The organism is Ruegeria sp. A5, assembly GCF_056543005.1.
Genome location: NZ_JBQGAV010000001.1, coordinates 109,507 through 166,432, shown reverse-complemented (window position 1 = coordinate 166,432; position 56,926 = coordinate 109,507). Strand labels below are relative to the sequence as shown.

The window sequence follows — 56,926 nt, the reverse complement described above, 5'->3', positions numbered from 1 at the left end:
CTGCGGCTGCGGTACAGATGAATCCATCCAGAATGACCGGTATCCGCAATACGCGCGCGGCGGCTATCGCGCCAGCCATAGCCGCAATCTCGCGTCCGCCGAGGCACCTTAGAATATGCAGCCCATCGCCCTGACCATGCAGAGCGACGCCTTCCGCAACAACCCGGGTTTTGTTCGCCAGTCCGACATCATCCACACCGGTCCCGCGCCCGGTCCAGTCGGCGGCATCCCCGCCAAATAGCGCGCAAGCGATGGCGGCAGCCGGCGTGGTATTTCCGATCCCCATCTCTCCAACAACCAGCAGATCGGCCTGCGGATCAACCGCCTGCCATCCTGTGCGCAGTGCGCTTAGAAATTCCTCTTCGCTCATCGCGGGGGTTTGGGTAAAATCTGCGGTCGGACGGTCCAGCTCCAGCGCGTGCACGTCCATCTTCGCGCCCGCAGCCTTTGCCAACTGGTTGATCGCCGCGCCGCCATGTTCGAAATTCATGACCATCTGCACCGTCACTTCGGGCGGGAACGCCGAGACACCTTGAGCAGTTACGCCATGGTTGCCCGCAAACACGATGACCTGCGGCGCATCGATCTGAGGCCGCGCATCCCCGCGCCAACCTGCATACCAGATCGCCAGATCCTCAAGCCGCCCCAACGCGCCGGGCGGTTTGGTTAGTTGACCGTTGCGCTCTTCCGCGCCCTGCTTGGCAGCGGTGTCCGGACCGGGTGCGCCGGTCAGCGCATTTCGGAAACTGTTCAGGTCATTGAGTTCGGGCAGCATGGAAAGCCTCGTTGCATCAGAGTGGTTGTGTGTGTTTAACCAATGCTGGCAAAGCAACAAGACCCGGAAAGGCCTGGGAGTGACCAAAAACGACACCGCCCCGTTTTCCCTGTGGGATATCCCGCTGGCTCTGGTCCTTTTGACGCGCCTGCCCCTACCGCGCCTGCCCGATCAAGCGTTCACCCGCCAGTCGCGTGCGGCTTGGGCCTATCCCCTTGCCGGGCTTGTTGTGGGGGCGCTGGCTTGCGGAGTCGCCTGGATTGCAATCTGGGCGCAGCTGCCAACCCTTGCCACCGCCGCCCTGCTGGTCGCCGCGTTGATCATCGCAACCGGAGCGATGCACGAAGACGGGCTAGCCGATACAGTCGATGGGCTTTGGGGCGGCTTTACAGCCGAACGTCGGTTGGAGATCATGAAAGACAGCCATATCGGCACCTACGGCGTGCTGGCCTTGCTGCTGGCCCAACTGCTCCGAATTGCGGCTGTCATGGCGCTGATCGGTGCAGGTCTGTTGACGGGCGTGTTGGCCGCCTGCCTGTTCTCACGCGCCATGCTGCCCGCGCTGACGCGCCTGCTGCCCAATGCCCGCAAATCGGGGCTGAGCCATTCTGTTGGTGCGCCCCCTGTGTCAGCGGTTCTGGCTGGCATCGGGTTGGCCGTCGTACTGTCGTTAGTGCTGCTGGGCGGATCAGCTATTCCGCCGGTGCTCTGCGCCCTGCTTGCAGCGGCTTTTGTCGCTCGCATCGCCAAGACCAAGATCGGTGGCCAAACCGGTGATATTCTGGGGGCCACGCAGCAGACCTCGGAAATCACCTTCCTCCTGGCGCTGACAGCCTCAATCTAAGACGCCCCACCGGTTTCAATGCGCAGCGTCGCGCCACAGTGTTTGCAATGCACAGCATCCGGATCGTGCCGGAACAGGCCGCAGCTTGGGCATTTGTAGCGCACTTTCTGCGGCATGAAGATCGCCTGCGCCAGACGGACAAACAACGCCACGCCAACAACCATGATGAAAACGGAAAACAGCTTTCCCGCTGGTGTGCCCAGCGTGATATCTCCGAACCCCGTTGTCGTCAGGGTCGCCATAGTGAAATAAAGCGCGTCGATATAGGGGGTCTGCGCATCTTCGGGGACGAAAAAGACCAGTACTGCAGTCGAGGTTGCAAAAACAAAGACCATCAGGTTGATCGCTGCAATCACCGCGTCCTCGTGGGTTCGAAAGAAAGGACTATCTCGGCGTAAATCCCGCAGCAGATGATAGGAATGGATCAGCCGCAACGCGCGCAGTATCCGCAGGAACGCAAGATTGCCGGTCAGGAACGGGTCAAGCAGCAGCGACACGATCACAACGATGTCTGCCATCGTGTAAATCTGGCGCAACAGTTTCCAGCGGTCTTTGGAAATCCACATCCGCGCGCAGAAATCCATTAGGATGATCAGCCCGACACCCAGACTTGCCGCCGTCAGCCCAGGCCCGTGCGGGATGTTCGCCGTGGAGACAAAAAAGATGATCGAGGCGATATCGAACAGGATTAGCCCATAGCGAAACCAGACCGAGATCGGCTCGTGGCTGATGTAGAGAAACTTGACAGTTTGCTTCATCATGTCCCCGTATCTTCCTGCAGTTACAGAAAAATACCCGACACACACCACAAGACCAAGCGCCTAGTCACGAAAAAGGGCCGCCCCGGATATCGGGACGACCCTTAAATTGGCTTGAACGCGATCAGGCTGCGCGTGAGGTCAGAACCTCATCGACCTGTTTGGCAGCCGAAATCTCATCGGCGCCAGAAACTGCGGCCACTTCGCGTGTCAGACGTTCCAGCGCGGCTTCGTACAGCTGACGCTCGGAATAACTCTGCTCGCGCTGGTCGTCGGTGCGGTGCAGGTCGCGGACCACTTCGGCGATCGAGATCAAGTCGCCCGAGTTGATCTTTTGCTCGTATTCCTGCGCCCGGCGCGACCACATGGCACGCTTGACCTTGGCTTTGCCCTTCAGCGTCTTCATTGCCTGGCTGATCACATCCGGTGAGCTGAGCGACCGAAGCCCCGATTCAGTGACCTTGTTAGTCGGCACGCGCAGGGTCATTTTGTCTTTTTCAAAAGAAATCACGAACAGCTCAAGCGAGAAGCCTGCAACTTCCTGCTCTTCGATTGATACGATCTGACCTACGCCATGAGCCGGGTAGACGACATAATCGTTCGGGCGGAACTCAAGCTTTTTCGATTTCGACATTCATATTCATCCTTCATTTCTGATCGGGACATGAGACGACAAAAGCACCACAGCCGAGGCCCTGTATGGCCCCGTCAGGCGGCTTATTTGTCATAAATTCAGAACTCCAAAGCGAGCATACTTACGGAGCACATCCCAATCACAGTCATCATTCGGTCCTAAGTATATCACAAATTTGCGACACTCAAAAGACCGCGCCAAGGTAAATGGGAAATTCCCTTTCTACCTCAACTAATTAATGCACAGATTGATGCCAAATGAACGGTAACCGGCTGCCGAATCGGTCAACCGCCCTCGCCGGGGGCTTCCGAGAAATATTTCTCCATCTTGCCTTCTTCGCCGTCGCGTTCCTCGGCCTCGGGTAAGGGGTCTTTTTTGGTCACGATCACCGGCCACATTTCCGAGTATTTCCGGTTGAATTCGACCCATTGCTCCATCCCCGGCTCGGTGTCGGGGCGGATGGCGTCGGCGGGGCATTCGGGCTCGCAGACACCGCAGTCAATGCATTCGTCGGGGTGAATGACCAATGTGTTTTCACCTTCGTAGAAACAATCCACCGGACAAACCTCGACACAGTCGGTGTATTTGCAGCCAATGCAGTTTTCGGTGACAACGTAGGTCATGTTGGATTTCCCGTTTGCGCTTTGGCGACTAGCTAATCCAGTCTGACCGCCGCTTCAAGGTCAGATCACCCCTTTGGGATGCGAGAAAGATCAAGCGCGCGTCTTTCTTTCTTGGTTGGACGACCTTTTCCCTCAAACGCAGGATTCTTGGGCGATACGTCCTGCTTTTCGGTCATATCCAAGTACAAAGCTTGCGCCTCGGGCGCCGGGCCGCGACGCACGCCAAGCGCTTCGATACGTACAACCCGAACAATACGCCCCTGCGGAAAGGTCAGGACATCTCCGGGTGCCACGGCTTGCGCCGGTTTCAGCACCCGATTTCCGTTCAGACGCACATGGCCGCCGCTGACCTGTTTGGCGGCCAGGCTACGGGTCTTGAAGAACCGCGCCTGCCACAACCATTTGTCGATCCGCAGCTTGGCCTCGGCCATCGCGGATCAGTTGCCGTCCTTCAGACCCATCAACGCTGCCGCAAATGGGTTATCGGGATCGATTGCCTTTTCCTTTTTGGGTGGCCGTGACGAGAAGGTCTTGGCGCCCTGAGGCTTGCCCCCCTTCTTGCTATGCGGCTTGCCCTGAGGTTTACCACGCGGCTTGCCCTTGCCCTGCCCCTGCTCGCGACGCGGACCACGGTTTTGCTGACGTTGGCGCCCCCAAGTGAAGGTGTAGAACACCTCAATTTCGGGCTCATCCGATTTGGACTCTGCTGATTTCTCAGTGGCCGTAGCCTCTGCTGCCGCCTCGGTGCTTTCGGAGGCTTCGGCTGCCGTCTCGGCGGTTATACCGACGTCATCCGCTTCGGCATTTGCGGTCGGTGTCTCATCGACGACGGGTTGTTCCTCAGCTTCCGCCACAGGCTGCTCCGTGGGGACCGGTTTGGCCTTCTCACGTTCGCCGCGTTCGGCCTTGTAACCCAGTCCCTGCATCAGGTCTGCAAACTGTTCCAAGGTCATGCCGGTAATCGACAACATGTCGGGTTTGGCTTCGAACCCACCGCGGCTATCCTCGGACCGCAGCATGTCGGCCAGCCGTTCCAGCATATCGATCCGGATTGAGCGTTCGCCCGCATCGCGGTAGCCGCACATGGTGTCATAGCCCTGCGGCGCGTCCTTGGCGACCGGAACGGTAACCAGACCCGGAGGTGGTGCTTCGGGGAACTCCTGCAAGCCACCGGACAATGCCCAAAGTACCAGACGCAGGCGCGTTGGCGCGGGTTTCAGCAGCAGCGGCATGAAGATGGTGAATTGACCGAACCGGATGCCATGTTTACGCAGTGCACCACGGGCATCCTGATCCAGATCCTTGACCTCTTGCGCGACCTGCGCGCGCGGCAGAACGCCCAGCGCCTCGACCATGCGGAAGGCAAAACCTTTGGCCAGACCGCTCAGCTCCTCATCCCGCGACAGGTTCAGCAGCGGCTCGAACAGGGCTGCCACTTTGCGGTCGATGAAATGCTGCAGGCGGCGCTGAACCTTCTGTTCCACGTCCGGCCCGGCGGCCTCATCGACAAAAACCTCGACTACAGGCTTGAGAGGCTCGGCACCGGCAACAAGTTTGCCCACGGCATACTCGCCCCACATCAGGCCACCCTGATCGGTGAAATCAATTTCGGTATCGGGCGCATTGTAGAAGCGATCGGCACGCAGATGGAATTGCGGCGCGAGTGCTTGCAGAGAGGCTGACTTCAAGGCTTTCGCTTCAGTCCCCTGCGCGCTTTTGTCCGGGGTAAACCGGAACCCTTCCAGACGACCGACGAATTCGCCTTCGACGGTCACTTCACCCTTGTCATTTACTTCGGCCAAAAGGGCCTCCTTCTGTTTGAGCCGGCGCAGCAACACTGACGTGCGCCGGTCCACAAATCGCTGAGTCAAACGGTCGTGAAGAGCGTCCGACAGCCTGTCTTCTACAGTGCGCGTTTCCTCGCGCCAATGGGATTCGTCACGCACCCAACCGTTTCGTTGCGCAACATATGTCCAAGTGCGAATATATGCCAACCTTTTGGACAATGCATCAATGTCGCCATGGGTTTGGTCGATACGGCGGATTTGCCGCGCCATGAAATCATCGGGGATACTTCCGCGCTCATGCAGATGGCCATAGATCACCTCAAGCAGGCTGGCATGTTCGGCATGGCTGATGCCGCGAAAATCGGGGATTCTGCACACATCCCATAGCAAACGGATCGACGGTCCATCGCTGGCACGGGCAACAACTTCGGTGACTTGGGACAGAGATTTCAGGACGTTCAGATCGTCAGCTGGCCGCGCTTTGATCAGGTGCTCATTGTCTGGGCTGACCTCAAGCGAGTCGATTAGTGCGTCGATTGAGCCGAACCGCAAAGCGGCATTCCGCCAATTCAACTTTTTCATAGGCGTGAACCGGCTGTCCATAATGGCTTGGGCTACGCCCTCATCCAGCGGCGGAGCCTCGCCCGTCACACCAAACGTGCCATCCGACATTCCGCGCCCGGCCCGTCCTGCGATCTGGGCCAACTCGTTGGGGGCAAGAGGCCGCATTCGGCGGCCATCAAACTTGGTCAGAGATGAGAACGCCACATGGTTCACATCCAGGTTCAACCCCATACCGATGGCATCCGTAGCCACCAGATAATCAACCTCACCGTTTTGATAGAGGTCAACCTGCGCATTCCGCGTGCGAGGGCTGAGCGCCCCCATGACGACCGCCGCCCCGCCCTTTTGGCGACGAAGCAGCTCGGCGATGGCATAGACATTGTCGACCGAGAATCCGACGATCGCACTGCGCGCAGGCATTCGGCTGATCTTTTTCGAACCGGAATAGACCAGCTGAGACATCCGTTCACGCCGGATGAACTGCGCTTCGGGCACAAGGGCCGCGATGGGGCCGCGCATGGTGTCAGAGCCGAGAAACAGCGTTTCATTGGTGCCGCGCGACCGCAACAGGCGGTCAGTAAAGACATGGCCGCGCTCGGGATCCGCGCAAAGCTGAATTTCGTCAATCGCCACAAAATCAGTGCCCATGCCTTCTGGCATCGCCTCAACTGTACAGACCCAGTATTGGGTGCGCGGCGGTACGATCCGTTCCTCGCCTGTCACCAGCGCCACAACAGACGGACCGCGAATAGCGACAATCTTGTCATAGACTTCGCGCGCGAGCAGCCGCAGCGGCAGACCGATGACACCGGTCCGGTACCCCAGCATACGTTCAATCGCGTAGTGAGTTTTACCTGTGTTCGTCGGGCCAAGTACGGCCACTACCCGGGATGACCCGCTCACCTTTGCCCCCTGCGCCCTGAGACTTACAGCGCCTTGCCTTCAACCTGAGGCTTCAGCCGATTCACGGCATTGGTTACTTCTTCATGATGGGGATGTATAGCCAGCGCACGTGAATAGGCCTCAAGTGCTTGTTCTGGCTTGCCCACGATCTCAAAGATGAGGCCAAGGCCGTAGATAGCGTCGTAGTTGTTCGGATTCAGCGTCAATGCCTGTTCAAGATCCGCCGCAGCCATGCCAAACCTGTCAATGCCGAAGAAAACCGAAGCGCGCACATGCCAACCCTCGGCAAATTCGGGTGCGTGATCGGTAAGCGCCGTCAAATGATCAAGCGCGGCCTCGACATCCCCGTCATCCAGCGCTTCGCGTCCGCGTTCCAACAGCAAATCCGCCGAAGCCGAACCTGATTGTGACCACAGCGCCTGCAATTGCCGATCCAATCCGATGGCCTGTTCGGGCGTCGATTGTGCCAGTTGCTGCAACAGTGATGCCTCGTCCCGCGAATCCGCCTGCTGCGCGATGCAACTGGTGGAAAACGTGACTATGACGGCAAGTGCCGCGACGGTACGTTTGAGATTGGTGATTGCAATACCCATAACAATGGTCAGTGTAGCGTAGCGACCGGGGATGTCCATTCACGGCGCATGAACAATATGAGGAAGACCATGAGCGATATTCTGGAAAAAGCCGCGGCGGCATTGAATGAGAAACTGTCGGGCGGCGATTTCGATGCGTCAGCCAAATTTGCCATTGCCGATCTGGGTTCTATCATTCTGGATGCAAGCGGTGCGCGGGTAAGCGACGAAGATGCTGATGTGACCCTCAGCGCCGATGCGGACACCTTTGAACAGATTCTCAGCGGTGACCTGAACCCAACCGGTGCGTTTATGTCCGGCAAGCTGAGCGTTGACGGAGACATGGGTATTGCCATGAAACTCGCCTCGGTGCTGGCCTGATGGAGTTTTCGCCGGCCCCCTTATTCGAAGACGTGGCCGGCGGCCCTGCCGATGGTGCGGCGCATTGGCTGATCACCGAAGATGGCAAACGTATCCGCGTGGCACATTGGCTGCCCGGAGGCGATACGCACGGCACGGTGATGCTGTTCCCCGGTCGCACGGAATACATCGAAAAATATGGTGATACCGCCAAGGAATTTGTGAACCGGGGCTTTGCAAGCTTCGCGGTCGATTGGCGCGGGCAAGGGCTTGCAGATCGCCTGCTGGATGATCCGCGGATCGGTCATATCGAACAATTCACCGATTACCAGCACGACGTTCGCTCAATACTGAAACTGGCCGAAAAACTGGAGTTGCCCAAGCCCTGGTACGTCATAGGCCATTCCATGGGCGGAGCTATAGGGCTTCGCGCCGTTCTGGAGGGGGCTGATTTTGCGGCCTGCGCCTTTACGGGCCCGATGTGGGGGATTTTCTTTACACCAATCATGAAGCCGCTCAGCCAGCTAACTGCCTATTGGGGGCCACGCTTGGGCTTGGGCGAGAAAACACCGCCCACCACCACGCTAGAGAGCTATGTGGCCTCACAGCCCTTCGAAGGAAACGTGCTGACACGCGATCCGGCGATGTACCGAATGATGCAGGATCAGTTGGCCGCACACCCTGAACTTGCTTTGGGCGCACCGTCTACCATCTGGCTGCGCGAGGCGCTGGATGAATGCACCTGGCTGATGGAACAGACCGCGCCCGAGATCCCTGCCCTGACCTTCTTGGGCAGCCACGAACAGATCGTGGACCGCAAGGCCATTCGGGCACGTATGGCCAACTGGCCTAGCGGTACTCTGGTCGAGATTCCCAACGGCGAACACGAAGTTCTGATGGAGGCGCCCGAGGTGCGCGGGCCGGTCTTTGATCAACTTGCTGCACATTTCGCGGCAGCCGCGGCGAAACCAAAACCCGAGCCCTGTCATTAAGGTTTGACCAGACAGCTTGCTTGTGATCCGGACGTGCCGCGCCTAAATGTTTGCCAACGCAGTTTTTTCGAGGTGTTCCATGCGCGACCTTCCCTTTCCCGTCCGTGATGCAAATGCAGGCGGCAGTGCCGATGATCTGGGCAATTTGCCGGAATGGGATCTGACGGACCTCTATGCCTCGGAAGATGCACCCGAACTGGCCCGCGATCTGGACTGGTTGGAGGGCGAATGTGCGTCCTTTGCCACTGATTATGAGGGTAAGCTGGCCGAATTGGACGCAGCTGGCCTACTGACCTGCGTGCTGCGCAACGAAAAGATCAACGCCATCGCCGGGCGGATCATGTCCTTTGCCGGATTGCGCTATTACCAACTGACCACCGACGCGGATCGCGCCAAGTTCCTGTCTGACATGCAGGAGAAGATCACCGTCTTCACCACGCCTCTGGTGTTCTTCACGCTGGAACTGAATCGCATCGACGATGACGCGCTGGCTGCGCATTTTGCCGCCAATTCTGATCTGGCGCGATACGAGCCCGTGTTCCGCCGTATCCGCGCGATGAAGCCTTATCAACTATCCGACGAGCTTGAGAAATTTCTGCACGATCTCGGCGTGGTCGGCGATGCATGGGAGCGCCTGTTCGACGAGACAATTGCGGGCCTGACCTTTACCGTTGATGGCGAAGAGTTGAATATCGAAGGTACGCTGAACCTTTTGACCGAGCAGGATCGTGCCAAACGTGAAGCTGCCGCGCGCGAACTGGCCAGCGTTTTCCAAAGCAATATCAAAACCTTCGCACGCGTGCACAATACGCAGGCCAAGGAAAAAGAAATCGTTGACCGCTGGCGCAACATGCCAACTGCTCAGACTGGTCGCCACCTGTCGAACGATGTCGAGCCCGAAGTGGTCGAAGCCCTGCGCGAGGCCGTTGTGGCCGCCTACCCCAAGCTGAGCCATCGTTACTACGAACTGAAACGTAAATGGCTTGGTCTGGACGTGATGCAAGTGTGGGACCGTAATGCTCCGTTGCCGATGGAGGACACCCGCATCGTCGATTGGTCAGAGGCCGAGAAGACGGTGATGGACGCCTATAACGCGTTTGATCCTCGGATGGGTGAGATCGCAGCTCCCTTCTTCTCGAAGGGTTGGATCGATGCGGCCGTGAAGCCCGGAAAAGCCCCCGGCGCATTTGCGCATCCCACCGTGACCGAAGTTCATCCCTACGTGATGCTCAACTATCTGGGCAAACCGCGCGATGTGATGACCTTGGCGCATGAATTGGGCCACGGCGTGCATCAGGTATTGGCCGCAGATCAGGGCGAGATGCTATCGTCCACACCGCTTACGCTTGCCGAAACCGCCAGCGTGTTCGGCGAAATGCTGACCTTCCGCAAAATGCTGGATCAGGCCGAGACTCCGGAACAGCGCAAGGTGCTGCTGGCCGGCAAAGTCGAGGATATGATCAACACGGTCGTTCGCCAGATCGCCTTCTACGACTTCGAATGCAAACTGCACGCCGCCCGTCGTGAGGGCGAGCTGACACCAGACGATATCAACGCCCTTTGGATGAGCGTTCAGGCTGAAAGCCTTGGCCCCGCATTCGAATTCATGGACGGGTACGAGACTTTCTGGGCCTATATCCCGCACTTCGTCCACTCGCCGTTCTACGTCTATGCCTATGCCTTCGGTGATGGCCTCGTGAACGCGCTGTATTCGGTTTACGAAAGCGGTGCGGACGGGTTCGAGGAAAAGTATTTCGAGATGCTGCGCGCCGGTGGCTCCAAGCACCATAAAGAGCTTCTGGCCCCGTTCGGACTGGACGCCAGCGACCCTGAGTTCTGGGACAAAGGCCTGTCGATGATCTCGGGATTTATTGACGAACTGGAAGCGATGGAAAGCTAAAGTTGAAAGGCAGCCTGTATGGCTGCCTCATTTCTCTTTGGCTGATTTCATCGTCGTCACGAAAATGGCCGTGACAATCAATACCGCGCCAACAATCGAAAGCGGTGTGATCGTTGCGCCCAGGAACAGTGCCGAGTTGACAAAGGTAAACACAACCGAGGCGGCGAATAGCAACGTCGCCGTCAATGTCGACACGCGGGCGGCGGCCTCGTACCAAAGATAATAGGCAAGCGCGGTGGGTAAAACGCCCAGAAGGATCAAGAAGATCACGTCGTTTGCGGTCGGCATCTGAATAGAAAAAGCCGCCAGTGGCACCAGCAAAACGCCCGAACACAAAAAGATGCCAAACAAGAAGTTCAACCTTTCGGCAGTGGTCTCCGATGACTGCATCGCGCGGCTGCTGGAAATCAGGAACACCGCCCAGCTAAGTCCCGCCCCGATTTCCATCAGATCGCCCAGCAGGGGTTCTCCCCCGCCTTGAAAATCCCGATAGACGGTTAGAAACACACCGAGGATCGCCAGCAGGGTTGCCAATACATCAGTCCGGCCAACGGTGGTATCCGCGAAGAAATACAGGAATATCAACACAAAGAACGGCGCGGTATTCTCAAGCACCATCGCATTCGCGGCACCTGTATGCTCCAGGCCAATATGGAACAAAATATAGTTCACCACCGTCGACAACACCGCCAGTCGGAAGTTCCAATCCCTGTACTGGATTGAAACCCGTGCGCCCATCACCCGCAACATGCAGTAAATCGCAAAAGCAGCAATGAACAGGCGCGACACGGCAATCTGTAACCCGCCGAGATCACTAGTCAAATATCGCACGATAACGCTGTGCGTGCCCCATAGAAACGCGGCTAGGAACCCAAGAACCAACCCGTTTTGTAGTACTGATCTCTGCGGCTGATCCTTCACCGGGTGCTCCTCGCGTTATTTCAACTGACTGTCTTTCGAACCCCGCCGATTGATCCCGCCGCGGGATTTGAAGCTGCTGTCACGCTCTTGCTGGCAATCCAGGCACAGCTTTACGCCGGGCAGAGCAAGGCGGCGTTTTTCGGGGATCGGTTCTTCGCATTCAGCACAATGTGTCAGGCTTTCGCCCACAGGTCGCTTTTGCGCCTGCATCCGCGCCAGTTCATCTGAAATCGACGCTTCGATCTGTTCACTCACCGCGCCATCGCGCGCCCAGCCGCCCGCCATTTAGCCCTCCTGATCCGGTCGGGACAGGATACGCGAGACACCACAGGGGTGGCAAGCTAGAGCGAAACGGCGGCGTCAAAGACCTGATCGATAACCTCTTGTGTGCCCCTCACGAATTCCAATGAACAGGGATATTCAACCCCTTCGCGAACCGATCGGCAGAACGCTTCGACCTGCAATTGATAGTGGTTGTCCGCAGGAAACCGGGGCACCAGAACTTCAAGGCCCGGTCGGTGCAGTTCAACTCGCGCCTCGCCGAACACACGGGCATTGAACGGAGCGGTTAGACGGATCATGCCACCTTCTCCGTGAAACACCATTTCCTGATGTGGATGCATGCGTGTAGAGACGTAGGCGGAATAGGTAAATTCGGGAAACTGCGCGCGTATCTCGGTGAAGACATCCACGTCATTTTCCCACCGGATCGCACCGCTGACCGAGACCGGCTCTTGCCCAGTCGCAAACCGAGCGCTGCCGATAACATACACCCCGATGTCACGCAGCCCGCCCCCACCGGTTTCCGCACGGTTGCGGATGTTGCCCGTGTCCGCCCGGTTGTCATAGCTGAACGCCCCGGTGACATGGACCAGCCGGCCGATCGCTCCGTCCGCGATCAGTTTACGGGTCAGATGCCACTGAGGGTGATGCACGATCATATATGCTTCGGCAGCCAGCAAACCCGTCTGGTCCCTCTTTGCGATCAGCGCGTCAAACTCATCGGCCCGCATGGTCATCGGCTTTTCGCACAGCACATGCTTGCCCGCATCCAGCGCCTTCAGGCTCCATTCGACATGAAGATGGTTGGGCAGCGGGATGTACACCGCCTCAATCTCAGGATCGGCTAGCAATGCCTCATAGCTGTTGTAGACATTCAAATCAGGGCAATATCTGGCAAAGGGCTCGGCCTTGGCCGGGTCCGAGGTCGCCAACCCCGCCAGCCGCGCGCCCTCTGCCGCATGGATGGCGGGCGCCATGTGTTGTCGTGCGAATCTGGCTGCACCCAGAACACCCCAATTGACCGGTTTATGCATTTGCGCCCCCTAAAAATTGATGTAACCCGCCCAGGGCGAGTTCTATGTAATTCAGTTCCTGGTCTGTCTATCAACCACCTGCCAATAAGTCAGTCCTATCTCTATCTATTTGAAAATCATACGCCTCAATAAATTTTTTGATGAGATTAAAAGACCCCGATAACCTTATACTTTATATCGATAATCTAAAATCGATCGGCGTCAAACCTGCCCTCGCAATTCAGTTTTGTTGATCCAGTCTAATACTGCCGCCGTAGCTCAAACATCGACTGAATCATGCTCGGAATGTGCTCTGGCAACATCCGGAGCAACGGCAAACAGGGTGGGAGGCTTACTGAAATGCCAGCAACACATACGATTACAGGAACAGTGCTAAAAAGCGGAGATCCCGGAACGTTTGACAGCGACAATCAGGATTTCGACATTCTCCGCGAAGCGGTGATTGCAGCCGGGCTGGCGGAAACGCTGGACAATCCTGAGGCAGAACTGACTGTCTTTGCCCCAAATGACGCCGCCTTTATTACTCTGGCACAAACACTTGGGTATCAAGGGGATGACGAGGCTGGAGCATTGGGCCACATCATCAAGGCGCTCACCCTGCTTGGCGGCGGAGACCCTATCCCTTTGCTAACCAACATTTTGAAGTATCACGTGGTCGATGGTGAGTTCGACAGCACCACAGTGGTCGGTCTAGGCGACGGGGCTGAAATCCAAACTCTGCTTGGGTCGTCAGTCGAACTGAACCTTGAAAGCGATCCCCCCAGTCTGGGCGATGCCGATCCGGGCATCGACGATCCCGGCTTGATCGCGTTCGACGTGGATGCGTCAAACGGTATCATTCACGTACTTGACGGCGTACTTCTACCCGTCTCGGTGTCGGGCATTCTGGGCAAAAAGAACACGGACTTTATCCTGGGTGACAGCAGCGATGAATTCATCTTTACCGGACGCGGCAAAGACTTTGTTCACGGTGATGGTGGCAATGACGTGATCAACACCGGCTCGGGCAATGATGTGGCGCTTGGCGGTGCCGGGAACGACATAATCTTCGGGGGGCGCGGAAAGGATATTCTGCGTGGCGATGAAGGCCATGACAAAATCTTCGGAGGGCGTGGGAAAGACATCATCGACGGCGGCGAAGGCAATGACAAACTCTATGGTGGGCGCGGTAAGGATACGTTTGTATTCGATGAAGACGACGGTCACGACTGGATTGTCGATTTCCGCGTCGGCAAGGACAAGATCGACCTGTCCGAATACGATGGCATCAACAGCTTTGAGGACATCGAAGACGATATCGACGGTAAGCTCTTCGGGTCTAAGATCGAGTTGGACGACGGAGACAGCATCTATCTGTCAGGCGTCTGGGCAAGCCACCTCTCCGAGTCCGATTTCATTTTCGCATAACAAAAAAAATCAGCCCGCTCATATGGCGGGCTGATATCAGTCTGAGGTTAGTTTGAACCCAGCATACCTTTTTCGCGCGCTAGATCTCGCATCTTCTTTTGCAGCTTCTCAAACGCGCGCACTTCGATCTGACGAATACGTTCACGGCTGACATTGTACTGCGTGCTCAGCTCTTCCAGCGTAACAGCCTGGTCCATCAGACGGCGCTGAGTCAGGATGTCTTTCTCGCGATCATTCAGAACATCCAGCGCAGCGGCGAGCAATTCGCGCCGGGCTTCCAATTCATCGCGCGCTTCGTAGTCGCCAGCCTGATCGGCATCTTCATCTTCCAGCCAATCCTGCCACTGCATGGTGCCTTCGCCTTCGGACCCCACGGTCGCGTTCAGCGAAGCATCGCCACCGGACATCCGACGGTTCATGCTGATCACTTCTTCCTCGGTCACTCCGAGGTCTTCTGCAATCTTGGCCACGTTTTCAGGACGCAGATCACCCTCTTCCAGCGCGCCAATGCGTGCCTTTGCTTTACGCAGGTTGAAGAACAGCTTTTTCTGCGCCGATGTTGTACCCAGTTTCACCATCGACCACGACCGAAGGACGTATTCCTGGATCGAAGCACGGATCCACCACATGGCATAGGTCGCCAGCCGGAAGCCTTTTTCGGGGTCAAACTTCTTGACCGCCTGCATCAAGCCCACATTGGCTTCGGAAATCACCTCGGCCTGCGGCAAGCCATAGCCGCGATATCCCATGGCGATCTTGGCCGCCAAGCGCAGATGAGACGTGACCATTTTATGCGCGGCCTCGGTATCCTGTTCCTCGACCCAGCGCTTGGCCAGCATATATTCTTCCTCCGGCTCCAGCAGAGGAAACTTGCGAATCTCCTGCATATAGCGGTTCAGCCCACCCTCTGGTGTCGGCGCTGGAAGATTTGAGTAATTTGCCATTTATTTCTGCCCCTTGGACAAATGTTTAAGCCCTTAACATGGGATATGGGTACCAGACCCGATACATTCAAGAGGATCTGTTAACAGTCTGAGATTAACCCTATGTAAAGGAAAGCTGAAAAGGCCTTTTTCACAAGCCTTTGCAGTTTATTTCAGTGGTTTTCTGAGATTTTCCAGCAGGTCCGCCATATCCTGCGGCAGCGGTGCTTCAAAACATAATGCCTGGCCCGAAACCGGGTGTTCGAAGCCTAACACTGCTGCGTGCAGAGCTTGGCGGGGGAAAGCCTGCACCGCCTCGGCGGTTTCGGGCGTGAATGCCCGCGCGGCCAGTTTGCGCTTTCCGCCGTAAACCGGGTCTCCGACAAGCCCGTGGCCGGCATGGGCCATATGGACACGGATTTGATGCGTTCGGCCCGTCTCAAGCCAGCATTCGATCAGAGAGAGGCTGCCCGGCGTTCCAAAAACCTCGACAATCCGTGCCCGCGTTACCGCATGGCGCCCACCGTGAAACAACACAGCCTGCTTTTGTCGATCCGTCTTGTGCCGTGCCAGCTGTGTCGTCAGACGCATGATGTTGCCCGGCTCAAAGCTGACACCCTTGATCCCGCGCAGCCGGGGATCATTGGCATCAGGTACGCCATAGCAAATCGCGCGATAATAACGCTCGACACTATGCGCCTCGAACTGAGCGGCCAGCCCGTGATGCGCCGCATCTGACTTGGCCACAACCAGCAATCCGCTGGTCTCCTTATCGATCCGGTGCACGATGCCCGGACGCTTGACGCCGCCCACCCCCGAAAGATCATCGCCACAATGATGCAGCAACGCATTGACCAGCGTCCCGTTCGGCGAGCCCGGTGCCGGATGCACCACCATTCCCGCAGGTTTATTGATCACGATCAGATCGTCATCCTCATAGACGACCTCCAGCGGGATATCTTCGGGACCGATGTGGCTGTCCTCAGCCTCGGCCACGGTGATCCCGATCTGCGCACCTTCGGCAATCTTGGCTTTGGGGTCTTCGACTACCGCACCATCGACAGTCACGGCCCCTTCATTGATCAGTCGGGCCAGCCGGGTGCGCGACAGGTTCTCTTCCGCTGGCACATCCCGCGCAAGCGCCTTATCAAGGCGGGGCGGCGGAGCGGCCGCGATATGAAACTCTATCAGGCGGGTGCCCATGACTGTCCCTTCCGAACCTCAGGAACCGCAGGAAACACCGCAGCTTCGACTGCTGCGGCGCATGGTCATGCTGTTGACCGCGGTAATGATTGGCGGGGTTCTAGTGACATTCGCCTTGATTGTCATCCGCCTATCGGACCGAACTCCGACTCTGCCGGATCAGATAGACCTGCCGGATGGTGCAAAGGCCCAGGCCGTGACCATCGGCAACAACTGGTATGCGATCGTGACCGACGACAATCGCATTCTGATCTTCGACAAGACGACCGGAAAACTGCGGCAAGAGGTTACGCTGAACTAGTTTCACGCCTGACCCGAAAGTCTATTCAGTTGATTGGTGAACCGCTTATGGGGCGGAAAAAGTTCGCGCGCTTTCTCAAGATAGGGACGCGCCTTGTTCTTGTTGCCGCGACGCATGTGAATCTGGCCCGCCATGCCCTGAATGACTACGGTGACTTCATCCAGATCGGCAGCTTTCAGAATGAACTTTTCACCCTGACCGGTCTTGCCCGTCCGCTCTAGCAAGCGCCCCATGGCAAACAGAAGAAACGGGCTTTCCGGGTCACAAGCTAGCGCCTCTGACATCGTTCGATGCGCAGCTACGGTATCGCCTTCTGCTTCGTAAAGTTCGGACAGCCGCTTTTGGTACAAGGCACTTTCCGGCACACCAGCTACGATCTGGCGGGTTTTATCAATGGCTTGGGCCCCGGACAATTCCCCCAGATGTCTCTGTAGTATCACCCTCGCGCCCAACAATCGCGGGTCGTCTGCTGGTACGTCGTGAACCTCATCGAGTGAGGTAGAAAGCGCTTCCAATCTTTGTTGGTGATCAAAGATACGACTTGCGCGTTGATCCAGCGCCAACTCGGCCCAATCCAAGAGTATGAAATCGAAGTTGCAAGAACGCCTGACAACAACATTGCGCTGAACCAGATACAGGTTATTGAACGGTGGAAATCGGCGTTGCCGAACGACCTTCTGCAACGACCAATCCACAGGCGGCATTAGCCTAAGCGCAAGTTGGGCGCGGTAGAGCATTCTGGACCCCAGCACCACAACATCCGGCCGTAAGGGTTTGGACCAGAACGCTTTAGCAAAGTGCAGCGTCGCCGCACCGCGCTTGCCCTGCATGCCAAGAACAGCGCCGCGCAACGCGCACAAAACAGAATAGTCTTCGGGCCAGAGATGCGGGTTCTGCAATCCCTCTTTGGCATGTGCCTCGCTTTCCTGCCACTTCGACAGGTAAAAACAGTTCAGGGATTGCAGAAGTGGCATAAAGGCGTTGTCGGCCCCGGCGTCCAGAATAGGTTTCGCACTATCATACGCCTCTTCGCAGCGATCCTGCGCTGACAGATATTGCACCGCCTTTGAATAGATATGCGCCGCCTCTGAGGGATTCGGAAAGGCCGATGGCCCCTTCGCAACCCGTTCGATGAACCGCGCATTGGCCGCCTGCATCTCATCCTTGGACAATACATCGCGGAACACTTTACGCTGCTGCCCCGAAATCCGGGCTGAAGCCATTGAAAAGCCAGATATGTGTGGCGCGATCACCTGATCCGCCCGTGACATCGCAAAAAGCTCCAGAAAGTCCCGCTGCGCCCGGGTCAGAGCCGACAGATCAGCGATATCCGACATCTGCATGAGCTCCGGAAACCGTTGCTTGAAACGGTCTATCACCTCTGGCTGATCCGAAAACATTATCACCGTCTGGCCCTTGGATTTCTCCAGATGGGCCTCGTAAAACTCGTCAGGTTCGATCTTGGCGGGCCAGATCGAATGCTTCCATGGTAATCCGTTCAGGATTTCTCCGCGCCGAATGTGGTAAGCCGAAACCCCCTGCCCCGAGAGCTTCTGACCCGCGCGATCCATGATCTGACGAACCTCATCCACAAATCCAACGCTATGTATGAAATCGCGATAGCGGGGACGGATGGTTTCGATATCTTCCCACGGGAAGGCAAATATCTCGCTCGCTTCTTCGACCAGAACCGAACGGCCAGACGCCAAATGGTCGATCAGCCGCTCGGGCGATGGATCGTGTTGGAAGGCCCAAATTGGCAGAGCGGTCGCGCTTATCGTGTCGAACTCTGCCTGATCAAGGAAATGCGCATCCATCCAGTCTTTGGTGAATAACTCCTCAGGATGATCCAACTCCGGCGCATCGGTGCCTTGCGGGAACCAGTTCACCCGGTAGTCTGTCCCAAAGTCTTCGGCCAGACGGATACAGGTCAGGATCATCAGCAGGCGCGCGCCCAAACAATCCGTACGCTGACCAATGAAAACGCCACGCGTTTGGATCATTGCGCGATCCGGGTGGTCAATGCCCTGCCAACTATTCCAATTATCTGATACATACAGACATTCCCAAACCACGTTCGCCTAAGGTCTTACACAACCGCTACAGTTGAGGCGAGATGCGAAAATCGCGGTGTTTCGCAATTTGTTGCAATGCGAGGTTAAGCAACCGCCGGACGGGCCTGCGACAAGTCCGGAGAAATGCGAATGGCCTGCGAGATCAAGTTCAGGCGCGCGATTGAGCGCTGGGAAATGATATCCGCCGGAATGCGTGTGGCCGCTGCCAAGGCGTCCGTCAGTGAAACGCCGACATCGGTTGTCAACACGCGCAGCGCGGTGGTCAGGTTCAGATCGGCCCCGGCCAGGGTTCCATCCGGTAAGGTCAGCCTGCTGTTTTCACGTTGGATGACACGCCCTTCCAGCTTGAATTCCCGCAGATCCGTTCCAGCAACGGCCATCGCGTCGCTCACCAGAAACAGATGCCCCGGCCCCTGTTTAGCTGCAAAGGCGGCGCGCATCGTCTGCGGGTGAACATGGATTGCATCCGCTATCAACCCGGCAGACATCGCACCGCTGGACAAGACTGCGCCAACCAGCCCCGGTTCGCGGTTGCCCAACTGACTCATCGCGTTAAACAAATGGGTGGCGCAGTGCGCGCCCGCCTGTGCGTAAGCCACGCAGGTTTGAAACTCGGCATCACTGTGCCCCAACGACACGATGACCCCCGCCTTGCTGAGCGTTTCGACCTGAGCAATCGTGACACTTTCAGGCGCAAGCGTAACCATCAATGCAGGCAACGCCCCCGCCGCTTCTATCAGCTGTGCAAGATCAGCGTCCTGCATCCGGCGGATCAGCCCGCCGTCATGCGCGCCCTTGCGTCGCACCGAGAGATGCGGCCCCTCAAGATGCAAGCCGACAATCCCCTGAACTCCGCGCTGAATGGCCTGAGAAGCAGCAGAAATGGCAGCCGTTGTCTTTTCGGGCGTGTCCGTGATCAGCGTCGGAAGGATCGACGTCGCGCCAAGCTTGCGATGAGCCGCCGCAATACGCTGTACTGTCTCGACCGATGGATCGTCGTTGAACATGACGCCTCCGCCGCCATTCACCTGCAAATCTACATAGCCGGGGCTTAAAATATCGCCCGACAGATCCTGAACCATCTCATCCGAAGGCAACTCGGCTTCGGGCAAAATACTGTCGAGCAGCCCGCCGACGAAACGGGCGGCGTGGCCGTCCTTCAGGGTTTTACCATCAAAGATAGGCCCACCCGCGAAGGTGATCGTCGCATCGGTCATACCGTCTCCGTCACTTTCCGCAGGTGACGCGGCGCATCGGGATTGATGCCCCGGCGCGTGGCCACAGTTTCGACCATACCGTAGAACGAAGCGATTGAGGCTACCGGATCTGTCATCCAGTGCGTGGTGCGGACATGTGGTAGCCTCACGGCATCAGACACCTGATTGGTCGTTGCGAAGACTTTTGCGCCCTTAGCTGCGAGCGCATCGGCGACTTCGGCGATGTTGGCCTCAGCCGCGTCTCCGGACGAGAACGCAATCACCGGAAAGCCCTGATCCACGATCGAAACCGGGCCATGCAGAACTTCGGCCGAGGAATAGCTTTCCGCATGAATCTGGCAGGTTTCCTTGAATTTCAGCGCCGCCTCATTCGAAATTGCCCAGGACATCCCACGTCCCAACGTGAACAGGGATTGTCCATCGACTGCCTCGACCACCGCGCTCCAATCGCAGGTGATCGCCCGCGATAAATCTTCCGGCAATTTGTGAATTGCAGCCAGCAAAGTGTCATCACCCTTTACCTCGGCCAACAGCCAAAGCCCGGCGACCAGAGAGGTGACGAAAGTCTTGGTGGCAGCCACGCTAAGCTCGGGGCCTGCAAGGATGGGCAGAGCCGAGGTGGCGTTCTGGGCCAGTGCAGACGTGGTATCGTTCGTGATCGCCACCGAACATGCGCCGCCTTCTGTCAGGGACTTCGTCAGCTGTACGATGTCGGGGCTTTGACCCGATTGAGATACCGAAATACACAGCGCACCGGGGCATCGCATATCGACCCCGTAGATCGATTTCACGCTCGGCCCAACCGAGGCCATGGGCAGGCCCAGCAGCAGTTCCGAAGCGTATTTCAGATAGCTGCAGGCATGGTCAGACGAACCTCGCGCAACCGAAATCAGGAAGCCGGGATCGTGCGCGCGGATCGCGCTTGCGGTCTTTGTAATCGCCGTGGCACCATCAGTGAGAAGCCGATCAACGGCAAAAGGTATCTCATTGATTTCCTGCCGCATTTGAGTTGTATCGCTGGACATGAGCCCCGCCTTTCAGGTTGACAGACGCAGCTCTGCTACGAAATCGTAGGCATCGCCGTGATAGATGGATCGGGTCAGTTCAGCAACGCGCCCGCTTTCTAGGTATGAGGTCCGCTGAATGCGCAGCCCCGCCGTACCTTCGGCAACGTCCAGCAATCCAGCCTCGGTTGCTTCGAGATTGATGGCCGAGATTTTCTGGATCGCACGCACCGGACGATTGCCCGAGTGTTCGAGGAACGCATAGAGCGATCCGGTAACCTCGGTCGGGTTGGGTAGGATATCCAGCGGCAACGCCGCGCGTTCCAGCGCCATTGGCCGCCCACCAGCCGCGCGCAGTCGATGAATGCGCGCGACCTGATCGCTGGCCGACAGACCCAGCGCCAGCATCTCATCAGGCGACGGCAGGAATATACCGCGCTCCAACCAGGTTGAAGTCGTTTCAAAACCGCGCCTCTCCATGTCTTCGGTAAACGAGGTCAAATGCGACAGCGACTGCTCAACCCGCGCAACCGCTTGACGCACGAATGATCCCGAGCCTTGCCGCTGTTCAATCGCGCCTTTGCGCACAAGTTCCTGAATCGCCTTGCGGACCGTCACCCGCGACAGGTCCGTCAGTTCGGCAATCTCGCGCTCGGGCGGGAGTGAACTGTTCGGGGCCAGAATACCCTCTTCAATCCCCTGCTCCAGCCGCTGCCGCAGCTGTACGTATCGGGGACCGGCGGTCTGACCCAGCCAACCCTCGGGCCGCAAGAAGTCAGCAACGCTCATGTCGGGTCTCCTTTTGAAAGGCGTGCGCCAACGCGATGGCACCGGTCAACGGATCGCCCAGCGGGTCGGCCAATTCCTGTTGCATTGGCGCAGGCAGAAATTCCGCATATTGCGGGCCGATGCCGCCGGTCAGGCAGATCGAAAGGCCGGGCATCCAGCCCATCGCCAACATCTGATCTGTCAGATATTGTGCACTATCCTCCATGATCGACAGCGCAAGCGCATCTCCTTGCTTTGCGTGTTGCGTGACAATAGGCGCCAGCGCTCCGAACTCGGTAGGCGACATCTTGGAGGCGGTCCTGACAATCCCAGCAGCGCCATCAAAACGCGACAACAGGCTGTCCGCCAAATCAGACGCAGGCTTCAGAGCGTCCACACAGTCAAGCGTACGGGCCAAAGCCTGCCGCCCAACCCATTGCGCCGAGGCCTGATCTCCGAGAACAGGTCCCCAGCCCCCGGCAAATGACCTGCGATCCCCATTCTGGACCGCCAGAAAAGAACCCGTTCCGCAATGCGCTACGAAACCGTCTTTCGAACCCAACGCACCACGTAATGCGGCGGGCCTGTCATCTTCAATCAGAACATGGTCAAATGGCAGCTTTTCTGCCAGCCGATCAGCCAGCGCGCGCCCCGTGATACCGGCCAGCCCCAAGTAGGCTGGCGCACGAGCGATTTGAGTTGCCTCTAGTCCGGCACGTCGGGCCAAAGCAGCAATTCCTTGCATCAACTCAGCGCAGGCTGCGTCAAAATCGGTTGATACATTTGCCGCACCAACCTCGACACACTGAACCGCAGAGCCGTCTGAAACAGCAAGACGGCAGCGTGTTCCACCGCCATCAGCGGCCAGCACAATGGTATCAGAAGGGCGACTCATGGAGATACCTTTATAATACCTATTTCTAATTTTGAAGACCAAATTACGCAATAATGCAGTAATAGTTGTCTAAATCTTGAAAATAGTGGGCGTAAAAATAAAATGGTAGACTAATGGTATCTAAAAGGTATGATATTCAAAATCTCGGGGGAGAATCACGTGACCAAGCCAGTTACCGAACAGCTACATCAAGACGCGATCGGACTTGACGCCCGACCGCTGACTGAAGTGGCCGAGCTGCTGGGCCGCTCGCAAGCCGACGCTGCCGCTGCCCCGCTTTCCTCGCTGCCCACCCTCTGCGCAGGCGCAAAAGCTATGGCGCAATCCATCCGATCGGGCGGGGTTTTGCGCTATTTGGCGGCAGGCTCTTCCGGCTTGATGGCCGCCTCGGATGCGCTGGAACTCGGGGGAACTTTTTCGATACCAGCCCGCCAGATTCGCATCCACATGGCAGGTGGATTGCCCTCAGGAGTTGAGATGCCGGGAGATGTCGAAGATGCCACCGACAGCCTTGCCCGACACCTGGCCGATCTTTCTGCCAAAGACACCTTGATCACCGTCTCGGCCAGCGGAACCACACCGTACACAACCGCAGCAGCGCGGATCGCGCGGGACAGAGGCGCCACAGTTATCGGCATTGCCAATAACGGGGGCACCGAACTGTTGCAGCTTTCTGACCATCCAATCCTGCTTTCGACACCACCTGAACTGATCTCGGGCTCTACCCGCATGGGTGCTGGTACAGCGCAGAAAATCGCACTGAACATGCTTTCGACGCTGATGGCGATGGAGCTGGGGCATATTCAGGACGGCATGATGATCAATTTGCGCGCTGACAATGACAAGCTACGCGCCCGAGCCAACGGGATCGTCTGTCAGTTGACCGGCGTTTCCTCGGCGCAGGCTACAAAGGCGTTGACTGCGGCAGAGGGCAACCTCAAATGCGCGGCCCTTTTGGCTGTAGGCGCAGGGTCCCTGGACGCGGCGCAAGCAATGCTAAGCAACACCGACGATCACCTCCGCCCTGCGCTGGAGCGGATGAAACAAAACCAAGAAACCATCAACCTGGGAGATATCAAATGACACGCAAAGTTCTTAGCCTTGCCTTGATGAGCACGGCGCTGGTCACAAGCGCCTATGCGCAAGAGGCCACTTTGACCATCGAAAGTTGGCGAAACGACGATCTGGCGTTGTGGCAGGAAAAGATCATTCCGGCGTTCGAGGCCGAGAATCCCGGCATCAAAGTGATCTTCTCGCCCTCAGCACCGGCAGAATACAACGCTGTCTTGAACTCGAAGCTCGAGGCCGGTTCGGCTGGCGATCTGATTACCTGCCGTCCGTTTGATGCCTCGCTTGCGCTATACGAGTCGGGGCACCTGACCGATCTGTCTGATCTTGAGGCCATGGGAAACTTCTCGGACGTGGCCAAATCTGCGTGGCAAACCGATGACGGTTCGGCCAGTTTCTGCGTCCCGATGGCGTCAGTGATTCACGGCTTCATCTACAACAAAGATGCGTTCAATGAGTTGGGCATCGAAGTTCCAACTACCGAAGCTGAGTTCTTTGCCGCCCTCGATAAGATCAAGGAAGACGGTACCTATATCCCGATGGCGATGGGCACCAATGACCAGTGGGAAGCCGCAACGATGGGCTATAACAATATCGGCCCGAACTACTGGAAAGGTGAAGAAGGCCGTCAGGCGCTGATCAAGGGCGAGCAGAAGCTGACCGACCCCCAGTGGGTCGCCCCGTATGCGACACTGGCCAAGTGGGCCGACTATCTCGGCGACGGGTATGAAGCGCAAACCTATCCCGACAGCCAGAACCTGTTCACGCTGGGTCGTGCAGCGGTCTATCCAGCAGGCAGCTGGGAAATCTCGGGCTTCAACACGCAGGCCGATTTCGAAATGGGCGCCTTTAAGCCTCCGGTCCAGAACGCGGGCGATACCTGCTATATTTCGGACCACACCGATATCGGCATAGGCATGAACGCGGCGAGCGAAAACCAAGAAGCTGCGCGCACCTTCCTGGCTTGGGTCGCAAGCCCGGAATTCGCCAGCATCTTCGGTAACGCCCTACCTGGTTTCTTCCCGCTGTCCAGCACTCCGGTCGAGCTGGAAGATCCACTGGCCAAGGAAATCGTCGGTTGGCGGGATGAGTGCGAAAGCACAATCCGCTCGACCTACCAAATCCTGTCGCGCGGCACACCGAATCTCGAAAACGAGACTTGGGGTGCATCCGTTGCAGCCATCAAGGGTGCCGAGACACCCGAAGCACTGGGTCAGCAACTGCAAGACGGTCTGGCCAGCTGGTACGCACCGCATCAGTAACAACTAAGCCACTCACACCGGACGCGGCTACCGCGTCGCGTCCGGACCTTTTTCCCCGGAGATTCCCATGCAGACCCGCCGCATACGCTGGCACATTGCCGTTTTCCTCGCCCCTGCGGTGATGGTCTACACGGCAGTGATGATCTTCCCCTTGTTCAACACACTGCGCCTCGCGCTGTTCACCGAGGTTGATCAGACACGTATCTACGTGGGCTTGCAGAATTTCCGCACCCTGTTCTTCGATCCGATCTGGTCCGAGCAGTTCTGGAACGCTTTGGGCAACAACTTCTGGTTCTTCCTGATCCACATGCTGGTTCAGAACCCCATCGGCATCGCTTTGGCCGCGCTTCTGTCGCATCCACGCTTGCGGTTTGCCGCGCTCTATCGGTCCGCGATCTTCATTCCGACCATTCTGAGCTTTGTGATCGTCGGTTTCGCGTGGAAGCTGATATTGTCCCCGCTTTGGGGCATCGCACCTTCAATGCTGGACGCCATTGGTCTGAAGTCGCTGTTTGCACCATGGCTGGGCAAGGAAGAATACGCGCTGACAACACTGGCACTTGTCTCGGTCTGGCAATTCGTCGGCATCCCGATGATGTTGATCTACGCCGCCCTGCTGTCGATCCCCGAAGAGATCATTGAAGCCGGAGAAATAGACGGCATCACCGGTGCTTCGGCGTTCTGGAAGATCAAGCTGCCGCTGATCATTCCCTCGATTGGCATCATCTCGATCCTGACATTCGTCGGCAATTTCAACGCGTTCGATCTGATCTATGTATCGCAAGGTGCACTGGCGGGCCCGGATTTCTCAACCGACATCCTCGGCACCTTCATGTACCGCACCTTCTTTGGCTTCCAGCTGCAACTTGGCGACCCGCATATGGGCTCCGCCATCGCTGGCGCCATGTTCGCCATCATTCTCGTGGGTGTCTGCATCTACCTCTTCGGCATCCAGACCCGGATGCGCCGGTACCAACTGTGAGGATAGCCGGATGAACAAAGCACGCCATAACCCGCTGAACACGGCCGCCATGCATGGGGCGCTGATCCTCTACACGTTGATCGCCCTCTTCCCGGTCTTCGTGATCATCATCAACAGCTTCAAAACCCGACGCTCGATTTTCCGCGAGCCACTCGCCCTGCCCGATGCCGAAAGCTTCTCGCTGATCGGTTACCAGACGGTGATGAAACAAGGGGATTTCTTCCTTTATTTCCAAAACTCGCTGATCGTGACTGTGGTGTCGCTAGCCTTCGTTCTGTTGTTCGGCGCAATGGCCGCCTTTGCCCTGAGCGAATACAAATTCAAGGGCAACACTCTGATGGGCCTCTATCTGGCGCTTGGGATTATGATCCCGATCCGCATCGGCACCGTGGCGATACTTGAGATGATGGTGGCAACCGGTTTGGTGAACACCCTTTGGGCCCTGATCCTTGTCTATACCGCGCAAGGTCTGCCGCTGGCGGTGTTCATCCTGTCTGAATTCATGCGGCAAGTCTCGGACGATCTGAAGAACGCAGGCCGCGTCGATGGGCTGTCCGAATACACCATATTCTTCCGATTGGTCCTACCGCTGGTCCGCCCCGCCATGGCGACCGTGGCCGTGTTCAACATGATCCCCATCTGGAACGACCTCTGGTTCCCGCTGATCCTTGCCCCGGCCGAGGAAACCAAAACACTGACGCTGGGCAGCCAGGTCTTCATTGGCCAGTTCGTCACCGACTGGAACGCGGTTCTGTCGGCGCTCAGCATGGCGATCCTGCCGGTGCTGGTGCTCTATGTCATCTTCTCACGTCAGTTGATCCGCGGCATCACTTCAGGAGCAGTCAAATGACCAAAGTTCTGATCGCCGGCCTCGGCAATATGGGGCTGAGCCACGCTTTGGCCCACCACAACCACCTGGACGCGCAGATTGTTGGGTTGGTGAACCGATCCGGTCGCGTCGACCATCCTGACCTGTCAGGCTATCCGGCTTATTCAGATTTTCAGGCAGCTCTGACTGAAACCAACCCGGATCTGGTGGTTGTGGCGACCTACTCCGACAGCCACGCCGATTTCGCCTGCGCGGCGATGGAGGCCGGGGCGCATGTCTTCGTTGAAAAGCCGCTAGCGACCACTGTGGCAGATGCCAATCGCGTTGTCGAAAAGGCCATTGAGACCAACCGCAAACTGGTGATCGGTTACATCCTGCGACACCATCCTTCGTGGATGCGCCTGATTTCCGAGGCGCGCGACCTCGGCGGGCCGTATGTGTTCCGCCTGAACCTCAACCAGCAAAGCAGCGGGGCTGAGTGGGAAACACACAAAGCTCTGATGCAGACCACCTCGCCCATCGTCGATTGCGGTGTGCATTATGTCGACGTGATGTGTCAGATCACTGACTCCGACCCCGTGCGAGTCCACGGCATGGGCCTGCGCCTAAGCGATGAGATCGCCGAAGACATGTACAACTACGGCCAGTTTCAGGTGGTCTTCGAGGATGGCTCGGTCGGCTGGTATGAGGCCGGTTGGGGCCCGATGATGTCCGAAACCGCGTTCTTCGTGAAAGACATCGTGTCGCCCAACGGCTCGGTCTCGATCACCGATGGAAACAAGGGCGCATCCGCCGATATCGACGGACACACCAAGGTTGGCGGCCTTCTGGTCCATCGCCCCGATGGCGACCAGACAATCGACATGCCCGATGAGCCCGGCCATCAGCAGCTCTGCGATGCCGAACAAGCCTATATGCTGCGCGCCATCGCCGAGGACATCGACCTGACCCGCCATATGAACGACGCCGTGCAATCGCTGGCCATCTGTCTAGCTGCCGATGAAAGCATCCGCACTGGCCAACCCATTTCGCTGAAAGAGGCACGCACATGACCGCCCTGACGCTGACAAACGTGAACAAGTCCTTCGGCACTGTCGAGGTACTGAAAGATATTAACATCGAAGTCGAAGACGGAGAATTCGTCGTCTTCGTCGGCCCCTCCGGCTGCGGCAAGTCCACCCTGCTACGCGTGATCGCGGGGCTGGAGGACGTGACCTCGGGCGAAGTGCGCATTGGCGGAGAGGTGATGAACCTTACGCCGCCCTCGAAACGCGGCATCGCGATGGTGTTCCAAAGCTATGCACTCTATCCCCACCTGAATGTGCGCAAGAACATGTCGCTGGCACTGAAACAGGAAGGCCAGAGTAAGCAGGTCATCGAAGAACGCGTCGCCAAGGCCAGCAAGATGCTGAACCTTGAGCCCTATATCGACCGTTACCCCTCAGAACTGTCAGGCGGCCAGCGCCAACGTGTCGCCATCGGGCGTGCCATTGTGCGTGAACCCAAACTGTTTCTGTTTGACGAACCTTTATCCAATCTGGACGCCGCCCTGCGTATGAATACGCGACTGGAAATCGCCAACCTGCATCAGCAGCTCGATGCATCGATGATCTACGTCACCCACGACCAGACCGAGGCGATGACACTCGCCGACAAGATCGTCGTCCTGCGCGACGGGCGCGTTGAACAGCTTGGCAGCCCGATGGAGCTATATAATAACCCCGCCAACCAGTTCGTCGCGGGTTTCCTTGGCGCTCCGTCGATGAATTTCTTCCCCGCCAGCGTAATCGGCGACAGCGCGGACACAACATTGGGCATCCGCCCAGAGGACTTGTACTTATCCGACGAAGGCCCCCTGACCGCAAACGTGACCCATGTTGAGCATCTGGGTGGAGACACAAACGTGATCGCGATGATGCAAGACCACCAGATAACCGCGCGCCTGTTCGGCCAGCATCAGGTCAACGCTGGTGAATCCGTCCATTTCGGTTACGCCCATGATCGAACCTATCGCTTCAACCAACAGGGCGCCCGTCTCACCTGACAATTTCGGGTAAAGATCTCAGGATGTTGGTGCGGTCGAGAAGACTGATCTTACCATATCAGACAACCTCAAACGAACTCACCAAATATCTATTTACTTGTTTTTATTCATATTTATTGACCCACCCACCTACATGACCTATCAAGACGCCTCATCAAAGCGCGCCTAAAAAGGTGGATAAAAAGGTGGATAGATGGGTCGAGGACTTCACAAGCTAACAGCCCTAGGTGTTGCAAAAGCATCATTTGGAAAACACTCAGATGGAGGAGGGCTTTGGCTTCACAAACGAAAGGACGGCGGAGCCCAGTGGGTGCTGCGAACAACCGTCTTCGGCCGTAGACGAGAAATGGGTCTCGGCTCTGCAAAGCTTGTTTCCCTCAAGGAAGCCCGAGAAGAAGCCGACAAGTGGCGAGCTGTTGCACGACAGGGCAAAGACCCAATCACAGAACGCAATCGACTAAAAAGAGAAGCAACGAGGAACTTCAAGCTGCTGGAGGACGTTGCTAATGATGCATTTGAAGCGCGGAAGGCTGAGCTAAAGGACGATGGCGAAGCGGGAAAATGGTTTAGTCCTTTAGCAAACCATGTGCTCACAAAACTCGGCAAGGTCCCGGTTTCTGAAATTGACCAGGTAATGATTAGAGATGTCCTTAAGCCTATTTGGCATACAAAAGCCAGCACTGCGGAAAAAGCAATAGATCGTTTGGGTATTTGCCTTCGCCACGCAGCTGCTCTTGAGTTATCCGTAGATGTTCAGGCCGTCGCAAAGGCAAAAGCACTTCTAGGCAAGCAAAAGCACGAAGTAAAACACATACCAGCGTTGCATTGGTCAGAAGTACCAAGTTTCTACAATAGCTTGAATGACGGCACGCCTACGCAGCTCGCGTTGCGGCTACTGATATTAACGGCTGTGCGGTCCACGCCCATACGGTTTATGAGACTGGAAGAAGTAGAGGGAAATATCTGGACGATCCCTGCGCAAAAGATGAAAGGAAAGAAGAACAAGGTAGAAGACTTTCGCGTTCCGCTTTCTCAAGAGGCTAGTCGAGTAATCGAGGAAGCAAAGCCATTTGCAAGAGGTGGGTACTTGTTCCCCTCCCCGCGCAAGGGTGTTTTGAGTGACGCTACGATGGCTGGGCTGATGAAACGTCGTGGCTTGGACGCAAGACCGCATGGATTTAGGTCGAGCTTCCGAGACTGGTGCGCCGAACAAACAGACACGCCGGAACAGATCGCTGAAACTGCGCTGGCTCACTCAGTTGGAACGCCCACTTCCAGGGCCTACCGCCGCACCGACTATTTGGCACAAAGAAGAGTTCTGATGAACCGCTGGGCTGAGTTTCTAACCACTAAAAACACGTAGACAGACAGAGACCATCAATGGACGAACAACATCTCATCGCCGGTCAATGGGTCACTGATATTGTTGAGAAATTTTACCTTCATGGAAAGCTCCACAAGACACTTCATAGCTTTGCGTTCACCGTAGCAAAATGGTCCGGAGGAATTAGCTTAGAAGACTGTGGCCGTGGCGGTGAATTCTACATAGGAGTCGACGAGGAGTTTGCGAAACCACTGACCGAACTTGCACATATGCATTATCACTTTTACGATTTGTGCATTGATGTTTTAGCTTTTGGACGGACGTTTGACAAAAAACTGCCTGAACCGCTCGAAGAATTCTCCATTGGCGTTTTGACTGGGTTGATAAAGCGCCCAAAACCACCCCACGCCGAAAGAAGAACAGTTTGGCTGGAAAAATTTTTGATGTGGTCGCTCGCACACGATGTAAACGACATGTTTGGAGTTGGGTTTTCAGAAAACGAGGCAACAAGCAGCAAAAACACGGCTTGCCACATCGTAGCAAAAGCATTCGGTGTTTGTGGACGCCCGACTAAGTATAGTGAGGTTTACAATGTACTTTTTCATCCAGACTACAAGAGCTACCGCCCGGAGTTCGAAGTAGCACTCAAAGTGCGGGGCCGCGAGCGCCCACTGGCAAAGAACGACTTTTCCGACAATGAAAACAAGCTTTTACGACGGGCATGTTTCGAAGCCGATTTTGCTGACATTTGTTCCGCACTCGGACGTGTTGGGTAAGCTCTAGGCTTTCCCAATACGACACCTGCGAATTCAGCATCTAGCATCAGCTCAAATCAAACAAGATCGAGCTGAACTATGGAAAACACTGACCCTCTTCTCACCGCTTCTGAATGCGCGGCCTTCTTACAAGTTTCACTCCCCACTTTCTGGAGGCGTGTTGCTGATGGCACGGTGCCACCTGCTGTCAAAATCGGTTCTCTTTCTCGCTGGCCGAGGTCGGAAATCCTTGACGTTATCGAAACTGCCAAATCAAAACGCTTCCTTGGCGTGAAACTAGATGCTTCTCAGAGCACTTCCACCAATGTGAAATCTGGGTGTGCTCACCAATGAACGTACTACAAGACAACGATTATGCGCGGGTCACTCGCACGCTTGGCTATGTTCTGACGCTTGGCACACAGGAAGCTTGGTGGGGCCTACGAACAGTTCTTAATGCTCGGTTGACACTGACAGAACGTGTTGCGCTCGCCTTCATCGCCCTCAAAGCTCTTCCCCGAGAAACGGCTGGGGATACGGCGGAAGTCGTGCTTTGCAATGGGGCAGGACAACCGCACGCGCCCTTGTTTAGCTTCATGGATCAAGCGGCATTTTGGGCTGATATGGCAGTTCCGGAAGAACTAGAAGCGTATTGCTTGACAGCATTCAATGCCATGCAACCAAATCGGCAAGCGGACTTCATTGCCTATGTGCAACAGAGGTTTGTGGCATGAATTCTGATTTTGCTGATATCGAAAACCACTGGCATGCCCACCAGTCGGAGATTGGACGCTTTGCAGAAGAAAGCTTGCCGCGTCTACCAGACGAGGCGTACGCCCGGGAAATTGACCCGTCGGTCCAGACACGGTGCAAACGTCAGTCAATTTTCTTTTCTGCGTCTATTCTCGACGGAAAGCACGTCCAGCCGCGCGAGTGGTTAGTTCCCGGTTTGGTGCCAATGAATACCGTTACTCTGATGAGTGGAGATGGTGGCACTGGCAAGAGCCTCGTCGCATTACAGCTTGCAAACTCAGTAGCCCTACATATCCCTTGGCTCGGGCTAGCTGCCAAGACAGGGCGTGCAATCTTTATGAGCGCCGAGGATGACGAGGATGAGTTGCATCGTCGTATGGACGACATCTTACGTGTAGAGGGGAGAAAGTTCAGTGACCTCTCTGCGCTTACCTTGCGGTCGTTGGCAGGCGAGGACGCCTTACTTGCTGTAGACACACCAAGTGGATTGGTGCCGTCCGACCTGTTCCGTGAATTAGACGCGAAAGCAACTATGGAGCGCCCGGCATTGATCGTTATTGACACATTGGCAGATGTATATCCTGCGAACGAAAACGACCGGGCAAAGGTGCGGCAATTCGTGGGCATCTTGCGTGGTCTTGCGATCCGACGGCGATGCGCTGTTCTGTTGCTGAGCCACCCGTCGCTCACTGGTCTTAGTAGTGGCAATGGTATGTCAGGTAGCACCGCATGGAACAATTCCGTCCGCTCGCGGCTTTATATGTCACGGATCATGGACAATGGCTTTGAGCCTGATCCAGACGCTCGGGTACTAAGCACAAAGAAAGCCAACTACGGGCGCACTGGAGGCAAGATCAACCTAAAATGGGAAAAGGGTTTGTTCGTCCCCGAAGCGCAACCTACGGGACTCGATGCGCGGGCAGCAGGAGCTAAAGGCGAGCGGGTATTCCTTAAACTGCTGGACGAACTTACTGCGCAGGGGAGGTATGTATCCGCAAATCCCGGCCCAACATACGCTCCGACGCAATTCGCCAACCACCCAGAAGCTGAAGGTTGCAAAAGCCGGGCGCTCAAGAGAGCGATGGAGACACTTTTCAGTCGCGGTGAAATTGTTGTCGCCAGCCACGGGAAAGGCGTGAAGGCCCGTTCGCACATTGCGAGAAAGGGGTTCGACGATGGTCATGAGTAAAGGTTCAACCCCCGGTGCAACACTTTGTGCAACCCCCCATGCAACGACCTGCCAACGCCCGGTCAACGGGGGTGCGACACACACCCCTTAAACCCCGAGCGTTGCACCTGCCCTCGGCGGCAGGGTGCACGCTGCCTTTGGCGATGAAACCGGTCCAGTTTGGCTTGCGAGCGTCGCTCGATTCTTTGACCGTCAAGTGAGCCACTGCCAAGAAATGTCCCAACAATATGGAAATACTACATGATTGAAATAGTGACCGACGAACAGTTTGAGCGCGAAGAAAGACTCGAAAAACTCACGTATATTACCGCGATTCCCGATTACGAGGCATTCAGACTCCTCGATATAACGCCTGCCGATCAGCTAGCCCAAGCGATCCTGAATAACAGAAGCCGTGACCCCTCAAGTCATAGCGGACAGCTCTGGCTACGTGAGCGCCGCCAAGAAGTTCAAGTGATCGAAGACACCGCGCCGGACTGGATCACGGAAGCAGCGTGGGACAGATTCGAGAAAGCAGAAGCGAAGCTAAACGCCGCCTTCGCAATCATGAACAGAAAATCAATTAGACACGAAAGAAGTCTGGGCACAGCAACAGTAACCTCCAAGTGCAAGAACTGCGACGCGAGGCGAGAATTTATCGTTGGAGAAAGAGCATATGAAGTCACGGGAAAGGAGATCACTGTGATCGAAGCTCATTGCTCGGTTTGCAGTGCAGAGCCGATGCCTGTCGACGAGCTGCCAATGAGAGCCATCTTTGAAAACCTCAAGACTCTTGGACAATTGGAAAACACATGAACCAAAACGGAATCGAACGCGCAAAAGATGTGATTGCTGAATTTGACAACGCAATTGGCGATCTGGAAACAAGCCATCCCGAAAGCAAAGGTGCTCTTATCCGCGAAACCGCTGGGCACATGGCTCATCAAATTAACTGGCTAACAAGCATTCTGGCGCGAGGCGGGCTGACCGAACCAGAGAAAACTCAAGTCCTCGCACTAATCCGCGAAATAACCGACCGCCTGGCCGCTGCACCGGCCAAAATTTTTCTAGCACAAGCCTTGGAAGAACCTGACGAAACACAAGCCCCGGGGATGTGACCACACCATAAATTGCGGCAGATAAAGACAACACTTATGCAGAAAAGGCAGGAAACATACAGACAAAGACATCAAAACTGAAAGGTAAAAGATGCGATGAACAAACCGCACGCGTCGTCATCTTTGAGAATAAGAGCAGAACTTGGGAGTGCCAAGAATGCAAAACTTACACCATGAGAACGACGACGAATAATAGGTACAGTGTATACCCAAAAGGCTGAGGCACCTCTGCCCCAACTTCATGACCTACCCCCGCCACTCGGAGCGGCGGACCTTTCGACCTCTAAACGCCTCGTTAACAAGCCTGACCTATTTTCCGACTATGTTGAGAAAACCGCAAAAACGCGCTGCTAGGGCTGGCGCCCTGGCGCGCTCTGAAATCCACCCAAGCCGGCACGACGATGCCGGAATCGTGCAAAGTGAAATGCGCAAACGGGCATTGTCCCGCTTAAAAGCTGACCGCAAAGCGATTCAAGAAACCAAAGCCGCCCGCAAAAATGCCGGAACCTTTCCGTTGGAAAGAGACGAGGCCGAGGCCATCGCCAGCCGCTATTTCATCGAACAAGGTGAAACCTGGATGCGATCCGTTGGCAAACTGATGGGTCAGACTTATGCCGAAACCCGCCACTACTACATGCGAGCGCTTCCAGAGCTGCGAGCAGCAGAAGAAGAAACCAGCGACGGTATCGAAATTGACGGTATTCTGCTTCAAGAGCTTGGCGACGATCCAGCCTTATCCATTTAGATAAACAAACAAGAGATCAGATGCGCAGCAGCATACTTATGTCGCGTTTAGCCTTGGCTTGCAGTGCGTAAGCCAGTAGCAGCGCCCGAGCTGTGCCGACAGTCCTTTTGTTTTTTTTAAACCTTGCACCGTTGCCACCAGCGGTGAAGGCGACAGCTCGTTTCATTTCAGCGGTGGCAATGCTTGCTGCACCGAACATCATCGCGAAAACACTCATTCTCGCAGCTCCTTGGCAGCTGCTCCAAAGATTGCCAACAGCACCTGTTGCTTTCTTTCCACCGCCGCGAGCTGTTTTACGATCTGCTCTTGCAGCTCAAGTTGCTGGCGAAAATACATATCGAGTGCCCTTTTGATCTGAAAATCTTCCGTGTTCATCTATTATTCTCCTGCCTTGGAGGTGTGCAGATCCAGACGAAATGCAAGCGGTCATTAACCTTTTATTTACTCTGTCAATACGGGAGTATCGCCGCATTTTGTTCGGCGCGTAAAATTCCTCAGTTGCTTGTAGTGGCAACTCACCCCTGCTGAAATGGACCGAAGCAGCGAAGCGGTCCCAGAAAATCGGGCAGTTGTGGTTCACACGACCCCGCGGCCCCCTTAGACCCCGATATCTCTCAGAAAAACTTGCAATTCCCGGCTTCACAGCAATTTACAAATCAGAGCGTCCGCTAAGGGGAAAGCAAGTGGGATCGTCGAGCCCCTCCGGGACCGACGAACACTTGCAAAGGGGAGTTGCACTCCCCCTTGACCCCCTGTGGCGGGCCACAGAAAAATGAGGATTTTTATGATGGACCCTATTGCCCCTGAGACCCCGCAGAGCGTTGACCCTGCGGCCCCTGCGCCCGCACCGGGCCAACCACCAAACAGGACGCATGTTTTCAAGATGCGCTTGACCCCAGACGATGCCGCCCGATTGAAAACATGGGCGCATCAAAACGAGCTATCACAAGCTGACTACGTTCGTTTCATGACGTTCGGCAGGACCACATTTGCGCCGCCGAACAGCTCGAAATTGGAGGCCATCGCCCGCCAGCTTGTCGGCATCGCTACGAACGTTAATCAGTGTCAACACTCGATCAATGAGGCTCAGCGATCCGGCACGCTGACTGCCACCCAGTTCGAGGCGATGGGCCGCGTTCTGGATCAGGGCCGCAGAGCCTTTGCCGAACCACTTGTCGAGTTGCGCGCCGAGCTGAAGAAGCTGAAGTCTGCCGCCGCTGACACATCCGACGGACTGGACGCCGGATGATAATCAAGACGGGTGGCATAAGCGCAGGCGATGGCCCCCGCATCTGCAACTATGTGGTTGCAGAGGGCGACAACGAGCGCGTCGACGTCCTGACATACAGCAACGATCAGCTCTTAGTCGCCGACGATTTTGCACGGCTCAGAGGCCGCAAAAGTGGCCTGTTGCACATCATCATCAGTCCTGACCAAGCGCTGACCCCCGACGAGCTGGCCGCGACCGTCGCCGCGATCCGCGAGGAGTTCGGATTCGATAGTGATGATCCTGAAACGCTGGCGATGCACGAAAGCAAGCGCGCCGATGGATCGACCCAAAAGCATTATCACTTAGTGCGACCAGCTCAGAACAGTGTGACCGGCAAGACTTACAAGCTATTCCGCGGCAAGGCGAAAGACGAAGCTGTTAGCCGCCTTTGCGAACTGCAATTCGGCCACCAGCTCACTAGCGGCGCGAACAATGCTTTTGCTGAAATGAGATTGCGAGAACAAGGCAAAGACGAGCTAGCCGACCGCCTGGCCGCTGAGCTGGGCAACGACGAACGCCCCAGAGCTGCCTTTTCCAACGATCAGCACCAGCAGGCCAAGCGATCAGGTTTTGACCTGCCAGCCTTACGCCACCAGCTCACAACCATTGCCGCCCTGTCCCGTGACCAGCAGCCCGCCAAGCTGGCCGAGCTGATCGAGCGTGAAAGGCTAGAGCTGGCCGACGCCATTCCCGAAGGACGCGGTCGAAGCCGGATTATGATCGAAACCCCGAAAGGCATCCGCGATCACAACGCAAACAGAACTTTGAAAATCAAAGCCCAAGACGTAGCCAAATTTATTTCAAAAACACAGGAGATATTACATGAACTCAGAGCCAACAAAGCCCACTCCCGACCAAACTTTGCGGGACCTGCTATCGCAGATCATCCAAGGGCAGGAGCAGATTCACCAGAGCAACCAGGCCATAATAGCTCGCATGAACGCTCTTCTGAAAATCCTTCAGGCAATCAGCAGGAGCTGAAAGAGGGTGAGGAACTGACATTGGCAGCGATAAGTTTGCGGCCACTGGTGACACAGTTTGCAGGTAACCGCTCAGGCGATGTAACTTCGACTGGCATTGAACCGATGCCAGACCCCGGCGATCCGAACTTGCTTCGCAAGCTGGCCGCAATACTGCGAAAACAAATAGAGAAGGCAAATGCCGCACTCAAACGGGCCACCCATAGATCTGACGGCATGACGTTAGTTTAGAAAATCCTTGCAGGAAAATCGGGTTGAGTGGCAGGTTGCTGTCACAACTTTAAGATTTTCAAGCGAGTCACGAATGATTGAAGCTATCCATTTAGCAAACCAAGGCGCGTACGATGCAACGGGCACCAAGCTCGAAGGATTGAAGAAGCTCAATTTTATCTTCGGCTCGAATGGATCAGGCAAGACAACGATTTCCCGGGTTATCGAAGGCTCGGGAACTTTCCCTGACTGCCAAATAACCTGGGCGGGCGGCAGTCCGCTGGAAACCCGCGTCTACAATAAGGATTTTGTCGAAAAGCACTTCGATGCAGAAAGTAGCATTAAGGGTATCTACACATTCGGAGAGAACGTCGAGATCGCCGAGAAGATCAAGACTCTCAAGGGCGAGGCTGATGTAATCAAAACAAAGCTTGGTGGGCTCCGAAAGAATCTCTTCGGCGAAGATGGAGCAAGCGGAAAGAAGAAAGAACGTGAAGCGCTCACCGCGCAGATCGTGGAGGATGTATGGAGCGCCAAAAAGAAGTTTGATAAACTGGAAGCAGCCTTCACAGGACTGAACAACAACAAGAAAAGCTTCTGCGACCGCTATCTCAAAGAAGCGTCGAGCAACATCGCTACAGTGAGGGATATTTCAGAACTACGTGAAGACGCGGCAACGGTCTTTTCGGGGTCGTTAACCAAGGCAACAGTCTTGCCCAATCAGGATAGCTCGAAGATATCGATACTGGAAGGCTCAGCGATCCTGAAGAAGAAGATCATCGGAAAAGAAGACGTGGACATCGCGGCGCTAATCGAAAAGCTCGGCAACAGCGATTGGGTGCAGCAGGGACGGCAATACTTTGATCAACTAGAGGACCAGTGCCCATTCTGCCAACAAAAGACGGATGCAGCCTTCAAGCAGAGCCTGGAAGCGTATTTTGACGAGAGTTACATCTCCGACCTCGTATCAATCGACAAACTGCTCGCCGGCTATGCTGATGCAGCAAAAGACTTACTGAACGCATACAGAGCCACCGATATTGTTGAGTCGCCCTACCTTGACCGCGAGACCTTCGAAAAGGACGTTGCAGCCCTTGGCCTCGCTCTGGATAGCAATATTGAGCACATCACGGCTAAGCGAAAAGAACCAAGTGCCGTCGCCACGCTTACTAGCACAGCCCCGTTAATCTCGGCGGTGGATGCCCTTATCAACGCGGCCAACAAGAAGGTAATAGCAAACAACGATACAATCGATAATCTCGCTGCGCGAAAGAAAGAACTGACGTCACAGGTTTGGAAAAGGCTGCTCGAAGACACAAAGGCAATCTACGATAAGTTCAAGACCGAAACTGGTGGGCTCGACAAAGCGATCACCTCGCTGGAGAGCCAGATAAACACTGAGACAAAAAACCTTGAAGCCAAGCAAGAAGAGATAGAGGAGAATGAGCGAAAGATCACCAGCATCAAGCCAACGGTTGACGCAATCAACAAACTCCTGAAATCGTTTGGCTTCTCCAACTTCCATCTTGCCGAAAGCTCGGATAGCGGCTTCTATGAAGTCAAGCGGGCGGACGGTAGCGATGCAAAGCGAACATTAAGTGAAGGCGAGAAATCCTTTATCACCTTTCTGTATTTCTATTATCTGGCTGGCGGATCGTTTAGTTCGAGCGGCGGCACAAATGACAAGGTCGTTGTGTTCGATGATCCAGTTTCGAGCCTCGATGCAGACATCCTTTTCATTGTCTGCAATCTGATAAAGAGCATCGTCGCCGAAATGCGCACGGGCACAAGCTCGATCAAACAGGTGTTTGTGCTCACGCACAATATCTATTTCCACAAGGAAGTTACGTTCGACAAGAAACGTAGCGCCGCAAAAGCTAAAAGTGATGAGACATTCTGGGTTGTGCGCAAAACATCGCAGCGTTCGGAACTCATGCCATTTGACGAGAACCCGATCAAGTCGAGCTACGAACTGCTCTGGCGAGAAGTTAGGCAGAAGCCACCTTCGGATACGGCCATACAGAACGTCATGCGCAGAATCCTTGAACACTACTTCAAATTTTATGGCGGCATAACACCTGAAGACATTATCGAAAGATTCAACGGCAAGGAAAAAATGATCTGTAGCACCTTGCTCTCGTGGGTGAATGACGGATCGCACTTCGCTACTGATGACCTCTATATGGCTTGCGACCCCGGCCAGGTTGATCGCTATCTCAGCGTGTTCCAAAGAATTTTCGAAGAGTCCGACCACGGCGGGCACTTCAGGATGATGATGGGTGATGATTATGTCGCGCTTCCCGTCGCAGCCAACGATGATGGGGCAAAGGCGGTAGTTGTCACAGAAGCGGTCGCACAGTAGGCACTTCCGCGCGAGCGTCCTCCGGATAAGGGTGAGCAAGGGACTCACCTGAGTGTTGTGCTTCCCGTTTCTTTCCGTATTTTCTCATTATGCGACCATTTTTCCGAGGCGAGGCATGCAGACCGACATAATGACGATCAAGGAAGTCTCGGCCTATCTGAAGATAACGGAAAAGACCGCCTATCGGCTCACAGCGGAGGGGAAGATCCCAGGCTTCAAGGTTGGGGGCGCGTGGCGATTTAGAAAGCAAGAGATTGATGCTTGGATTGTCGAACGAATGAAGGACGGCGGGGCGAACAACTAATGATTCTGGACAACAAGAAGAACGGCAAGGTCGGAGATGCCCTGCGCGAGCATTTGAACGCGGGCTCGCGACTTTCAGTGATCTCGGGCCTATTCTCGATCTACGGTTTTGAATCCCTAAGAAGTGAGTTGAAGGGGCTCGACGTGTTTCGCCTTATCCTGGCTCAAGAGCCGTCAAACGATATGGCTGACGGAAAGACCGCTGCGCTGGCGGGCGATGAATTCGAACTACGGTTTCGGAACCGCCTTGACCAGAACCGCATAGCCAAAGAGTGCGCCAAATGGCTCTCCGAGAAAGCGGACATCAAGGTTGCGAAGAACCCTCGCGCATTCGGGCAGAACCTCTTGCTTGCACAAAGCAAGGATGGCGATGCCATCGGCATTCAAGGAAGTTCGGGGTTTACCTCAACAGGTTTCGGTTACTCGGATTCCAATCGTTTCCACATGAACATGTGCGCGAAAGACGCGCCAAGCACTAAAGCAATGCTGGAGTGGTTCGAGGCGATCTGGAATGACCCTGATGCCGTCGAAGACGCCAAGTCCCTGCTTCTGGAGCGGCTGGAACGGCTCGTCACTGATCAGACGCCAGAGTTCATCTACTTCCTGACCCTCTACAATATCTTCAAGGACTTCCTCGAAGATATCGATGAAGAGAACATCATCAAGTCGAAGACTGGTTTCAAGGATACCATCGTTTGGAACAAGCTCTACAAGTTCCAGCGCGATGGTGTTCTTGGCGCAATCGACAAGCTCGAAAAATATAACGGCTGCATAATCGCGGACAGCGTCGGCCTTGGTAAGACGTTCGAAGCGCTGGCGGTCATCAAATATTACGAGTTGCGCAATGACCGCGTTCTTGTCCTGTGTCCGAAGAAGCTGCGGGACAACTGGACGGTCTACACAGTCAACGACACGCGCAACCTGCTCGCGGCAGATCGCTTCAGCTATGATGTTTTGAACCATACCGATCTGACCCGCCTGCAAGGCCGGTCAGGAGAGATCAATCTCGAAACGCTAAATTGGGGAAACTATGACCTTGTGGTGATCGATGAATCCCACAACTTCCGGAACTCCAGCTCGGCTAAGGAAGGCCTTACCCGCTATTCGCGACTGATGGATGAAATCATCCGCTCGGGCGTCAAGACGAAAGTGCTGATGCTCTCGGCAACGCCCGTGAACAACCGCATGAATGACCTGAAGAATCAGGTTGCCTTCATCACAGAAGGCATTGATAGCGCCTATAGTGAGCAAGGCATCGGCAGCATTGAGGAAACACTGCGAAAGGCGCAGACACGCTTCAACAACTGGCTGCGCCAGGAGGAGAATGAAAGAACGGTCGAAGCCCTGCTCGACAGCATGAACTTTGACTATTTCAAGCTGCTCGACCTGCTGACCATTGCTCGGTCGCGAAAGCATATCGAGAAGTACTACGATGTAACGGAAATCGGCTCGTTTCCTGAACGCCTCCAGCCGATCAACATAAAGGCTGACATCGATACTCAGGGGCAGTTCCCGCCGCTGCGTGAGATTAACCGCACTATCCGAAGGCTAAACCTAAGCGCCTACTCGCCGCTAAAATATGTGAGGGCAGACAAGCGGGAAGAATACAGCCGCAAATACGATGTGAGGGTCAAAGGCGGTCAGTCGGTGTTCCGCCAGATCGACCGTGAGCAGAGCCTTATCCACCTGATGCGCGTGAACTTACTCAAGCGCATGGAAAGTTCGATAAACTCCTTCGGCCTGACGTTGGAGAAACTGCTCGGCGAGGTCGAAAGCCTGCTCGACAAGCTGGAGCGCCACAGTTCCGAGGACATCGAAGAACTTGGAATCGAGGATGTAGAAACCGATGATCCAGATTTCGACGCCTACCTGATCGGGCGCAAGGTGAAGGTGCTCATCAAGGATATGGACGAACATCGCTGGCGTCAGGATTTGCAGGAAGACCGCGCCAAGCTCACCGAGTTGCTGGACGAAGCCCGTAAGATCGACGCGAGCCGTGATGCAAAACTCCACGGATTGCGCGACTTGATCGCCGAAAAGTGCAAGAACCCGATCAACGCAGGCAACCGCAAAATCATTGTTTTCACAGCTTTCAGCGATACGGCAAATTACATTTACGAAAACATCGCGGGATGGGCGAGGGATACGCTCGGCATCAACGCCGCGCAGATCACGGGGAGCGGCACGAACAAGACGAACATGCCAGGGCAAAGCAGTAACTTCGACAGTCTGCTTGCGTCCTTCTCGCCCGTCTCAAAGGAGCGGTCGAAGATTGATAAAGGAGCGACGGAAGAGATCGACTTACTTATCGCTACGGACTGTATCTCTGAAGGCCAGAACCTTCAGGACTGCGACTATCTCATCAACTATGACATCCACTGGAACCCCGTGCGGATTATCCAGCGCTTCGGTCGAATCGACCGTCTAGGCTCGAAGAACGAAGTCATTCAGCTCGCCAACTTCTGGCCGAATATGGAGCTGGATGAGTACATCAACCTGGAAGCGCGAGTGAGCGGTCGTATGGTGCTGCTCGACATCTCAGCCACGGGTGAAGAGAACGTCATCGAGCAGGATAGCGCAGGCCAGATGAAAGATTTGGAGTATCGGCGCAAGCAACTCGAACAACTCCAAAAGACTGTCGTTGACCTTGAAGATATGTCGGGCGGCGTATCGATTGCCGATCTGACGCTCAACGACTTCCGCATGGATTTGTCGGCCTTCATGAAAGAGAACCTGGACGTGCTGGAAAGCGCCCCAACAGGTCTCTTCGCAGCCGCGACACTTGACCATGCGCTCAGGCTGGAAGGCCTGCCTGCGGGCGTGATTTTTTGCCTGAAGAATGTGGGCAAGCCCGTCAGCAACGATGATGGCTACGCGCTTGCACCCTACTACCTCACCTATGTGAGCGATGACGGGCAGGTGAGCTTCACCTTCACGCAATCGAAGAAGGTGCTCGATGTCTTGAAGAAGCACGGCCTCGGCAAGCGCTTTGTGGATCCAGAGGCCGTCGCCCGCATGAACGCCACGACGAAGAACGGGCGTGACATGAGCCACTACCGCGCCTTGCTTCAGACCGCCGTCGCAAGCGTGGTCGGCAAGGCTGAAGAAAAAGGCGTCGAAAGTTTGTTCTCGCGTGGCGGCACGAACCTCACCAAAGATAGCTTCCAGGGCATGGAGGACTTCGAGGTGGTCAGCTACATGGTAGTGAACACACCATGACGGAAATTCACACCATCGATCAGTTCCACGAAAACCTGGCTGTGCCAGAGACTTGCCACCTCGGCAAGCGCCTGTTCAAGAAGCAGTTTTATGAGCACGGACAGCTTGGGGCGACTGACAAGAAGGCCTTTGGCGAAGACATCGACAGCATCGAATGGAGCTACACGATCAAGCCTTCAACGATCAACATCCCGAAGCTTGAAGACAACGCTCACGAGTATCTTGAGGTCGCGATCTTGCAGGTGATGCTAACTGCCGCAGATCGCCACACTCGGATTGCCTCGGTGATTCAAAAGGCCATCCCCTACCCCCTGTTGATCGTTTTCGTCTGCGGTTCGCGGCTGGCGATCACTGCCGCCGACAAACGGATCAACCGTGCCGATGCGAACAAGATCGTGACGGAAGCCAGCTATGACACGGGCTGGATAGACCTGACCGCGCCCAATGCGGCACAAGAGGCGTTCCTGTCTGATTTTCGTGTCACGAAATTTAGCTACCGAAACCTGTACGACTTCTATCAGGATGCCATCGCGCGGGTGATTGCCCTAAACTGCGCCGTCCATACGGGACGCTACGCGCTACAAGTCGCTGCGGACAAAACGCCGAAAAGAAAGACGGAGCGCCTGGCGGCACTGCGGCAGATCGAGAAATCTCATCAGGAGCGGAGCGAACTCCGCAACAAGCTGAAGAAAGAGAAAAACCTTGGAAGTCAGGTAAGCCTGAACACCAAGATCAAGCAATTGAGCGACCGCATCGAAGCGGCTCGCAAGGAACTATGAGGAACCGAGCTATGGACGCATTGAAACAAGAGGACGGCGAAAGCCTGAACTTCATCGAAGAAAACATCGAAGCACTGAAGGCCATTTTCCCTGATGCCTTCACAGAGGACGGGGTTAACTTCGAGGCGCTTCGCCAATTGCTCGGCGATCAGATCGCGGACAGTGAAGAGAAGTATGGCCTCACTTGGCACGGCAAGAAGAAAGCCCGTCAGATCGCGCTCGTGCCATCGACTGGCACGTTGCGCCCATGTCCCAAGGAAAGCGTGGATTGGGACACTACGCAAAACCTCTTCATAGAAGGTGACAATCTTGAAGTCCTGAAACTCTTGCAGAAGAGTTATGCCGGAAAAATCAAGATGATATACATCGATCCGCCTTACAACACGGGTAAGGAGTTTATCTATCCAGACAAGTTTCAAGACAATCTTGACACCTATCTGAAATATACTGGCCAGAAGACTGACGAAGGTTTTGTGACAAGCTCAAATACGGAAGGCTCCGGAAGATATCACACCAATTGGCTAAACATGATGCTTCCGCGCCTAAAGCTCGCTAGGGCGTTGCTACGCGAAGATGGTGTAATCTTTATCTCTATTGATGATACGGAGGTCGCCAATCTCAGAAAATGCTGTGATGAGGTTTTTGGAGAAGAAAATTTCGTCGCAAATGCCTGCTGGCAGAAAAAATACGCTGTATCAAACGATGATCCTGGCGTCGCTCCGATGCACGACCACATAGTTATTTATGCCAAGGGATCAGATTTTAAAAGAAATTTGCTACCTAGAACGGAAAAGCAAAACAGTCGCTACAAGAACGACGACAATGACCCTAGGGGACCTTGGGCATCCGATAACTACGTAAGCAACAAGTCAAAAGATGAGCGCCCTACTCTTTGGTATTCCATCCGTCATCCCAAGACAGGTGAGGAGGTTTGGCCAGACGAAAGCGCCGTGTGGAGGTACAATAAGGACAAACATCTTCAAATGGAGGCGGAAGGAAGACTCTATTGGGGTCCTGATCAGAACTACAAGAAGCCAAGACTTAAGCGGTATCTCTCCGAAATCCAAGATGGCATCGTGCCGAGCACTTGGTGGAGCTTTGAAGAGGTCGGGCACAACGATGAAGGACAGAAGGAAACCGCTGAGCTGATAGGTAAGAAGATCTTCTCCACGCCAAAACCAGTTCGATTGATCAATCGGATGCTGGAGATTGGCATCGGCGAAGACGACATCTTTCTGGACTTTTTCGCTGGATCTTGTGCGAGCGCTCAAGCGGCGATGCAGTGGTCTGTCTCGAAGCACCCGATCAAATGGATAATGGTTCAGCTTCCAGAGAAATGTGAAGAAAACACGGAAGCTTTCCGTGCGGGGTTCAAGTCGATAGCCGACATCGGAAAGGAGCGCATCCGGCGGGCTGGTGGTAAAGTCGCTGACGACAACCCCGAAAGGTCGGGTGATTTCGGTTTTAAGGTTTTCAAATTGGATAGCAGTAACATCCGTGCATGGAATCCTGACACCGCCGATCTGGAAAAGAGCTTGCTTGACCACGCCGAGCACTTGGTCGAAGGCAGAAGCGAGCAAGATGTGTTATACGAACTACTGCTGAAGCGCGGCGTCGATCTGACCGTTCCGATTGAAGAGAAAGAGATCGCGGGCAAGACTGTCTATAGCATCGGTTTCGGTGTGCTCTTCGCCTGCCTAGATAAAGACATCGACAAGGACGAAATCGAGACCTTGGCGCAAGGTATCACCGCTTGGCAAAAGGAACTTGAGCCTGCGTCGGACACGCAGGTTGTCTTCCGCGATAGTGCCTTTGCCGATGATATCGCCAAGACCAACATGACAGCCATTCTGGAACAGAATGGCATCGCTCATGTGCGCAGCCTTTAAGTTCGGAGGGCGCACATGAAACTGCATTTTGAAGATAATCTGGACTATCAGCACGCGGCGATTGGTTCGGTCGTGGACTTGTTTCAAGGCCAAGACATCAACCGCACGGAGTTTACTGTTACCTACCGTCCCGAGGACACGGGGCAAGGTTCCTTCGGTATCACCGAGAGCGAACTTGGTATTGGCAACCGCCTGGAGCTGCTGGATGACGAAATCCTTGAGAACCTGCGCACCATCCAACTTCGCAACGGTCTGCGCCCGTCAGAGTCCCTGACGAGCGGCGACTTCACGGTTGAGATGGAGACAGGCACAGGAAAAACTTATGTCTACTTGCGCACAATCTTCGAACTGAACAAGCGCTATGGCTTCACGAAATTTGTGATTGTCGTGCCGTCCGTCGCAATCAAAGAAGGCGTTTACAAAACGCTCCAGATCACCCGTGACCACTTCGAGAACTTGTACCCCATCGCCAAAGGGTACGAGTACTTTCTGTATGACTCGACTAAGCTCGGCCAGGTGCGGAACTTCGCGACGAGCCCAAACATTCAGATCATGGTCGCCACAGTCGGGGCGATCAACAAGAAGGATGTGAACAACCTCTACAAGGACAGCGAGAAAACGGGTGGCGAAAAGCCCATTGACCTCGTTCGCGCCACTCACCCGATCATCATCGTGGACGAACCGCAAAGTGTGGACGGCGGCTTAAAGGGCAAAGGCAAAGAAGCCCTGAATGACATGAACCCGCTCTGCACGTTGCGATATTCTGCAACCCATGTGGACAAGCACCACATGGTTTACCGCCTGGACGCTGTGGATGCCTATGAGCGGGAACTGGTCAAACAGATTGAAGTTGCTTCGCTCGAAGTTGAGGGAGGGCACAACAAGCCCTTCGTGAAGCTACTCTCGACCCACAACCGAGGCGGCTCGATCAGCGCGAAGATCGAAGCGGACTTCATGCGCGGCGGCAACGTGCGACGTGACATTCTGACGGTCGAAGACGGCGATGATCTGGAGCAAGAGACAGGTCGCGCGATCTACGAGAACTTTCGCATCGGCACGATCAATTGCGGTAAGGGCAACGAGTCGATGGAGCTGAGCATGCCAGGCGGCGAAGTCACCCTTCACCCAGGCGAAGAAGTCGGCGGCGTGAATCCTGATGACCTCAAGCGACTGATGATACGCCGCACCATCAAAGAGCATCTGGACAAGGAGATGCGTTTCGCCGCGCAAAAGCGCGATGTGAAGGTGCTAAGCTTGTTCTTCATCGACAGCGTGGAATTCTACCGCCAGTACGACGAAGACGGGACCATCGTGAAGGGCAAGTACGCCCTGATATTCGAGGAGGAGTACTGCAAACTCGCCAAGAGCGAAACGTACCAGACTCTCTTCGAGAAGGTCGATCTCGATATCGAGGCGGATGAAGTCCACAACGGCTACTTTTCCATCGACAAGAAGGGCGGCTGGACGGAAACGGCTGAGAACAACCAGACGAACCGCGACAACGCCGAACGCGCTTATAACCTGATTATGAAGGATAAGGAGAAGCTGCTGAGCTTTGACTCGAAGCTCAAGTTTATCTTCTCCCACTCCGCTTTGAAGGAAGGTTGGGACAACCCGAACGTTTTTCAGATTTGCGCCCTGCGCGACATGGGTTCGGAGCGCGAACGGCGGCAAACGCTCGGCCGAGGGTTGCGCCTCTGCGTTAACCAGGAAGGCAACCGCCTGCGCGGCTTCGATGTGAACACTCTGACCGTCATCGCAACGGAAAGCTATGAGCAGTTCGCAGAAAACCTTCAGAAGGAGATCGAAGCTGACACGGGCATCCGCTTTGGCGTGGTGGAAAAACACCAGTTCGCCAACATCGCCGTGACTTTCGATGATGGAACGACTGCGCCGCTCGGCGTGGAAAAGTCGGAGGCGGTATGGGACTTCTTGGAGGGCGAAGGATACTTGGATAGTCGTGGCAAGGTGCTGGACACCCTGCGAACGGCACTAAAGGAAGACGCGCTAGCGCTTCCCGATGAATTCGGAGAACAAGAGGCGGATATCAAGGACATTCTGCGTAAACTCGCGGGCAAGCTGGAAATCAAGAACGCCGATGAGCGCGTGACCATCCGTACCCGCGAGGCGGTTTTGGAGAGTGACGAATTCAAGCAGCTTTGGGATCGGATAAAGCACAAGACCACGTACCGCGTGGACTTTGACAATCCAAAACTTATCGAGGATTGCGCGACGGCAATTCGGGACGCTCCACCCATCACGAAGACACGGGCTCGCTTCCGAAAGGCGGACATTGCCATCGGAAAAGGTGGGGTGCAGGCAAACGAAGGCGACACAACGATATTTACGACGATCAATGAGAGCGATATCGAGCTGCCCGATCTGCTTACGGACCTTCAGGACAAGACGCATCTCACGCGCAAAAGTTTGGTCGAAATCCTGACGAATAGTCGGCGTTTGCACGACTTCAAAAAGAACCCGCAGGAGTTCATCGACATAGCCGAGGAAGCAATCAACCGCGCGAAGCGCCTCGCGCTAGTGGACGGCATTCGTTATCAGCGTATCGGCGCTGACCATTTCTATGCTCAAAAGCTGTTCAAACAAGAGGAACTGACAGGCTATCTTAAGAACACGCTGGAGACGCAGAAATCGGTCTATCAGCATGTCGTCTATGACTCGGCGGGCGTCGAAAAGAGGTTCGCGGAAGACCTTGAAGCCAACGAAGCAGTAAAGGTTTATGCGAAACTCCCGCCCTGGTTCAAAATCCCTACGCCGCTCGGAACTTATAACCCAGACTGGGCTGTGTTAGTTGAAGATGATGGGCAAGAAAAGCTGTTCTTTGTTGTAGAAACAAAGGGCAGTGGATGGTGGGATGATCTTCGCCACAAAGAAGGGGCGAAGATCAAGTGCGGCGAAAGGCATTTTGCCGTGCTGGCCGAAGGCGACGCCCCTGCTCAATACATCAAATCAACTTCGGTTGAAGACATGCTCAAGCACGTTTAAGCGCCGACAACAGCGAATTTCAAGGGGCTGCGCTAAGCCCCTGATCCACCCTCAACATCGTAGATATGCGCGGTGTCACCACACCAAGGGCGCACCCGTTAATTCGCGGCTTAGCTTATGAAACTGGTCAGAAGCACTTATTGACTCGGCAGACTTCGATGATGCTTCGCAAACTGTTTCGAATGAGAACCCAAGACTAACCATGTAATCGTTAGGGTGGATGAAAAGGTGGGTTGAATTGCAAACGTATTGTATATGCGTTTGTTTTTTAATGGTAATTTTTATTTTATTGGTGCGGTCGAGAAGACTCGAACTTCCACGGGTGTTACCCCACAGCGACCTCAACGCTGCGCGTCTACCAATTCCGCCACGACCGCACTGCCAATGACTTGGTAGAGGGGCGTATAGACGCTGAGCCGCGCGATGTGAAGAGGCAAAAACACAGCCGATTGAAATCACGTGCTTTAGCCATATCTAACCGCGATACAATGCAATCTGGAGCAGCCATGCCCTCGCCCGATCCCCGCCCTACAGTGCAGATTGATGTCGTCTCGGATGTGGTCTGTCCGTGGTGTATTGTCGGCTTTCGTCAACTCGATGCCGCACTGAAGCAAGAGAATGTGCTGGCCCGATTGCGCTGGCATCCGTTCGAACTGAACCCCAACATGGGGCCAGAGGGACAGAATCTGAGGGAGCATATTGCCGAGAAATATGGCTCGACGCCCGAACAAAGCCAGCAGGCGCGCGAGCGGTTGACTGCGTTGGGCACTGAACTTGGGTTCACCTTCAATTTCACTGATGACAGCAGAATCGTGAACACCTTTGCCGCGCATCAACTGCTTGACTGGGCGGAAAAACAGGGGCGTCAGCATCCGCTGAAACTGACCCTGTTCGAAACCTATTTCACCAAGCAACAGGATGTCTCTGACGTCGAGGTGTTGATGGGCGCAGTCGAGGCGGCCGGGCTCGACCCGGAGGCGGCGCGAACCGCACTTGAATCAGGTGCGCATGCCCAACCGGTGCGTGAAAAACAAGATTTCTGGACCAGCCGAGGCATCTCGGGCGTGCCTTCGATGGTGTTTGGAGGGAAATATCTGCTGACCGGCGCACAGGGCACGGACACTTATGCGCAGGTCCTGCAACGCTGCCTGGCCGAGGCCGCCTGACCCCTTCCCCCTGCCCCGCAGACGGTCTAAGGAACGAGCATGGAATGGAAGACTACCGACGGGCTGATCGACTACGACGAGGCCACTGCCTTCATGGAGGCGCGCGTTGCCGCGATTGCAGCGGGTGAAGCGGACGAGTGCATTTGGCTGTTGGAACACCCGCCGCTTTATACCGCTGGGACTTCTGCCAAGCGAGAAGATCTGACCGATCCGGATCGCTTTCCGGTCTATGAAAGCAAGCGCGGTGGACAGTACACCTATCACGGCCCCGGTCAGCGCGTTGTTTACGTCATGCTTGATGTGGGCAAACGCGGTCATGATGTGCGCCGCTTTGTGCAGCAGCTTGAGGCATGGGTGATTGCGGCTCTGGCCGAGTTCAATGTCACCGGTGAGATCCGCGACGGCCGCGTGGGCGTCTGGGTGCAACGGCAAGACAAGCCGCTGACGATCACCGGCCAGCCAGCCGAGGACAAGATCGCGGCCATCGGCATTCGCCTGCGGAAATGGATCAGCTTTCACGGCATCTCAATCAATGTCGAGCCGGACCTGTCACATTTCACCGGTATCGTGCCCTGCGGAATTCAGGAACACGGGGTGACCTCACTGGTCGATCTTGGGTTGCCGGTGACCATGGATGACGTCGATGTTGCGCTAAAAAAGACCTTTGATGAGGTCTTCGCCACCGAAGGCGCCTAGTTTATAGGTGATTCCACGTATTCGGACAGATCTGGCCAGAATATGCAAAAGACAATGCTAGTATTTGGGGCGCTCTGTTTCGAAAATCATTCAGAAAATTCCTTTGAATGGTCTCAATTCGCCTCAAATTCAGGGATTCTTCACATCCTCTCCTTACAAACGCCATCTGACCACATAGTATGTAATGACCGTTCATGAGTGAGTGGTGTGTTAACCGGTGATCTCAGGGCTGCCCTGCGAAATCCGTGAAAGTGTTTGGTTACGAGTCTGCCGTTCCGACCCCATATCGGAACGGCAATTCTCGTTTTAGGCCCCTAAATCTGTTGATGCCCAAATCGGGTTGATCCGACGCAAGCGTGCCCGCTGGCTTCGATTTCAAGCGTAACATGACCAAGCCCAAACTTGTTCTGCAGAACCTGCTTGACCATCACCCGGATATCCTCGGCACTATCTTGTGCGTCGGGTTTGATGACCAGATGCGCCGACAGCGCGGGCTCACGCTCCTGCATGCTCCACAGATGGATGTGGTGAACTCCTGCCACGCCCGATACGCCTTCAATGGCTGTGGCGACCTCTTCCGGATCCAATTCTGTTGGCGCGCCCAACATCAGAACGCGTATGGTTTCACCGATCTCGGATTTGACGTGCCAAAGGATGTAAAGTGAGATCATGATGGTGACCGCTGGGTCGACCCAAGTCCAGTTGAAGACAATTACAGCGGTACCTGCGACAATCACGGCGACGGACCCCAATGCATCGGCCACATTGTGCAGGAATGCCGCACGAATATTCATGCTGTCCTTGGACATGGAATAGGTCAGCATAGCGGTGACAAGGTCGACGACCAATGCGATCCCAGCGATCCAGACAACGATCCAGCCATTAACCGGCTCGGGCTCGACAAACCGCATTACGCCTTCGTACAGCAGATAGACCGACAGAACGATCAGTGTTGTGTAGTTAACCAGCGCCGCTACAACCTCGGCCCGGCCATACCCGAAACTCATACGCGCGTTCGCGGGTCGACGAGCGATCTTGCGAGCAAAGAATGCGATGACCAGCGCAATCGCATCTGACAGGTTGTGCAAGGCGTCCGCAATCAAGGCGAGCGAACCTGAAATAACCCCGCCCACAATCTGTGCCAGCGTCAAGAACATATTGACCGCGATGGCCCAGGCAACGCGCGCATCTCCGGCCTGCGGATCAACATGCGCGTGGCTGTGCCCTTTGTGGGTATGCTGATGAGCCATTTTAGTGTGTCCTATTTACTGAATCACCATGCTACATAATTCCTCTAGTGACTAGAGGTTCAAGGGGGTGTTTTCGAAAATGAATGCAATCGGGGCTCCCTCATTTCGCACTGGATTCAAAGCACCTACGATCCGGTTCTGGACTTCTACCGCCGTTCGAACCTACTGCGGGTAATCGACGCCGCTATAACGAAACCGCGCTGCGGCGGTTGCAATGCGTACGCCATGGCCAAGATCTGGCCAGCCGCTGGCCCAATTAGAGGCCTTGCTCACGCTCGAAGGTGCAAATGGAAAAACTTGAACCGGGCTAATGAAATCGCCGAACAGCAGCCTGATGATTTACGAGTCCGGATCGCACGCCTGAAAAGAATGGAACAAGACTGATCCGTATTCCTCAGGTCTGCGACGGGCAGCGCGATTACGCAAGTGTCGTGCTCCATGCGTTTGGTGATCACGACGCCTGCGACAGCTCGCTTCGAAGGTGGATCAGGTCAGTGCCGCGCGGATCTTGTCGGCGTGTTGAGCAATCAGGTCAAAATCGCCCATTTTACCGGGCGGGCGTATCGAGACGCCCTCGTGGCGCGGCAATACATGCACATGCAGGTGAAATACCTCTTGCCCGCCTGCGGCCTCATTGAATTGCTGAACGGTGACGCCATCTGCGCCAAACGCTTCTTTCACAGCGTGAGCCATCTTCTGTACCGTCGCCATCACCGCTGCCAGTTGCTCGGGCGTTGCATCCAGCATGTTGCGACAGGGGGTTTTGGGGATCACCAACAAGTGCCCGTCCGCCCGGGGCATGATATCCATCAGCGCGACGGTGTCGTCGTCTTCATACACACGGTTTGACGGGATTTCTCCGCGCAGGATCTTGGCAAAGACATTTTCGGGATCATAAGCGGTCATTACAGGCCTCCGGTGTTGGACTTACCCGTTGTTCTGAGCCGCCGCTTGATGCGGGTCAAGCGGGTTTCCCCGTCACCACTTGTAATCGCAGACTGAATCCCCAAATCCCTCGCATCCGAGGTCAGATTATCGCGCAGCACAGTCTGCCCGCGACAATTAATCTTGATCCAGATCAAACTCGACCATTGAAGGTCGCCCCTTCGCAATCTAAAACCAGCAGGAATCCCGCGCGTTGGAGAGGTCCGACTGCGCGGTACAGTTGCAACAGGAGGCACCTAATGGCAGACGCAGCCATTCATGGTCACGAGCATGAAGATCAGCGCGGCTTTTTCACCCGCTGGTTCATGTCGACCAACCACAAGGACATCGGGATTCTCTACCTGGTCTTTTCGGCCCTTGCCGGTCTGATCTCGGTTCTGATGACTGTCTATATGCGGCTCGAACTGATGCACCCCGGTGTTCAGTATATGTGCCTCGAAGGTTTCATGGCCGATCCATGTACCCCCAACGGTCACCTCTGGAACGTGATGATCACCTATCACGGTGTTCTGATGATGTTCTTCGTGGTCATCCCCGCCCTGTTCGGCGGATTTGGCAACTATTTCATGCCGTTGCAGATCGGCGCGCCGGACATGGCGTTCCCGCGGATGAACAACTTGTCCTTCTGGCTGTATGTCGCTGGCACCTCGCTGGGCGTCGCCTCGCTGCTCAGCCCCGGTGGTAACGACCAGCTTGGTTCAGGTGTAGGCTGGGTTCTGTATCCACCGCTGTCGACGACCGAAGGCGGCATGTCCATGGACCTTGCGATCTTCGCCGTGCACGTATCGGGCGCCTCCTCGATCCTCGGCGCAATCAACATGATCACCACCTTCCTGAATATGCGTGCCCCGGGAATGACACTGTTCAAGGTGCCTCTGTTCAGCTGGTCGATCTTCGTCACTTCGTGGCTGATTCTGCTGTCGCTGCCGGTTCTGGCAGGCGCAATCACCATGCTGCTGATGGACCGCAACTTTGGCTTTACCTTCTTTGATCCGGCTGGTGGCGGTGATCCGATCCTGTATCAGCACATCCTTTGGTTCTTTGGCCACCCGGAAGTGTACATTGTGATCCTGCCCGGCTTTGGCATCATCAGCCACGTGATCGCGACCTTCGCGCGTAAACCAATCTTCGGCTACCTGCCGATGGTCTGGGCGATCATCGCGATCGGTGTGCTGGGCTTCGTCGTATGGGCGCATCACATGTACACAGTTGGCATGTCGCTGCGCCAGCAGGCCTACTTCATGCTGGCCACGATGGTCATCGCGGTTCCGACCGGCGTTAAGGTCTTCTCGTGGATCGCGACCATGTGGGGCGGCTCGATCGAGTTCAAAACCCCGATGCTGTTCGCCTTCGGCTTCCTGTTCCTGTTCACCGTTGGTGGTGTGACGGGCGTTGTGCTGTCGCAGGCCGGCGTGGACCGTGCCTATCACGACACCTACTACGTCGTTGCGCACTTCCACTACGTGATGAGCTTGGGTGCCGTCTTCGCGATCTTCGCTGGCGTGTACTTCTACTTCTCGAAGATGACGGGCCGTCAGTATTCCGAGTTCTGGGGCAAGGTTCACTTCTGGCTGTTCTTCATCGGCGCCAACCTGACCTTCTTCCCGCAGCACTTCCTGGGCCGTCAGGGCATGCCACGCCGCTATATCGACTACCCTGAAGCGTTTGCTCAGTGGAACTTCGTTTCGTCGATTGGTGCGTTCATCTCGTTCGCCTCGTTCCTGCTGTTCTTCGGCATCGTGATCTACGCCCTGCTGCGTGGTGCGAAAGAGACACGCCCGAACCCGTGGAACGAATACGCGGATACGTTGGAATGGACCCTGCCCACGCCGCCGCCTGAACACACGTTCGAGCAGCTGCCCAAGCAGGAAGACTGGGACAAGGGCCACGCGCACTAATCCCGCCATCCAAACCAAATTCAGCAAAGCCCCGCCCCGTGCGGGGCTTTGTGTTTTTTATGCCCCCAGTCCGCAACTTGCTGCTTCCAACACGTAGACGCACCAAAGATCAGGCCGCTAGTATTTGCGAAAACAGCATAATCTAAGACGGGTGCGCGCCACATGATTCTCCATCACGGCATCACACTTCGGCAACTGGTCAAAGGCTCTGCCGGGTTCATTTGCATCGTCATGGCCTGGATACTCCTGCTTGAACTAGTGGATGGAGTTACTCCACTTGAGTTGATCTCGAACTCCAGCCCACCGGTCACGATGCTGGGTTTGGCAGTGGCATTTTTTCTGGGTTTCAAGAACACCTCGGCCTATGGCCGCTGGGTCGAGGCCCGCAAGATCTGGGGGGACATCGTCAACGCCAGTCGCGATTGGGGCAACACGATCAGCAATCTGGTTCAGGCTGACGGCACGCCGCTTGCGCCTGAGATACGGCGTGAATTGCTGGAACGTCATATCGCTTGGCTCAACATACTGGCATTTCAGCTGCGCCAGCCCGCAACGCATGGACGTGCCCGCCGCCCGTGGATGTTCGGACACAAACCGGTCGTGGAAAAAATCGCGCTGCATCAGGAACCCGAATGCTGGCGAGATACCCAACTGGCGGCTGATTTGCCTCTACTCGAAGGGAAATCCAACCGTGCCGCGTACCTGTTGTTTCTTCAGGGTGAGCGGCTTTCATCACTGGCGCAATCCGGCAAGATCGACCCCTATTGGCATGTGGCGCTGATGAACCGGCTAGCACGGTTTGCAGACGCGCAAGGCCAAAGCGAACGTATCAAGAATACCCCCTTCCCGCGGCAGGTCGCCGAGGTCGGGCGAATCTTCAGCTATATTTTTATCTTCATGTTACCGCTGGCGTTGAATGACCAACGCTCGATCACCGCGGGGATGGGCTATTCGGTAACAAAATCCGTTCTGCTTGACTGGGCAGTCTTTGCTCCGATCGGGGCGTTGGTTTGTTGGATTTTCTTCGTGACTGAGCGGGTCAGCGCCTCGATGGAGGACCCGTTCGAAGGCGACGTAACCGACGTTCCGATCTCGTCCATCTGCCGTATGATCGAAATCGACCTGCGCCAGATGACTTCCTGCGGCACTGCCCCTCAGCCGACAGAACCCATCGATAAAGCGCTACTTTGACCACTTAAATTGGGCAAAGATCGAAAAAACCTCCGTTTTGCGGTATTCTGGTTGGCAAAGCCCCTTTTGACAGGAGCCTTGCTATGCCCGAGATCGACTTTTGGTATTCAATCGGCAGCACTTACAGTTTTCTGACCATCACGCGCCTGGATGGCTGGTGCGAAGAAAACGATGCGACGGTAACCTGGCGCCCCTTCAACGTGCGCACGGTGATGTCGGAACAGCAAAATATACCCTTCGCGGGCAAACCGGTGAAGTCGGCCTATATGTGGCGCGATATTGAGCGGCGCGCCGCGAAATATCACATCCACGCCAAACTTCCCGCCCCCTATCCAATTTCTGACCTGGCGCTGGCAAATCAGGTGGCTTTGCTGGGCATGCAGGACGGCTGGGGCGCCGGGTTCACGCAAAATCTTTATCGGATCTGGTTCGAGGACGGGATTGAGGCCGGTAGCGAAAGCGCCATTTCCGAAGCCCTGCTTCGGTGCCAACAAGATCCACGCCTGATGCTTGCCCGTGCCCGCAGCCCGGACGCTGTTGCAGCCTTGGAGGACGAGACAAACAAGGCCATCAAACTGGGGGTTTTCGGCGCACCCAGCTTTGTTGTCCGCGACGAAGTGTTCTGGGGTGATGACCGGCTTGACGATGCCCTGTCATGGGTCCGCGTCGGCCACGTTGTCTGACTGATTTTTGCTTCGACATTGCGCCGGTCTGAGCTAGGTTCTCGCCATGCCTTATCAATGGACAGAAAACTCGGACGCTGAACAGGAACTGCGGCTTTGGCCGCACAACTCCTTGCCACCACGTGGTGCAATGACCGTCATCTTGTCGGTGTTCCTGTTCGGACTGATCCCGCTGCTGGCGATGTTGGGTTCGATCGTCCTGTGGGGTCTGCTGCCGTTCCTACTGCTGACGGTTCTGGGCCTCTGGTTGGCAATCCAGACAAACTATCGCGCGCGCAGCGTGTTCGAGGTT

At 55.6% G+C, this 56,926-nt stretch carries 55 protein-coding genes and 1 tRNA gene (2 of these 56 running past the window's edge); 34 read left to right on the top strand and 22 right to left on the bottom strand.

Annotated elements, in window-relative coordinates:
• Positions 1–775, bottom strand: partial view of a nicotinate-nucleotide--dimethylbenzimidazole phosphoribosyltransferase gene (gene cobT / locus ACR0AY_RS00875; protein ID WP_170510490.1) — the 5' portion only. 236 nt of this gene lie to the left of the window's left edge; 775 of the gene's 1,011 nt are visible here — the first part of the coding sequence; the start codon lies at positions 773–775; its stop codon lies beyond the left edge, outside the window.
• Positions 776–854: 79 nt separating this feature from the next.
• Here cobT and cobS point away from each other — a divergent pair, with 79 nt between their 5' ends.
• Positions 855–1,619 (top strand): adenosylcobinamide-GDP ribazoletransferase, encoded by a 765-nt coding sequence (gene cobS, locus ACR0AY_RS00870; protein ID WP_170510493.1) that lies wholly within the window; start codon positions 855–857, stop codon positions 1,617–1,619.
• Here cobS and ACR0AY_RS00865 read toward each other — a convergent pair.
• The 6 genes from ACR0AY_RS00865 to ACR0AY_RS00840 all read right to left on the bottom strand — a co-directional run bounded on the left by ACR0AY_RS00865 (position 1,616) and on the right by ACR0AY_RS00840 (position 7,520).
• On the bottom strand, positions 1,616–2,377 hold the full coding sequence (locus tag ACR0AY_RS00865) for an ion channel (RefSeq protein ID WP_170596119.1): 762 nt from the start codon (positions 2,375–2,377) through the stop codon (positions 1,616–1,618). The two genes, cobS and ACR0AY_RS00865, sit on opposite strands and share 4 nt — an antisense overlap.
• 124 nt (positions 2,378–2,501) lie before the next feature.
• Positions 2,502–3,011: a CarD family transcriptional regulator gene (locus ACR0AY_RS00860; RefSeq protein ID WP_010439402.1), complete on the bottom strand. Its 510-nt coding sequence runs from the start codon at positions 3,009–3,011 to the stop codon at positions 2,502–2,504.
• Between the two features lie 284 nt (positions 3,012–3,295).
• Positions 3,296–3,634, bottom strand: a complete 339-nt coding sequence (gene fdxA / locus ACR0AY_RS00855; protein WP_010439399.1) for a ferredoxin FdxA — start codon at positions 3,632–3,634, stop codon at positions 3,296–3,298.
• Between the two features lie 65 nt (positions 3,635–3,699).
• On the bottom strand, positions 3,700–4,065 hold the full coding sequence (locus tag ACR0AY_RS00850) for an RNA-binding S4 domain-containing protein (protein WP_170510497.1): 366 nt from the start codon (positions 4,063–4,065) through the stop codon (positions 3,700–3,702).
• 6 nt (positions 4,066–4,071) lie between these two features.
• A complete protein-coding gene (locus ACR0AY_RS00845; protein ID WP_480453622.1) occupies positions 4,072–6,888 on the bottom strand; it encodes a helicase-related protein in 2,817 nt (938 codons plus the stop codon).
• A gap of 23 nt (positions 6,889–6,911) precedes the next feature.
• On the bottom strand, positions 6,912–7,520 hold the full coding sequence (locus ACR0AY_RS00840; protein ID WP_170405089.1) for a tetratricopeptide repeat protein: 609 nt from the start codon (positions 7,518–7,520) through the stop codon (positions 6,912–6,914).
• 30 nt (positions 7,521–7,550) lie between these two features.
• Between ACR0AY_RS00840 and ACR0AY_RS00835 the strand changes: the two genes are divergently transcribed.
• The 3 genes from ACR0AY_RS00835 to ACR0AY_RS00825 all read left to right on the top strand — a co-directional run bounded on the left by ACR0AY_RS00835 (position 7,551) and on the right by ACR0AY_RS00825 (position 10,712).
• Positions 7,551–7,841 carry an SCP2 sterol-binding domain-containing protein gene (locus ACR0AY_RS00835; protein WP_170393409.1) on the top strand — a complete coding sequence of 97 codons (291 nt, stop codon included), beginning with the start codon at positions 7,551–7,553 and terminating at the stop codon, positions 7,839–7,841.
• Entirely contained in the window at positions 7,841–8,812 is a 972-nt protein-coding gene (locus tag ACR0AY_RS00830; protein WP_170510503.1) for an alpha/beta hydrolase, read from the top strand. Before ACR0AY_RS00835 ends, ACR0AY_RS00830 begins: the two co-directional genes overlap by 1 nt.
• A 79-nt stretch (positions 8,813–8,891) precedes the next feature.
• Positions 8,892–10,712 (top strand): M3 family oligoendopeptidase, encoded by a 1,821-nt coding sequence (locus tag ACR0AY_RS00825; protein ID WP_170510506.1) that lies wholly within the window; start codon positions 8,892–8,894, stop codon positions 10,710–10,712.
• Positions 10,713–10,739: 27 nt separating this feature from the next.
• Here ACR0AY_RS00825 and ACR0AY_RS00820 read toward each other — a convergent pair whose 3' ends face one another.
• From ACR0AY_RS00820 to ACR0AY_RS00810, 3 genes are read right to left on the bottom strand one after another with little or no spacing between them, the layout of a single operon-like run.
• On the bottom strand, positions 10,740–11,633 hold the full coding sequence (locus ACR0AY_RS00820; protein ID WP_170393415.1) for a DMT family transporter: 894 nt from the start codon (positions 11,631–11,633) through the stop codon (positions 10,740–10,742).
• Between the two features lie 15 nt (positions 11,634–11,648).
• Positions 11,649–11,918, bottom strand: coding sequence for a DksA/TraR family C4-type zinc finger protein (locus ACR0AY_RS00815; RefSeq protein ID WP_170393417.1), 270 nt, complete (start codon positions 11,916–11,918; stop codon positions 11,649–11,651).
• A gap of 56 nt (positions 11,919–11,974) precedes the next feature.
• Positions 11,975–12,949 carry a Gfo/Idh/MocA family protein gene (locus tag ACR0AY_RS00810; protein ID WP_170510509.1) on the bottom strand — a complete coding sequence of 325 codons (975 nt, stop codon included), beginning with the start codon at positions 12,947–12,949 and terminating at the stop codon, positions 11,975–11,977.
• A 339-nt stretch (positions 12,950–13,288) separates the two neighbouring features.
• Between ACR0AY_RS00810 and ACR0AY_RS00805 the strand changes: the two genes are divergently transcribed.
• Entirely contained in the window at positions 13,289–14,356 is a 1,068-nt protein-coding gene (locus ACR0AY_RS00805; RefSeq protein WP_170510512.1) for a fasciclin domain-containing protein, read from the top strand.
• 47 nt (positions 14,357–14,403) lie between these two features.
• On the opposite strand, the gene rpoH is transcribed toward ACR0AY_RS00805, so the two are convergent.
• A complete protein-coding gene (rpoH, locus tag ACR0AY_RS00800) occupies positions 14,404–15,300 on the bottom strand; it encodes an RNA polymerase sigma factor RpoH (RefSeq protein ID WP_170510514.1) in 897 nt (298 codons plus the stop codon).
• Positions 15,301–15,447: 147 nt separating this feature from the next.
• On the bottom strand, positions 15,448–16,482 hold the full coding sequence (locus tag ACR0AY_RS00795; RefSeq protein WP_170510517.1) for an RluA family pseudouridine synthase: 1,035 nt from the start codon (positions 16,480–16,482) through the stop codon (positions 15,448–15,450).
• Between ACR0AY_RS00795 and ACR0AY_RS00790 the strand changes: the two genes are divergently transcribed.
• Positions 16,481–16,783: a DUF6476 family protein gene (locus tag ACR0AY_RS00790; protein WP_170393427.1), complete on the top strand. Its 303-nt coding sequence runs from the start codon at positions 16,481–16,483 to the stop codon at positions 16,781–16,783. The genes ACR0AY_RS00795 and ACR0AY_RS00790 overlap by 2 nt on opposite strands.
• Before the next feature lie 2 nt (positions 16,784–16,785).
• Here the strand turns inward: ACR0AY_RS00790 and ACR0AY_RS00785 are convergent, their stop codons facing one another.
• The 5 genes from ACR0AY_RS00785 to ACR0AY_RS00765 all read right to left on the bottom strand — a co-directional run bounded on the left by ACR0AY_RS00785 (position 16,786) and on the right by ACR0AY_RS00765 (position 22,742).
• Positions 16,786–18,786 (bottom strand): hypothetical protein, encoded by a 2,001-nt coding sequence (locus ACR0AY_RS00785; RefSeq protein WP_170510520.1) that lies wholly within the window; start codon positions 18,784–18,786, stop codon positions 16,786–16,788.
• 155 nt (positions 18,787–18,941) lie between these two features.
• Positions 18,942–20,075: an N-acetylglucosamine-6-phosphate deacetylase gene (gene nagA / locus ACR0AY_RS00780; protein WP_170510523.1), complete on the bottom strand. Its 1,134-nt coding sequence runs from the start codon at positions 20,073–20,075 to the stop codon at positions 18,942–18,944.
• Entirely contained in the window at positions 20,072–21,100 is a 1,029-nt protein-coding gene (locus ACR0AY_RS00775; protein WP_170510526.1) for an SIS domain-containing protein, read from the bottom strand. The genes nagA and ACR0AY_RS00775 overlap by 4 nt, the downstream gene beginning before the upstream one ends.
• 12 nt (positions 21,101–21,112) lie before the next feature.
• Positions 21,113–21,868 carry a GntR family transcriptional regulator gene (locus ACR0AY_RS00770; RefSeq protein ID WP_170393434.1) on the bottom strand — a complete coding sequence of 252 codons (756 nt, stop codon included), beginning with the start codon at positions 21,866–21,868 and terminating at the stop codon, positions 21,113–21,115.
• Entirely contained in the window at positions 21,855–22,742 is an 888-nt protein-coding gene (locus tag ACR0AY_RS00765; protein WP_170510528.1) for a BadF/BadG/BcrA/BcrD ATPase family protein, read from the bottom strand. The genes ACR0AY_RS00770 and ACR0AY_RS00765 overlap by 14 nt, the downstream gene beginning before the upstream one ends.
• A gap of 159 nt (positions 22,743–22,901) precedes the next feature.
• Between ACR0AY_RS00765 and ACR0AY_RS00760 the strand changes: the two genes are divergently transcribed.
• The 14 genes from ACR0AY_RS00760 to ACR0AY_RS00695 all read left to right on the top strand — a co-directional run bounded on the left by ACR0AY_RS00760 (position 22,902) and on the right by ACR0AY_RS00695 (position 34,790).
• Entirely contained in the window at positions 22,902–23,825 is a 924-nt protein-coding gene (locus tag ACR0AY_RS00760) for an N-acetylmuramic acid 6-phosphate etherase (protein WP_170510532.1), read from the top strand.
• Complete coding sequence (locus tag ACR0AY_RS00755; protein WP_170393441.1) at positions 23,822–25,072, top strand: ABC transporter substrate-binding protein; 1,251 nt, start codon at positions 23,822–23,824, stop codon at positions 25,070–25,072. The genes ACR0AY_RS00760 and ACR0AY_RS00755 overlap by 4 nt, the downstream gene beginning before the upstream one ends.
• Before the next feature lie 67 nt (positions 25,073–25,139).
• Entirely contained in the window at positions 25,140–26,054 is a 915-nt protein-coding gene (locus tag ACR0AY_RS00750) for a carbohydrate ABC transporter permease (protein ID WP_170510536.1), read from the top strand.
• 10 nt (positions 26,055–26,064) lie between these two features.
• Positions 26,065–26,904, top strand: coding sequence for a carbohydrate ABC transporter permease (locus ACR0AY_RS00745; protein ID WP_170393445.1), 840 nt, complete (start codon positions 26,065–26,067; stop codon positions 26,902–26,904).
• A complete protein-coding gene (locus ACR0AY_RS00740) occupies positions 26,901–27,935 on the top strand; it encodes a Gfo/Idh/MocA family protein (RefSeq protein ID WP_170510539.1) in 1,035 nt (344 codons plus the stop codon). Before ACR0AY_RS00745 ends, ACR0AY_RS00740 begins: the two co-directional genes overlap by 4 nt.
• Positions 27,932–28,927, top strand: coding sequence for an ABC transporter ATP-binding protein (locus ACR0AY_RS00735; RefSeq protein WP_170510541.1), 996 nt, complete (start codon positions 27,932–27,934; stop codon positions 28,925–28,927). The genes ACR0AY_RS00740 and ACR0AY_RS00735 overlap by 4 nt, the downstream gene beginning before the upstream one ends.
• Positions 28,928–29,120: 193 nt before the next feature.
• Positions 29,121–30,290, top strand: a complete 1,170-nt coding sequence (locus tag ACR0AY_RS00730; protein ID WP_480453618.1) for a tyrosine-type recombinase/integrase — start codon at positions 29,121–29,123, stop codon at positions 30,288–30,290.
• Positions 30,291–30,307: 17 nt separating this feature from the next.
• Entirely contained in the window at positions 30,308–31,027 is a 720-nt protein-coding gene (locus ACR0AY_RS00725; RefSeq protein WP_480453616.1) for a hypothetical protein, read from the top strand.
• 78 nt (positions 31,028–31,105) lie between these two features.
• Positions 31,106–31,360, top strand: a complete 255-nt coding sequence (locus ACR0AY_RS00720) for a helix-turn-helix transcriptional regulator (protein ID WP_480453614.1) — start codon at positions 31,106–31,108, stop codon at positions 31,358–31,360.
• Positions 31,357–31,740, top strand: a complete 384-nt coding sequence (locus ACR0AY_RS00715; RefSeq protein ID WP_480453613.1) for a hypothetical protein — start codon at positions 31,357–31,359, stop codon at positions 31,738–31,740. The genes ACR0AY_RS00720 and ACR0AY_RS00715 overlap by 4 nt, the downstream gene beginning before the upstream one ends.
• Complete coding sequence (locus tag ACR0AY_RS00710) at positions 31,737–32,948, top strand: AAA family ATPase (RefSeq protein ID WP_480453612.1); 1,212 nt, start codon at positions 31,737–31,739, stop codon at positions 32,946–32,948. The genes ACR0AY_RS00715 and ACR0AY_RS00710 overlap by 4 nt, the downstream gene beginning before the upstream one ends.
• 240 nt (positions 32,949–33,188) lie before the next feature.
• On the top strand, positions 33,189–33,743 hold the full coding sequence (locus tag ACR0AY_RS00705; RefSeq protein ID WP_480453610.1) for a hypothetical protein: 555 nt from the start codon (positions 33,189–33,191) through the stop codon (positions 33,741–33,743).
• A 29-nt stretch (positions 33,744–33,772) separates the two neighbouring features.
• Positions 33,773–34,045 carry a hypothetical protein gene (locus ACR0AY_RS00700; RefSeq protein ID WP_480453608.1) on the top strand — a complete coding sequence of 91 codons (273 nt, stop codon included), beginning with the start codon at positions 33,773–33,775 and terminating at the stop codon, positions 34,043–34,045.
• Between the two features lie 439 nt (positions 34,046–34,484).
• Positions 34,485–34,790, top strand: a complete 306-nt coding sequence (locus tag ACR0AY_RS00695) for a hypothetical protein (RefSeq protein ID WP_480453606.1) — start codon at positions 34,485–34,487, stop codon at positions 34,788–34,790.
• Positions 34,791–34,806: 16 nt separating this feature from the next.
• On the opposite strand, the gene ACR0AY_RS00690 is transcribed toward ACR0AY_RS00695, so the two are convergent.
• Together ACR0AY_RS00690 and ACR0AY_RS00685 are read right to left on the bottom strand one after the other, a co-directional pair.
• On the bottom strand, positions 34,807–35,007 hold the full coding sequence (locus ACR0AY_RS00690; protein WP_480453604.1) for a hypothetical protein: 201 nt from the start codon (positions 35,005–35,007) through the stop codon (positions 34,807–34,809).
• A complete protein-coding gene (locus ACR0AY_RS00685; protein ID WP_480453602.1) occupies positions 35,004–35,165 on the bottom strand; it encodes a hypothetical protein in 162 nt (53 codons plus the stop codon). Before ACR0AY_RS00685 ends, ACR0AY_RS00690 begins: the two co-directional genes overlap by 4 nt.
• Positions 35,166–35,577: 412 nt before the next feature.
• Between ACR0AY_RS00685 and ACR0AY_RS00680 the strand changes: the two genes are divergently transcribed.
• The 8 genes from ACR0AY_RS00680 (at position 35,578) to ACR0AY_RS00645 (ending at position 48,805) form a co-directional block, all read left to right on the top strand.
• Positions 35,578–36,039, top strand: coding sequence for a plasmid mobilization protein (locus ACR0AY_RS00680; RefSeq protein WP_480453600.1), 462 nt, complete (start codon positions 35,578–35,580; stop codon positions 36,037–36,039).
• Positions 36,036–37,271 carry a hypothetical protein gene (locus ACR0AY_RS00675; RefSeq protein WP_480453598.1) on the top strand — a complete coding sequence of 412 codons (1,236 nt, stop codon included), beginning with the start codon at positions 36,036–36,038 and terminating at the stop codon, positions 37,269–37,271. The genes ACR0AY_RS00680 and ACR0AY_RS00675 overlap by 4 nt, the downstream gene beginning before the upstream one ends.
• A 73-nt stretch (positions 37,272–37,344) precedes the next feature.
• On the top strand, positions 37,345–39,612 hold the full coding sequence (locus ACR0AY_RS00670) for an AAA family ATPase (RefSeq protein WP_480453596.1): 2,268 nt from the start codon (positions 37,345–37,347) through the stop codon (positions 39,610–39,612).
• 130 nt (positions 39,613–39,742) lie between these two features.
• Positions 39,743–39,916 carry a helix-turn-helix domain-containing protein gene (locus ACR0AY_RS00665; protein ID WP_480453595.1) on the top strand — a complete coding sequence of 58 codons (174 nt, stop codon included), beginning with the start codon at positions 39,743–39,745 and terminating at the stop codon, positions 39,914–39,916.
• Positions 39,916–43,134 (top strand): helicase-related protein, encoded by a 3,219-nt coding sequence (locus ACR0AY_RS00660; protein ID WP_480453593.1) that lies wholly within the window; start codon positions 39,916–39,918, stop codon positions 43,132–43,134. The genes ACR0AY_RS00665 and ACR0AY_RS00660 overlap by 1 nt, the downstream gene beginning before the upstream one ends.
• Positions 43,131–43,913: a DUF4391 domain-containing protein gene (locus ACR0AY_RS00655; protein ID WP_480453592.1), complete on the top strand. Its 783-nt coding sequence runs from the start codon at positions 43,131–43,133 to the stop codon at positions 43,911–43,913. The genes ACR0AY_RS00660 and ACR0AY_RS00655 overlap by 4 nt, the downstream gene beginning before the upstream one ends.
• Before the next feature lie 11 nt (positions 43,914–43,924).
• On the top strand, positions 43,925–45,802 hold the full coding sequence (locus ACR0AY_RS00650; RefSeq protein WP_480453591.1) for a site-specific DNA-methyltransferase: 1,878 nt from the start codon (positions 43,925–43,927) through the stop codon (positions 45,800–45,802).
• A gap of 15 nt (positions 45,803–45,817) precedes the next feature.
• On the top strand, positions 45,818–48,805 hold the full coding sequence (locus tag ACR0AY_RS00645; protein WP_480453589.1) for a type III restriction-modification system endonuclease: 2,988 nt from the start codon (positions 45,818–45,820) through the stop codon (positions 48,803–48,805).
• 290 nt (positions 48,806–49,095) lie between these two features.
• Here ACR0AY_RS00645 and ACR0AY_RS00640 read toward each other — a convergent pair.
• A tRNA-Leu gene (locus ACR0AY_RS00640) sits at positions 49,096–49,182 on the bottom strand.
• Positions 49,183–49,311: 129 nt separating this feature from the next.
• On the opposite strand from ACR0AY_RS00640, the gene ACR0AY_RS00635 reads away from it, so the two are divergent.
• Both ACR0AY_RS00635 and lipB read left to right on the top strand, forming a co-directional pair.
• Positions 49,312–49,971 (top strand): DsbA family oxidoreductase, encoded by a 660-nt coding sequence (locus ACR0AY_RS00635; RefSeq protein ID WP_170510544.1) that lies wholly within the window; start codon positions 49,312–49,314, stop codon positions 49,969–49,971.
• A gap of 39 nt (positions 49,972–50,010) precedes the next feature.
• Positions 50,011–50,667, top strand: a complete 657-nt coding sequence (lipB, locus tag ACR0AY_RS00630; protein ID WP_170393453.1) for a lipoyl(octanoyl) transferase LipB — start codon at positions 50,011–50,013, stop codon at positions 50,665–50,667.
• Positions 50,668–50,981: 314 nt separating this feature from the next.
• Here the strand turns inward: lipB and ACR0AY_RS00625 are convergent, their stop codons facing one another.
• Together ACR0AY_RS00625 and ACR0AY_RS00620 are read right to left on the bottom strand one after the other, a co-directional pair.
• A complete protein-coding gene (locus ACR0AY_RS00625; RefSeq protein ID WP_170510547.1) occupies positions 50,982–51,917 on the bottom strand; it encodes a cation diffusion facilitator family transporter in 936 nt (311 codons plus the stop codon).
• Positions 51,918–52,403: 486 nt separating this feature from the next.
• Positions 52,404–52,823: an HIT family protein gene (locus ACR0AY_RS00620; RefSeq protein WP_170510549.1), complete on the bottom strand. Its 420-nt coding sequence runs from the start codon at positions 52,821–52,823 to the stop codon at positions 52,404–52,406.
• 278 nt (positions 52,824–53,101) lie between these two features.
• Here ACR0AY_RS00620 and ctaD point away from each other — a divergent pair, with 278 nt between their 5' ends.
• The 4 genes from ctaD to ACR0AY_RS00600 form a co-directional block, all read left to right on the top strand.
• Complete coding sequence (gene ctaD, locus ACR0AY_RS00615; protein WP_170393460.1) at positions 53,102–54,760, top strand: cytochrome c oxidase subunit I; 1,659 nt, start codon at positions 53,102–53,104, stop codon at positions 54,758–54,760.
• A gap of 162 nt (positions 54,761–54,922) precedes the next feature.
• Complete coding sequence (locus ACR0AY_RS00610; protein WP_480453588.1) at positions 54,923–55,951, top strand: bestrophin family protein; 1,029 nt, start codon at positions 54,923–54,925, stop codon at positions 55,949–55,951.
• A gap of 83 nt (positions 55,952–56,034) precedes the next feature.
• Complete coding sequence (locus tag ACR0AY_RS00605) at positions 56,035–56,634, top strand: 2-hydroxychromene-2-carboxylate isomerase (RefSeq protein WP_170393465.1); 600 nt, start codon at positions 56,035–56,037, stop codon at positions 56,632–56,634.
• 46 nt (positions 56,635–56,680) lie between these two features.
• Positions 56,681–56,926 carry the 5' portion of a DUF2244 domain-containing protein gene (locus ACR0AY_RS00600; protein WP_170510555.1) on the top strand. Its footprint extends 240 nt past the window's final position, so only the first 246 of its 486 coding nucleotides appear in the window; the start codon lies at positions 56,681–56,683; the stop codon falls past the right edge of the window.

Excerpts from the sequence above, each read along its gene's own strand:
- ACR0AY_RS00865 (WP_170596119.1), bottom strand. The coding sequence starts at position 2,377 with ATGAAGCAAACTGTCAAGTTTCTCTACATCAGCCACGAGCCGATCTCG.
- ACR0AY_RS00860 (WP_010439402.1), bottom strand. The coding sequence starts at position 3,011 with ATGTCGAAATCGAAAAAGCTTGAGTTCCGCCCGAACGATTATGTCGTC.
- fdxA (WP_010439399.1), bottom strand. The coding sequence starts at position 3,634 with ATGACCTACGTTGTCACCGAAAACTGCATTGGCTGCAAATACACCGAC.
- ACR0AY_RS00850 (WP_170510497.1), bottom strand. The coding sequence starts at position 4,065 with ATGGCCGAGGCCAAGCTGCGGATCGACAAATGGTTGTGGCAGGCGCGG.
- ACR0AY_RS00840 (WP_170405089.1), bottom strand. The coding sequence starts at position 7,520 with ATGGACATCCCCGGTCGCTACGCTACACTGACCATTGTTATGGGTATT.
- ACR0AY_RS00835 (WP_170393409.1), top strand. The coding sequence starts at position 7,551 with ATGAGCGATATTCTGGAAAAAGCCGCGGCGGCATTGAATGAGAAACTG.
- ACR0AY_RS00830 (WP_170510503.1), top strand. The coding sequence starts at position 7,841 with ATGGAGTTTTCGCCGGCCCCCTTATTCGAAGACGTGGCCGGCGGCCCT.
- ACR0AY_RS00825 (WP_170510506.1), top strand. The coding sequence starts at position 8,892 with ATGCGCGACCTTCCCTTTCCCGTCCGTGATGCAAATGCAGGCGGCAGT.
- ACR0AY_RS00815 (WP_170393417.1), bottom strand. The coding sequence starts at position 11,918 with ATGGCGGGCGGCTGGGCGCGCGATGGCGCGGTGAGTGAACAGATCGAA.
- ACR0AY_RS00810 (WP_170510509.1), bottom strand. The coding sequence starts at position 12,949 with ATGCATAAACCGGTCAATTGGGGTGTTCTGGGTGCAGCCAGATTCGCA.
- ACR0AY_RS00805 (WP_170510512.1), top strand. The coding sequence starts at position 13,289 with ATGCCAGCAACACATACGATTACAGGAACAGTGCTAAAAAGCGGAGAT.
- rpoH (WP_170510514.1), bottom strand. The coding sequence starts at position 15,300 with ATGGCAAATTACTCAAATCTTCCAGCGCCGACACCAGAGGGTGGGCTG.
- ACR0AY_RS00790 (WP_170393427.1), top strand. The coding sequence starts at position 16,481 with ATGACTGTCCCTTCCGAACCTCAGGAACCGCAGGAAACACCGCAGCTT.
- ACR0AY_RS00795 (WP_170510517.1), bottom strand. The coding sequence starts at position 16,482 with ATGGGCACCCGCCTGATAGAGTTTCATATCGCGGCCGCTCCGCCGCCC.
- ACR0AY_RS00785 (WP_170510520.1), bottom strand. The coding sequence starts at position 18,786 with ATGATCCAAACGCGTGGCGTTTTCATTGGTCAGCGTACGGATTGTTTG.
- nagA (WP_170510523.1), bottom strand. The coding sequence starts at position 20,075 with ATGACCGATGCGACGATCACCTTCGCGGGTGGGCCTATCTTTGATGGT.
- ACR0AY_RS00775 (WP_170510526.1), bottom strand. The coding sequence starts at position 21,100 with ATGTCCAGCGATACAACTCAAATGCGGCAGGAAATCAATGAGATACCT.
- ACR0AY_RS00770 (WP_170393434.1), bottom strand. The coding sequence starts at position 21,868 with ATGAGCGTTGCTGACTTCTTGCGGCCCGAGGGTTGGCTGGGTCAGACC.
- ACR0AY_RS00765 (WP_170510528.1), bottom strand. The coding sequence starts at position 22,742 with ATGAGTCGCCCTTCTGATACCATTGTGCTGGCCGCTGATGGCGGTGGA.
- ACR0AY_RS00755 (WP_170393441.1), top strand. The coding sequence starts at position 23,822 with ATGACACGCAAAGTTCTTAGCCTTGCCTTGATGAGCACGGCGCTGGTC.
- ACR0AY_RS00750 (WP_170510536.1), top strand. The coding sequence starts at position 25,140 with ATGCAGACCCGCCGCATACGCTGGCACATTGCCGTTTTCCTCGCCCCT.
- ACR0AY_RS00745 (WP_170393445.1), top strand. The coding sequence starts at position 26,065 with ATGAACAAAGCACGCCATAACCCGCTGAACACGGCCGCCATGCATGGG.
- ACR0AY_RS00740 (WP_170510539.1), top strand. The coding sequence starts at position 26,901 with ATGACCAAAGTTCTGATCGCCGGCCTCGGCAATATGGGGCTGAGCCAC.
- ACR0AY_RS00735 (WP_170510541.1), top strand. The coding sequence starts at position 27,932 with ATGACCGCCCTGACGCTGACAAACGTGAACAAGTCCTTCGGCACTGTC.
- ACR0AY_RS00730 (WP_480453618.1), top strand. The coding sequence starts at position 29,121 with ATGGGTCGAGGACTTCACAAGCTAACAGCCCTAGGTGTTGCAAAAGCA.
- ACR0AY_RS00725 (WP_480453616.1), top strand. The coding sequence starts at position 30,308 with ATGGACGAACAACATCTCATCGCCGGTCAATGGGTCACTGATATTGTT.
- ACR0AY_RS00720 (WP_480453614.1), top strand. The coding sequence starts at position 31,106 with ATGGAAAACACTGACCCTCTTCTCACCGCTTCTGAATGCGCGGCCTTC.
- ACR0AY_RS00715 (WP_480453613.1), top strand. The coding sequence starts at position 31,357 with ATGAACGTACTACAAGACAACGATTATGCGCGGGTCACTCGCACGCTT.
- ACR0AY_RS00710 (WP_480453612.1), top strand. The coding sequence starts at position 31,737 with ATGAATTCTGATTTTGCTGATATCGAAAACCACTGGCATGCCCACCAG.
- ACR0AY_RS00705 (WP_480453610.1), top strand. The coding sequence starts at position 33,189 with ATGATTGAAATAGTGACCGACGAACAGTTTGAGCGCGAAGAAAGACTC.
- ACR0AY_RS00690 (WP_480453604.1), bottom strand. The coding sequence starts at position 35,007 with ATGAGTGTTTTCGCGATGATGTTCGGTGCAGCAAGCATTGCCACCGCT.
- ACR0AY_RS00685 (WP_480453602.1), bottom strand. The coding sequence starts at position 35,165 with ATGAACACGGAAGATTTTCAGATCAAAAGGGCACTCGATATGTATTTT.
- ACR0AY_RS00680 (WP_480453600.1), top strand. The coding sequence starts at position 35,578 with ATGGACCCTATTGCCCCTGAGACCCCGCAGAGCGTTGACCCTGCGGCC.
- ACR0AY_RS00675 (WP_480453598.1), top strand. The coding sequence starts at position 36,036 with ATGATAATCAAGACGGGTGGCATAAGCGCAGGCGATGGCCCCCGCATC.
- ACR0AY_RS00670 (WP_480453596.1), top strand. The coding sequence starts at position 37,345 with ATGATTGAAGCTATCCATTTAGCAAACCAAGGCGCGTACGATGCAACG.
- ACR0AY_RS00665 (WP_480453595.1), top strand. The coding sequence starts at position 39,743 with ATGACGATCAAGGAAGTCTCGGCCTATCTGAAGATAACGGAAAAGACC.
- ACR0AY_RS00660 (WP_480453593.1), top strand. The coding sequence starts at position 39,916 with ATGATTCTGGACAACAAGAAGAACGGCAAGGTCGGAGATGCCCTGCGC.
- ACR0AY_RS00655 (WP_480453592.1), top strand. The coding sequence starts at position 43,131 with ATGACGGAAATTCACACCATCGATCAGTTCCACGAAAACCTGGCTGTG.
- ACR0AY_RS00650 (WP_480453591.1), top strand. The coding sequence starts at position 43,925 with ATGGACGCATTGAAACAAGAGGACGGCGAAAGCCTGAACTTCATCGAA.
- ACR0AY_RS00645 (WP_480453589.1), top strand. The coding sequence starts at position 45,818 with ATGAAACTGCATTTTGAAGATAATCTGGACTATCAGCACGCGGCGATT.
- ACR0AY_RS00635 (WP_170510544.1), top strand. The coding sequence starts at position 49,312 with ATGCCCTCGCCCGATCCCCGCCCTACAGTGCAGATTGATGTCGTCTCG.
- lipB (WP_170393453.1), top strand. The coding sequence starts at position 50,011 with ATGGAATGGAAGACTACCGACGGGCTGATCGACTACGACGAGGCCACT.
- ACR0AY_RS00625 (WP_170510547.1), bottom strand. The coding sequence starts at position 51,917 with ATGGCTCATCAGCATACCCACAAAGGGCACAGCCACGCGCATGTTGAT.
- ACR0AY_RS00620 (WP_170510549.1), bottom strand. The coding sequence starts at position 52,823 with ATGACCGCTTATGATCCCGAAAATGTCTTTGCCAAGATCCTGCGCGGA.
- ctaD (WP_170393460.1), top strand. The coding sequence starts at position 53,102 with ATGGCAGACGCAGCCATTCATGGTCACGAGCATGAAGATCAGCGCGGC.
- ACR0AY_RS00610 (WP_480453588.1), top strand. The coding sequence starts at position 54,923 with ATGATTCTCCATCACGGCATCACACTTCGGCAACTGGTCAAAGGCTCT.
- ACR0AY_RS00605 (WP_170393465.1), top strand. The coding sequence starts at position 56,035 with ATGCCCGAGATCGACTTTTGGTATTCAATCGGCAGCACTTACAGTTTT.